Raw genomic sequence first — 57,671 nt, 5'->3', positions numbered from 1 at the left:
TGCTGATCCCCCAGGACTACAAATCCGCCAAGGATGGAATTCGCATCAGCGACATCCTGAATTGGGCGACCAAAGCCGTAAAAATCAAAAACAAAGTGATTATTCTCGACTGCTGCCAGGCGGGCTCGGCGGGCGAAGTGCGGGCGCTGCGCAGCGAAAGCAGCATGGTGTGTGAAGGCATGACCATTCTCACCGCGTGCAAAAAAGCAGAGCCTGCGATGGAAGGCGCCAACCACGGCGTCTTCACAGGGCTGTTGCTGCAAGCACTGCACGGCGGCGCCGCAAACATATTGGGAAAGATCACCCCCGGCAGCCTCTATTCCTTCGTCGACAACGCTCTCGACGCGTGGGAACAGCGCCCGGTATTCAAGACCAATGTGTCGCAGTTCATTTCATTGCGAGAAGTCTCGCCGCTGATCCCTAAAGAGATTCTGCGCAAACTGCCCGACTGGTTCGAAGAGGCGGAATCAATGTTTGCCCTCGATCCGAGCTACGAACCTACCGAAGCCACGTTCAATCCAGAACACGGCGAAGTCTTCGCCCAACTGCAAAAGTGCAATCGCCACAGCCTGATCGAACCGATGGACGCCGAACACATGTACTACGCCGCCATCCATTCCACCGGTTGCCGCCTCACCGCCCTCGGCGCCTATTACCGTGAACTCGCAATCAAGGGACATTTCTGATGCCAGTGTTTATCAGCTACCGCCATACCGATCGGTCCCACGCCATCGCCATCAGCACCCGTCTGATTCGGGCCAACATCAAGACCTATTTCGACGTGCTGGATCCGGAATCACAGACCACTGACGACATCACCGGGGTCATCACCCGCAACATCACCGAGTGCACGCACCTGCTGGCGATAGTCTCGGACAAGACCGCGCTGTCGTGGTGGGTGCCGTTCGAAATCGGTGAAGCGACCATCAGCAACCGACGGATATGCTCATTCAAGACCGGACCGGCGGAACTGCCGCTGTACCTCGATAAATGGCCAAAGCTCAGCACCGACAAGGATCTGGAGTTTTTCATTGATGCCTATCGTGAAGAAGTGGCGACCAAGCGCTCAATGACGCTGGGCTCGATCAACGAATCCCTTTACCGCACCTACAGAGGCAACGCCGAGTTGTTCCATGACCAACTCAAGAACCGCATCCGACGTGGTTTCTGACAGGCGCAAAAAAGCCGCGATCATTCGCGGCTTTTTCGTGGGTCACTGCTTCCGTGGCTCACCCGGCTTCGGCACCGGATCATCAAACAGATTCAACCGCTCACGAAGCTCATGCGCCGGCAACGGTTCCTTATCCGCCGGCAAGGCATTCGGATCGGCTGGCGGCGTGGGCACTTCGCCCGGGCCGCCCTGCCCTTGCGTCGGCACTGGCGCAGGTTCTACACCTTGCGAACCTTCGATGGCACGCTGGGCTTTCTTGGTCAGCACGACGATGTCGATGCGGCGGTTGACCGGGTTGAACGGGTTTTCCCGGTCGAACAGCGCCGACGAGGCATAACCCACGACTCGCGCTACTTGAGCGTCCGGATAGCTGCCGGCGATCAATGCACGGCGAGCCGCGTTCGCACGGTTGGCCGAGAGTTCCCAGTTGCCGAAGTCGCCGGTGCCCGAGTACGGCTTGGCATCGGTGTGGCCGCTGATGCTGATCTTGTTCGGCACCGCTTTGATGGTGTCGGCCATGGCCAGCAGGATGTCTTCGAAATACGGCTTCAGACGCGCACTGCCGGAGTCGAACATCGGGCGGTTTTCGGCGTCCACAATCTGGATACGCAAACCGTCCTGGGTGATTTCGAAGAGAATCTGGTCCTTGAACTTCTGCAACTGCGGGTTTTCTTCGACCTTGTTCTGCAACTCTTGCAGCAGCAATTCCAGGCGCTCTTTCTCAACCTGCTCGGCCATGCCTTCGACCTGTTCGGAGTCGATAGTCACCTTGTCCGGCTGAGGCTGGGATTTCACCTCGGGGTTGAGGGTGTTCTCCGGTGCCAGGGTCGGCGAGCCGCCCAGATCGATGATGTATGGCGTGCCGCTTTCGCTGAAACCGACCGGGTCCTTGAAGTAACCGGCAATGGCGATCTTCTGTTCCGGCGTTGCCGTGGACAACAGCCACAACACCAGGAAGAACGCCATCATCGCCGTCGCGAAGTCCGCGAAGGCGATTTTCCAGGAGCCCCCGTGATGCCCGCCCGCGTACTTTTTGACGCGCTTGATGATTATCGGCTGGTTATTTTCCATGACTTAGCGACCGCGAACCGCTTGTTCCAGCTCAGCGAAGCTAGGACGGTGCGCCGGGTACAGAACCTTGCGACCGAATTCCACTGCCAGCGATGGCGGCATGCCGGAAGCCGAAGCCACCAGCGAGGCCTTGATGGCTTCGTAGACGTTCAGTTCTTCCTTGGCATCGTGGCCCAGAGCGTGGGCCAGCGGGCCAAAGAAACCATAGGCCGCGAGAATACCGAAGAAGGTACCTACCAGAGCCGCACCTACGTGCAAGCCAATCATTTTCTGGTCGCTTTCACCCAGCGAAGCCATGGTCACCACGATACCCAATACCGCCGCAACGATACCGAAACCCGGCATGGCATCGGCGATGCCGTTGACGGCGTGGGAGGGGTGATCCAGGTCTTCCTTGAGGCTGGTCAGTTCCATGTCGAACAAGCCTTCAAGCTCATGGGGAGCCATGTTGCCGGAGGACATGATGCGCAGGTAATCGCAGATGTACGCCGTCATGCGGTCATCTTTCAGGACTGCCGGGTACTTGGCGAAGATCGGGCTCGCGGCGGCATCTTCGATGTCGCCTTCGATTGCCATCATGCCTTCGCGACGACTCTTGTTGAGGATCTCGTAAATCAGCCCCAACACTTCCAGGTAGAAGGTGTGGTTGAAACGCGAACTGAACATGCCCAAAGACTTCTTGAGCACGTGCATCGTCATATGACCGGGGTTGGCCTGCAGGAATGCACCAAGGGCCGCGCCACCGATAATCATCACCTCGAAAGGCTGAATGAGGGCGGCAATCTTGCCGTGGGAAAGCACGTATCCGCCGAGCACGCTCGCGAATACGACGATGATGCCGATAATTTTAGCCATAGGTAGGAGAGCACTTACTGAGTCGGGTTCAAGGTCATATTCGGAAGTTAAAAAATCTCTTCTTCTCCTTATCGGCAAAACTGCGCCAGACTATAGCCAGATAAGGCGAAAAGCCAATTTGGCCCACGCAGGGATAGGTAAAGCAGCGTCCAGACATGGCTAACGAAACGAACGTCCCAACGCCAAAACCGACCACGCTCGAAGGCTGGGTCAAGCTGCTCGATGGTGTGCGCCTGCCGGTTCCGCAAGCCAGTCACGACCGCGTCTGCAAAGCCATCCGCGATAGCCGCAGCTCGCTGCGCGACATTGCCGAAATGATGCAGGACAGCCCGGCCCTGGCCTTGAGTGTGATTCGCGAAGCCAATCGCCACACTCATGGCAGCATGGCCACGCCCGCTGAAAATCTTGAAGTGGCAATTAATCGCCTCGGTTTGAAACGCACCGAAGAATTGCTCGAGCGCTTGCCCGCCGAACCCCAATCGCAGATCCCCGTTGCCCTGCGCCAGCTTCAGCTGATCAGTCAGCACGCCACTCAACAGGCCAATGGTTTTTTTGCCAGTCGCCTGGCGCGGTTGTGGCAGGACATCCACTGGGGCAGCCTGCTGTTTCTTTCGCCACTGTGGCCCATGGCGTTGACCCATCCGCAGATGCTTGAAGAATGGGAACTGCGGGTCATCCATAAAGGCGAGTCGGCGCGCAAAGTCGAAAAGCAATTGTTCGGCGTGCGTCTGCTGGAAATCTGTATGGCGCTGGTGGATGTCTGGCGTTTGCCGATCTGGGTCCAGCAGGGTTATCGGCTGCTGCTCAATGAACAACGCGAACTGGTGAAAGTCCTGCGCATTGCACGGGACGATGATCACCCGCTACGCCAACAGAATCGTCTCGATGACGACCCGACGTTGCGGCGCTGGCTTAATCAGCCCGCCAACACCGTGCTGCTGGCCAATGGTCTGGCGTTGTCGGCACAACAGGCCTGGGACAGTCCGCACTGTGAACGCTGGCAGTACCTGACCAGCCTTTATCTGCAAATGCCGATGGATGAAGTGCAGCAACAGTTGCACCAACAGGCTGCCAACAGCGCCCGGCAACATGCCATGCCGGACCTCTGGCACCCAGCCGAAACATTGATCTGGCCGGCGGGCATGAACCGCGTTCACGCCGGCTTGCTGCCGGCCCCGGCGCCCACCGCCGAAGACCTGGCGAAGTGGCGTAAACAATGCGCCGAATTGCTGGTGGAGCCGAGCCGGTTTACCAATGCCATGCACTTGACCACATCGGCCCGAGACGCCCTGGTGGCGTGTGGCATGCGGCGAGTGATGATCCTGATGGCCGATCGCACACACGCCAGTCTGCGGGTGCACCAGATTGCCGGGCTGCCCAAAGAAGTGGCCGGCCTGAACCTGGTGGTCAGCCAGAGTGCGGTGCTGCAGCGTCTGCTCGCACAACAGGCCCAGGTGCGCCTGACGCCAGCCAACAACGCCCAATTCTCGGCCCTGTTGCCGGCGAGCCTGCGTTCACAGTTCAGCGGTGAACACCTGCTGCTGCGCTCCCTGGTCAACAATGGTCGGGTGATCATGATCGTGGTGGCGGATCAGGGCGGCGGGCCGTTCTCGGAAATCACCGTGCAGGCGTTCGGCAAAACCGCGCAGTGCATTGAAAAAGCCCTGCACAGTTTTAGCCAGCGCTAGGGGCTGATGCCAGTCAGTTAAGTGAAGATCAAGACCTGTGGCGAGGGGGCTTGCCCCCGCTGGACTGCGAAGCAGTCCCAAAACCTGCAACCTCGTTCTACCCAGGCACACCGCATGCAGCGGATTTGCGACTGCTTCGCAGCCGAACGGGGGCAAGCCCCCTCGCCACAGATTCAGTTATTTCCTGCGCCGAAATAACTGATAACAGGCCCTCATGACGCTGCGCTACAATCCTCCCCTTTGTGCTCTGGAGACCTCACATGTCTGACTTCTCTGGCTTGGCGCTGGTGATCGAGCCGAGCGACCTGCTCCCGCGTCTCGACTCCCGCGAACTGATTCTGGTGGACCTGACCAGCAGCGCCCGCTATGCCGCAGGGCATATCCCCGGGGCACGCTTTGTCGATCCAAAACGCACTCAACTGGGTCAGGCGCCTGCGCCAGGCCTGCTGCCGACCCAAGCCGCGCTTGAAGCATTGTTCGGCGAACTGGGGCACAACCCCGATGCGGTCTATGTCGTCTATGACGACGAAGGCGGCGGTTGGGCCGGGCGCTTTATCTGGCTGCTGGATGTCATCGGCCACAGCAAGTATCACTATATCGATGGTGGCCTGAAGGCCTGGCTGGCGGAAGGTATGCCCATGTCGATCCAGATCCCGCCAGCGGTCGGTGGACCAGTCGCCCTGACGCTGCACGACGAACCCACCGCCACCCGCGAATACCTGCAAAGCCGTCTCGGTGCCGCTGACCTGGCGATCTGGGACGCACGCGGGCCGCTGGAATACTCCGGCGAGAAAGTGCTGGCGGCCAAGGGCGGGCACATTCCGGGCGCGGTCAATTTCGAATGGACAGCCGGCATGGATCAGGCACGCAACCTGCGCATCCGCACCGACATGCCAAAAATCCTGGAACAACTCGGTATAACCAAAGACAAAGAAGTCATTACCCACTGCCAGACTCACCACCGTTCTGGCTTCACGTATCTAGTAGCCAAGTCGCTCGGTTATCCGCGAGTCAAAGGCTACGCCGGCTCTTGGGGCGAATGGGGCAACCATCCCGACACGCCCGTAGAGATTTAAGGTTTTTAAGGACAGTTAATGAATAAGCGTTTGTTTATCCTCAGCCAATACCTGCTGCCCCATCACTTGCTCTCGCGACTGGCCGGCTGCATTGCCGAATGCCGCGTGCGCTGGTTCAAGAACGCCCTTACCGCCTGGTTCGCCAAGCGTTATCAAGTGGACATGTCCCAGGCACTGGTCGAAGACCTGACGGCTTACGAGCACTTCAATGCATTCTTCACTCGTGCCTTGAAAGACGGCGCTCGCCCGCTGGACCCAACCCCAGGCGCGATCCTCAGCCCGGCCGATGGCGCCGTCAGCCAGCTCGGCCCGATCGAACACGGTCGCGTTTTCCAGGCCAAGGGCCACAGCTTCAGCGTGCTGGAACTGCTGGGGGGTGACGCGGCCAACGCAGCGCCATTCATGGGCGGTGACTTCGCCACCATTTACCTGTCGCCCAAGGATTACCACCGCGTGCACATGCCGCTGGCCGGCACTCTGCGCGAGATGATCTACATCCCAGGCCGCATCTTCTCGGTCAACCAGACCACCGCTGAAAACGTACCGGAGCTGTTCGCGCGCAACGAGCGTGTGGCGTGCATTTTCGACACCGAACGTGGCCCGATGGCCGTAGTGCTGGTGGGTGCGATGATTGTGGCGTCGATCGAAACTGTCTGGGCCGGGCTGATCACGCCGCCAAAACGCGAGCTGAAAACCTTCCGTTACGATGAAGCCGCCCGTGCGCCGATCCATCTGGAAAAAGGCGCGGAGCTGGGTCGCTTCAAACTCGGCTCTACGGCTGTCGTGCTGTTCGGGCCGGATCAAGTGAAATGGGCTGAAGGACTGGGCGCTCTTTCGCCAGTGCAGATGGGTCAGAGCATCGGCTTGCCAAGCGCCTGATCCCGGGCCCGCCGCCCCGAATTTCTTCCGGGCGGCGCATTTCTCCATAGGAGCTGCCGAAGGCTGCGATCTTTTGATCTTGATCTTCGGCGCGCTCCGAAAAAAGATCGCAGCCTTCGGCAGCTCCTACGAAGGCAAGCGTGACGCAGATATCGCGATACTCCCTCCAGCGCTCATAGCTGCTACAGTCAAGTCATTCACTGCCCATTTCCCGGTCGGAGTTTGTCTACGGCATGAATGAGACCAATCCTGTCTTGCTGCTACGCGCACCAATCCCGACGCAGTCGCGTCTGTCTTTCTGCGAAGCCACGCCTCGCGACCTCAAGCGCTGGATCGCCAACCTGCCCAAAGCCAACATCGGCGAAACCGCTCGCCAGTTGTATCAAGGCTTGAGCGAACTTAATCAACTGCTCACCCCCAGCGACAATCGCCTGCAATTGCTCGAACTGCTGCGGCCCGAGGTGTATTACGTCTGCAAGCACCTGGAGCGGCATTTCCTGCATCAGACCATTGTGCTCGACGAGCGCTCGCGCAAGATCGCCAACCTTTGCCAGGCGCTGCAGAGCCACTTAGCGATCGGCTACAAGCAAATCGTCATTCGCGTCACGCCGCGCTTCACTAAGGATCGCGCGCCGCTGCTGACCCAGGCTTTGCAGCGGGCAATCCATTGCCTGAACGGCGCATTGATCCGCGCCACTGAACTCTATTGCCCGGTGCCCGAAAACCTGTGGCTGGAACTGCATCAGCTGTATCGGATTGGCTGTCAGTTCCAACTGCAAAATCTGAGTGTGCGCGATGAACTGGCCAGCCAGACGCAAAAGCTGAGCATCGAGCAAACCTATGTCGTCGCCCTTCTGCTGGGTGCTTCACGCTGCAATCAGCTGCGCCAGAACCAGATCGCCCGGCTCGCCGAGGTGCTCGAACCCTGGAGCCAGTGGATCAAGCTGCAACCGGCCAAACTGGACAACGGGCTGTTTGCCATCGCCCCGGATCTCGACACCGGGCCGCGCTACCGCTCCAAATTCCTCGCCGAACAACAGGAGCGTTTGCTGGGGATCGACCCGCAACCCTTGGTCATGGCCATCGAAAACCATCTGCAGCAGTCGGCCGACAAGGTCTCGCCGTTGCCCGTGCCGGCGGGGCTGAATCTGGATACGCTGCAACACCTGCATGCCGCCTGGGGCCAGGCCGCCGAGCGCAGTTTCCAGCGCACTGTCGGCCACGGCACGTTGACCCTGTGCGTGGGTATGAGCGCTTTGCACTTTTATCTGGGCGGGCAACGCTCGTTCAACGACATCCTGAAAAAACCCGGCGCCCGCCCCGCGCAGTTCTCGGCGACCGACCCGACAGCTCGCGCCAAAGACCAATGGCGCCACGCCTTCGACGCCGCCCCTCATGGCACGGCAGACACGCTGCTGCCCTACGAAGAGATCGAATACCCGCACCTTCAAAACGATGACAGCCACGAGGCATCCGACCGCCAGCAGCATTTCCCGATCTATGCGCTGCCGGTGATCAATCACAGTCCTGGCGGCTATTGCCTGGCCTGGCCCGGCGCGGTGCCCGCCGAGCTACAGGCTGGCGAAATGGTCGGTATCGAGGATGTCGCCGGTCAAGGCTGGAGCATTGCAGTGGTGCGCTGGATCCGCCAGGTGCGGGGCGGCGGCACGCAGATGGGTATCGAGCAAGTCGCGCCTTGCGCCGAACCCTGCGGCCTGCAGCTGATACGCTCCCACGACGAGCACAGCCAGTACTTGCGTGGGCTGTTGCTGCCCGCCATCAGTGCCATCGACCTGCCGGCCACCCTGCTCACGCCGCGCCTGCCGTTCCAGGAAGGCAATAAGGTGTTGATCAATACCAACGGCGAGGAACGCCGGGCCGGGCTGGAGCGTCGGGTGGCGAGCACCAACAGCTTCAATCAGTTTGCCTACCGTTCGCTTGAAACCGCCAGAAACGAAAACGCCGCGGGGAGCGGCGTGGTCGGGGTAGCGGAAGAATTTGATTCGTTGTGGAAGTCGCTTTGAGCGTCCGGCATTTGATCGGCGGTGATGCGTTCGCGGGCAAGCCTCGCTCCTACGGGTCCGCGCAAACCCTGTAGGAGCGAGGCTTGCCCGCGAAGAGGCCCGCCCAGACAACCTGAAACTCAGAGCTGCCCGTCGCGATCCCGGAAGCCCAGCAGATACAGCACACCGTCCAGCCCAAGGGTGGAAATCGCCTGTTTCGCCGATTGCTTGACCAACGGCTTGGCACGGAACGCTACACCCAGCCCGGCAATCGCCAGCATCGGCAGGTCGTTGGCACCGTCACCGACGGCAATCGTCTGCTCCAGACGCAAACCTTCCTTATGCGCCAGCTCACGCAGCAGATCCGCCTTGCGTTGCGCATCGACAATCGGCTCGACTGCCACGCCAGTAACTTTGCCATCGACCACAGCCAGTTCGTTGGCGAACACATAGTCGATGCCCAGCTTGGCCTGCAGTTGCTTGGCGAAGTAGGTGAAGCCGCCCGACAGAATCGCCGTCTTGTAGCCCAGACGCTTGAGTTCGGCGAACAGGGTTTCGGCGCCTTCGGTCAGGCGCAGCGAGGCGCCGATGGAATCCAGCACGCTGACGTCCAGACCTTGCAGCAAGGCCAGGCGCTCTTTGAAGCTGGCACGAAAGTCCAGCTCGCCGGCCATCGCCCGCTCGGTAATCGCAGACACCTGGTCGCCCACACCGGCGGCCTTGGCCAGTTCGTCGATGACTTCGGCTTCGATCAGCGTCGAGTCCATGTCGAACACCGCCAGACGGCGGTTACGGCGGAACAGTGAATCTTCCTGGAAAGCGATGTCGACGTTCAATTCTTGAGCGACGCTGAGGAATTCGGCCCGCAGCGCTTGCGGATCCGCCGCCTCGCCGCGCACGGAAAACTCGATGCAGCCTTTGCCTTTGTCGGCCGGAGTGTCCAGCGGCATGCGCCCGGACAGGCGATCGATATGATCGATGTTCAGCCCATATTTGGCGGTGATCGAGCTCACGCGCTGCAATTGCTCGGCGGTCACTTTGCGGGTCAGCAGGGTGACGATGTGGCGTTTCTTGCCCTGATTGCCGACCCACTGCTGGTAATCCTCTTCGGACACCGGCGTGAAACGCACTTGTTGCTCAAGCTCATAGCCTTTGAACAGGATGTCCTTGAGCACCGAGTTACCTTGTTCGGTATCGGGAATTTCAACCAGGATGCCAAACGACAGGGTGTCGTGGATCACCGCCTGACCAATGTCGAGAATGTTCACACCACCCTGGGCCAGAACGCCGGTAATGGCCGCAGTCAGACCCGGACGGTCGACTCCCGTGATGTTTATCAGGACGATTTCGCGCAAGGCGCACCCCCGCAGGTGGAAAAAAACCGCATTCTACCCATTTTCAGTGACCATCGGGCACCGCGAGCGCTTTGACGGCCTAGGGCCTGTCGCTATACTGCGCGTCAACTTCACGGACAAAGAGCCGAGCTCAAGTGAACCGGCCCACGCCAGTAAAAACCGATAACTTCTTTCTGCTGATCTTCCGGGCACTGCGTCATCGCCGTGTACCGATCGCATTGCGCATTGCCAGCCATAACGTGATCCTGGTCGCTCTGGCCCTGGTGATCTATGCCTGCGTGATGGGTTTGCAGTTCAAGCAGGCCATGCACGAGCAGGCGGATGCCCTGGGCGAAAGCCTGACCACCCAGACCGCGACCTCGGCCACGGAACTGTTGGTGTCCAATGACATCCTCAGCCTGAACGTGCTGCTCAACAACCTGACCAAGAACAAACTGGTGGCCCATGCTGCCATTTACAGCGTGGATAACCGCATCCTCGCCGAAGCCGGTCAGCGTCCCAAGCATAGCCTGCTGGGCGAAGCCGAGGGCATGTACCAGAGCAAGATCACCTTTCAGGACGTGACCGCCGGGCAACTGCGCATCAGCCTGGACATGGACCAGTTTCAGCAGCCGATGACCATCAGCCTGCAAAGCATGGGCATTCTGAGTGCGATTCTGTTGGCGCTGTCCTTGGCCTTGAGCCTGCGCCTGGGGCGCAATATCTCCACACCACTGCTGCAATTGCGGGTGTGGCTGCGCAATATCGACGAATACACCCCGGCCACCGAGCGTCAGGATGAAGTTGGCGATCTCGCTCGTCAGCTACACGCCAATTTCGCACCAGAGCCGGCCGAACCGGAGCCTGTTCCGGAGCCCGAGTTCGACGACAGCGATGACGACGAAGAGACCGATCCAGCCTTCGAAGTGCGCAACCTGCGTGATCCGAGCTTCGATGAAACCCGACCGGTGGCAGGTCTCAAGCCTGCGCCACGACGCATAGTCAGCACCGTCGAGGACGATGAGGACGACGAAGATCCGTTTGCCGATCTGCGTGACGACGCGACAGACAGCACACCGAAACCAGTCGTAAAACCGAAGGTATCGAACCTGCCGCAGCACAGCGCGGTACTGGCCGTGCAGCTGGGTGCGCAAGATCAATTGCGCCGCCTGCCCCGCGCACGTCTGGAAGAGCTGCTGAAACGCTACCGCGATTGCCTCGATCAGGCCGCGTCGCTCTACCAGAGCGAACTGCACACCCTGAACGATGGCAGCACGCTGATGCTGTTCCACACCGAAGACAGCGGCGACGATTACCTGACCAATGCCATCTGCTGCGGCGAGTTGCTGCGTGCCTTGGGTCATCAGTTGCAGATCGAAGTCGCCGACAGCGGCATCACCCTGCAATTGCAGCTGGGTCTGACGCTGGGTGACGAGTTGTTCGGCTTGAGCCAGATCGATTTGCTGCTGACTGAAACCGCTCAGGATGCACTGGCCCTGTCGCAACACAGCCGCAACCTGCTGCTGGTTGAGCGCAAGATCAGTGACGACGCGCTGATTCGCCAGCGTGCGCGGATCCGCCCGATCGCAAGCCCTGAAGGTGCATGTTGCGTAGAGCGCTTGATGGAGCCTTATCCGTCGATGCTGGAACGGCAACTGGCGCGGATGCACGAACGCCGGGCGTAAGCCTTAGCCCTGCTGTAAAGAAGCCTGCAGATGAGTGATCGTCTGCGGGCTTTTTATTGCCTGTCCCGACGCCTTCGCGGGCAAGCCTCGCTCCTACGGGGCCGCGCAAACAGAGACTGACCCATTCCTGTAGGAGCGAGGCTTGCCCGCGAAGAGGCCAGCAGCCACGCTGGATTTCTCACTCCGCAGAAACAACAAAGCCCGCATCAATGGCGGGCTTTGCTTTGGATCAATCCAGGCTTAGAACCTGAACACTTCCATATCCGTGCGAATCGGCGAAGCCATCGGGATTTTCGGCTGCTTCTCCGGCGCTGCTGCCGGTGCCACAGGTTTGGCAGCTGGCTTGCGAGGTGCTTCAGCGATCGGCGGCTGGTTCGCCAGTGGCTTGAGCGCCGTCGACAGCTGCTCGGCCAGACGCTGCAGCAACACACCCTGAGCCTGAACCTGAGCCGCAGTCCCGCCGGTGTGCTGTTCCTGCAGATGAATGATGCGGTTATCACGCACCTGACCACGACGGTCAATCAGCCGCCATTGGGCATCAAGGATCGCCGGTTGCGATGCACCCGAGTCCAGGCGCGTGATCGTCAGCAGCACCTGAACATCCGGCGTGAAGCCTAATGTCGCCGGTGCCAGGACAACGCGCTGGCTGTCCAGATGGCCGGCGACCTGACGCAGCAACAGCTGATCGATGTCGGAAGACAGGCTACCCGCCCAACGACCATCAGCCGAAGCTTGCAGGCTGCCATCGGGCTGACGCTGCAACAAGGTTTCGCGTTGCAGATAGTCGGCAACCGTTACCGGGCCCAGCAATACCGCCATGCCAGCGCTTTGCGCAGGCTGAGCCGGACTTCCGCTGTCCAGCTGATACAGCGACACCGGTTGGTGAACGCTGCAACCCGCCAGGCCAAGAACGCCGGCGAGCATCAAAATAAAAGGAAGGCGCAGAGCAGTCATCGTCCCATCCAGGTGGCTGCCACAAGGCTAACCACAGTGAAAATACTCAAAAAATATGAAGAACGCTCGGCTACGCCGGCGCTTGAAAGGCCATATCATCCGTGAATATGCGTTCCGACTCCAGCGGCAAAGCGTCGATCTACGCGTTAAATCGTAGATCGAGCGCTCTAGGACGCTTAATTGAGGTTTTCGACGAACAGCGCATCAACCCTCTGAAAGCCACGTGGCAGTTTGTTACCGCGACGTCCACGCTCACCTTTGTAGTGTTCGAGGTCGTCCGCCTTCAGTGACAAGGTACGTTTTCCGGCCTGCAGCACCAAAGTGGCACCCTCCGGCAAAACGGCAATGTCCGTGACATATTCTTCGCGACTGGCAACACGTTCACCGGAAATCCCGATGATCTTATTCCCTTTTCCTTTACCTAATTGTGGCAAATCGCTGATTTTGAAAATCAGCAGGCGACCTTCGGTGGTCACCGAGGCCAGCCAGTTGTGCTCACGATCGGCTACCGGACGCGGCAGAATCACTTTGGCGTTGTTCGGCAAACTCAACAGGGCCTTGCCCGCCTTGTTCTTGGCTTGCAGGTCTTCACCCTTGACCACGAATCCATAACCGGCGTCGGAGGCGATCACGTACAGCGAATCGTCTTCAGGCATCAGCACACATTCGAAACTCGCCCCTGGCGGCGGCGTCAGGCGGCCGGTCAGCGGTTCGCCCTGGCCTCGGGCCGAGGGCAAGGTGTGGGCCGCGACCGAATAACTGCGACCGGTGGAGTCGATAAACACCGCAAACTGGTTGGAGCGACCGGGCGCTAAGGCCTTGAAACCATCTCCGGCCTTGTAGGAAAGCCCGGTGGCGTCGATTTCGTGCCCCTTGGCAGAGCGAACCCAGCCTTTTTCCGACAGAACTACGGTCACTTTCTCGTTCGGCAGCAGATCGTGCTCAGTCAAGGCCTTGGCTTCTGCACGCTCGACGATTGGCGAGCGACGGTCGTCGCCATACGTTTCGGCGTCCTTGATCAGTTCAGTGCGTACCAGCTTTTTCAGCTTGGCTTCGCTGCCCAGCAGGGCTTGCAGCTTGGCTTGTTCCTTGAGCAGTTCATCCTGCTCGGCACGCAGCTTCATTTCTTCCAGTCGCGCCAACTGACGCAAACGGGTGTCGAGGATGTAATCGGCCTGGATTTCGCTCAGGGCGAAACGCTCGATCAGTGCGGCTTTCGGGTGTTCCTCGGTGCGGATGATGTGAATCACTTCATCCAGATTGAGGTAAGCGATCAACAAACCGTCCAACAGGTGCAGGCGACGCTCAACCTTGTCCAGGCGGAATTGCAGACGACGACGCACGGTCTGCACCCGGAACTCCAGCCACTCGACCAGCAAGGCCCGCAGGTTTTTCAACTGCGGCTTGCCGTCCAGACCGATGATGTTGATGTTGACCCGGTAGCTCGACTCCAGCTCGGTGCTGGCGAACAGGTGCTGCATCAGCGCGTCGTGATCGAAGTTTTTGCGGGCACCGGGAATGATCACGATGCGACACGGGTTTTCGTGGTCGGACTCGTCTCGCAGGTCAGCGATCTGCGGAGCCTTGGAGGGCTTGGCCTGCATCATGCCCGCAATCTGTTCCAACACCTTGGCACCGGACACCTGGTGCGGCAGCGCGGTGACGATGATGTCGCCGTCTTCAATGTGGTACACGGCGCGCATGCGCACCGAGCCCTTGCCGGTTTCGTAGATTTTCAGCAGGTCGGCGCGCGGCGTGATGATTTCTGCTTCGGTCGGGTAATCCGGGCCCTGGATGTGTTCGCAGAGCTGCTCGACCGTGGCTTTCGGCTCATCCAGCAAGCGCACGCAAGCGGTCGCGACTTCGCGCAGGTTATGCGGCGGTACGTCGGTGGCCATGCCCACGGCGATACCGGTGGTGCCGTTGAGCAGGATGTTCGGCAAACGGGCCGGCAACACCAAAGGCTCTTCCAGCGTGCCGTCGAAGTTCGGGCCCCAGTTCGCGGTGCCCTGGCCCAGTTCGCTGAGCAGCACTTCGGAATAACGCGACAGCCGCGCTTCGGTGTACCGCATGGCGGCGAAGGACTTCGGATCGTCCGGCGCACCCCAGTTTCCCTGACCGTCGACCAGCGTGTAGCGGTAGCTGAACGGCTGGGCCATCAGGACCATGGCTTCGTAGCACGCCGAGTCGCCGTGCGGGTGGAACTTACCGAGCACGTCACCGACGGTACGCGCCGACTTCTTGTGTTTGGAATCGGCGTCCAGCCCCAACTCGCTCATCGCATAGATGATGCGCCGCTGTACCGGTTTCAGGCCGTCGCCGATATGCGGCAAGGCACGGTCCATGATCACGTACATGGAGTAGTTGAGGTAGGCATTTTCGGTGAAGTCAGCCAGTGACCGGCGTTCTACACCGTCCAGGCTGAGATCAAGGGAGTCGCTCATGCGGGCCTCATCAGTTCGTTGTCTGGCGCAGCAGCATGGTGCCACCGCGCTGGGTAAATTCAAGTTTGTTCAGTGCGCTCATACCGAGCAGCACCTGATTGCCGTGCAAACCGGGCGCCACCAGCGCGCGAACGTCACGCAGCACGATGTCGCCCAATTGCAGCCGGTCGAGGCGGGTTCGATAGCCCTCGCTCAAGCCATTGGCCGTGCTCAGGGTCACCCCAAAGCCTTTTTCCAGTTTCAGCCGCTCGGCCATTTCGGCCGGGATCGACACATCGGTCGCACCGGTATCGAGCATGAACTCCACGGGCTGGCCGTTGATCTGGCCGGTAGCAACAAAGTGCCCCTGGCTGTTGCCGATCAGCTTCACTTCGATAAAGCCTTGGCCCTGTTCAGAGCTGACGACGGTGTTGGGATTCTGTTGACGCTCCTCCCACTGACCGAAGAACCGCGTCGCCAGAAATAGCGCGGCGCACCAGGCCAGCACCATCAACACCCGACCGGCGCGCTTGCCCGGCGGTTGCGGACTCATGGCTTGGCACTCCAGCCACCTTCAGGCGCAGCAAAGCGCCAGACAATCGGGCGTACCTCGCCATCGGCTCGCGCACCGTTATTGTTGTCGATGCCGATCCAGGCGCCGTCGGCGTCCACGATCAACGCCTCCGCCAGCCCATAGGCCTGTGAATAACGACGGTTTTCCTGCAAGGCCTCGGCGGCAAACGACCAGCAGCGCTCCACCTTGGCTGTCACTGCATCACGGCGGCAAACCTGAAAGACGTTGCGCTCAAGGGTAAACAGCTTGCCGTCGAACAATGACAGATCGGCAAAATCCCGGGAGCGCGTTCTGGCCTTGGGAAATTGCGTTGGTTGCATCTCCACCCCGGCTTCACTCAGCAGCACACAACCCCCCTTGCAGTCCCAGACCGTTTGCTGGCGCTTGATCATCAGCAAACCGCGGCGCTCGCGTTCGGCGGCCAGCCACAGCGTGTCACCGGCCGGATTGATCGCCAGCCCTTCAAACAATGCATTGAAGTGCAGCAACATACCGCTGGCCCGTGCTTCGCGTACCAGCATCGGCGAGATTTTCAGCCAGGACGCAGGCCCGATTGGCGGAACTTGCAGCACCGCGGCGTGCGCTTCGCTGACGATGTAACGATTGCCGGCGCTGTCGCAGGTGATACCTTCGAAATCCAGGTTCCCGCCCCGCACGAACGATGCCACCCAAGTCCGTGAACGCAAGCCCCAAGGCAAACCGCTATCGGGCGCCACGGGTACGTCGATGCGCACGGTTTCGGCTTGCCAGGTGTTGTTGCGGGTGTCGAGGCGATAGATTTGATCATCGTCCCGATCCGAAACAGTCCACAGGTCCTTGCCGCACTGGGCCAGCCCCGACAGATTGCCGCCGCGCATGCCGTCGACGGCATGCTCGGATAACAGGCGCAGCTCGGGCGCAGGCTCCGCCGAAACCGTTACCGAGGTCAGCAGCAACGCACACGCCAGGGCCCAGCCAAATCGCATCAGCCCAGAACCTCGGCCAGGTTGCCCTTGGACTCCAGCCAGGACTTGCGATCACCAGCGCGTTTTTTCGCCAGCAGCATGTCCATCATTTCCGAGGTCGCGTCGAAATCTTCCAGCGTCAACTGCACCAGACGCCGAGTGTTCGGGTCCATGGTGGTTTCGCGCAACTGCGGCGGGTTCATTTCACCCAGACCTTTGAATCGGGTGACCTGTGGTTTGCCGCGTTTCTTCTCGGCTACCAGACGATCGAGGATGCCATCGCGCTCGGCTTCGTCCAGGGCATAGTAAATTTCTTTGCCCAGGTCGATACGGTACAGCGGCGGCATGGCGACGTAGACGTGACCGGCATCCACCAGCGGACGGAAATGCTGGACGAACAAAGCACACAGCAACGTGGCGATGTGCAGACCGTCGGAGTCGGCGTCGGCGAGGATGCAGATCTTGCCGTAACGCAGCTGGGCGATGTCCGCCGAGCCCGGATCGACACCGATGGCCACGGCGATGTTGTGCACTTCCTGGCTGGCCAGCACTTCGCCGCCGTCGACTTCCCAGGTGTTCAGAATCTTGCCGCGTAACGGCAGGATCGCCTGAAATTCTTTGTCCCGCGCCTGCTTGGCCGAACCGCCGGCGGAATCACCTTCCACCAGGAACAGCTCGGAACGCATCGGGTCCTGCCCGGCGCAGTCGGCGAGTTTGCCCGGCAACGCCGGACCTTGGGTAATGCGCTTGCGCTCGACCTTCTTGCTGGCCTTCAGACGACGGCCGGCGTTGTTGATCGCCAGTTCCGCCAGCAGCATGCCGGTTTCCGGGTGAGCGTTGAGCCACAGGCTGAAAGCGTCCTTGACCACACCGGAAACGAAAGCGGCCGCTTCACGGGATGACAGGCGTTCCTTGGTCTGACCGGAGAATTGCGGTTCCTGCATTTTCATCGACAGGACGAACGCAATGCGTTCCCAGACGTCTTCCGGCGCCAGCTTCACGCCACGCGGCAACAGGCTGCGGAACTCGCAGAACTCGCGCATCGCATCGAGCAAGCCCTGACGCAGACCGTTGACGTGCGTACCGCCCTGGGCTGTCGGGATCAGGTTGACGTAGCTTTCCTGAACGCTGTCGCCGCCCTCGGGCAACCACAGCAACGCCCAATCGACCGCTTCTTTGTTACCGGCCAGGCTACCGCAGAACGGCTCGTCCGGCAGGCGTTCGAATTCGCTGACCGCGTCCACCAGATAGGAGCGCAGGCCGTCTTCGTAATGCCATTCGACTTTCTCGCCGGTGGCCTTGTCTTCAAAACTGACCAGCAGCCCCGGACACAGAACGGCTTTGGCCTTGAGCACGTGCTTGAGGCGGCTGATGGAGAATTTCGGTGAATCGAAATACTTCGGGTCCGGCGCAAAGAACACGCTGGTGCCGGTATTGCGCTTGCCGACGGTGCCGACCACTTCCAGCTCGGTCTTTTTGTAACCGTCGGCGAAAGTCATCTGGTATTCGTTGCCGTCGCGTTTTACACGCACCCGGACTTCGGTCGACAAGGCGTTGACCACAGAAATACCCACCCCGTGCAGACCGCCGGAGAACTGGTAGTTCTTGTTGGAAAACTTGCCGCCCGCATGAAGCTTGGTGAGGATCAGCTCGACACCCGACACACCCTCTTCAGGGTGAATGTCCACCGGCATGCCACGGCCGTCATCGCTGACTTCCAGAGAGTGATCGGCATGCAGGATGACCTGTACCGATGTCGCATGCCCGGCCAAGGCTTCGTCGACGCTGTTGTCGATGACTTCCTGGGCGAGGTGGTTCGGCCGACTGGTGTCGGTGTACATGCCGGGGCGTTTGCGCACCGGGTCGAGGCCCGAGAGGACTTCGATGGCGTCTGCGTTATAAGAGCTAGCGCTGGGAGTGGCCATGGGGTCTCGTCGTCCGCCTGTAAAAAGAGTGTTCGGTGAAAAAGAGGCGACAAATCACAGTGCAGTGAAATCAATCGCCTTATACAAATCTGCGCCGATGTCGGCGAAACTCAGCATTGCCGGCAATTGCTCGGCAAAACCCTGGAAACTATGGTCGCCGCCCGCCTGGATGCGCAAGGCGCAGGCCCGGTAATACTGCTGGGCGAGGCGATAATCCAGCGTTTCGTCGCCGGTCTGCAACCATACTTGAAACCGCTGCGGATCCTTGGGCGCCGGCACTTCCAGCTCGGCCAGGGCCGTTATGTGGTCGTGGGTCAATTCCCAAGTCTCATCGGTATACAGATTTTTCTGCGTCCCCAGGAACCCGTCGAACATCCGGTGCGGGCTGACGGCAGGGTTGATCAACAGGGCTTTCAAGCAATGGCGCTCGGCCAAGTGAGTCGCATAGTAGCCGCCGAGTGAGCTGCCGACCAGCAGCGGCCGCCCCAGCTCGGCAATCGCCTGCTCCAGCTGACCGATGGCCTCGCGGGGATGGTGATGCAAGGCCGGCACACGCAACTGATCGCTCAAGCCCAGCCGTTCCATCACATTAATCAACTGACAGGCCTTTTTCGACGCCGGCGCGCTGTTGAAACCGTGGATATAAAGGATCGAACCGGACATTTGAGCTCCCTGTGCGTCGGGTAAAGAGGCGCAGTTTACAGGGTGTCGGGAAAATCGGGGATATGCGTGGAAATCAGGTTGCCTGAGCGAACACCATCGCGGGCAAGCCCGCTCCCACAAGGATCTTAGGCGCTCACAAATCCCCTGTGGGAGCGGGCTTGCCCGCGATGGCCGCGCCTCGGTCTTTGGAAATGACAAATAAATCAGTAGCCGTTAGAGCCGTAATCAACCTGAAAATCGAAACCGGTGACGCGCTCAACGCCTGTTTCGAGCTGGCCATCCGGCAACAACCGCAACCACCGATACCCCGGCGCCTGCTCGCTCACCTTGAAATCGTCACTGCCCGGCTCGAACTGAATACAGGTCGAGGGCGATGCGATCAGGCGCACACCGTTGCGCACCTGGTCAATTTCCTGATGCACATGCCCCCACAACACCGCTCGCACCTGTGGAAAGCGATCCAGCACCGCAAACAACGCTTCTGGATTGCGCAAGCCAATGGGCTCCATCCATGCACACCCGATCGATACCGGATGATGATGGAAACACACCAGATGATGCCGCTCCGGTGCCTCACTCAACGAGCGAGCGAGTAACTGCAATTGCTCATCCTGCAAATACCCCGGCACCGACCCTGGCACCGCCGAATCGAGCAACGTGACCCGCCAGTTGCCGATATCCACCACCGGCTCCAGCAGCGCACTCTGCACCGCCGCCACGGCCATGATCTGCGGCTCGTCATGATTACCGGGAATCCAGCGGGCCGGCGCATCGATCTGTCGGGTCAGGTCACGAAACAGCTGATACGACTCCAGCGTCCCGTCCTGGGAAAGATCTCCACTGGCAATGATCAAATCGATCTGCGGTTGCTGCTTCAATACCAGCTCAATGACCTGTTGCAGGCTGTCGCGGGTATTCATGCCCAGCAATGTCCCGTCCGCCTCGGCAAACAGATGGCTGTCGGAGAGTTGCACCAGCAACGCCGGATCGGCGGTGGTTAATGTGGATACGCTCGGCAAGGCGTTCTCCCAGGGCGTGATCACGGGATGGGTAAGTGCCGCAATTATGCTGGGGGACGATCAAAAGAGGAAATCTGTGAACCGGACGCAGTTCACAACTACACAGGGCTCTTAGCGCACAACAGCGTACTCGTGACCGCAAGCCAGGCAATGGCTCAGCCATTCCCCCAGGAACAGATTGAGCTGAGCCTTTTCATCCGGCTGATGCATTGCGGCGTTCGGGTAAGGATAGATGCCCCGGAAGCGTCGTGCATGTTCAGCGCTGACCACTTCGGCCATGCACGCGTCGTGATACACCTGAACTTCCAGTTGAGGCACCGGCAGCCACGGCAGGCTGTGTTCCTGGCGTATTTGCAGGGTCGTGGTGTACGGACAGACCTGCAGCACTTCGAGGGCCAGCACGCCCAGCATCTGGTCGCCATGGGTCACGGCAATGCGCCGCGCCTGCGGTTCGCTACGCATATCCGGTAGCAGTCGCATCAGGCGCGCGTAGTTGGCCTCGCAGGAGGCTTGCAGCCCCACGAGGTCGATCCGATAGCGATCGCGCAGCTTGTTTACGACCATAACCCCCTCACTTCAACGCGGTTCAAAGCCAGCCATTGCAAGGCAATGATGCTTGGCGCGTTGGCAATACGTCCGTCGCGTACGGCTTGCAGGGCATCTTCAAACGCCCAGACCGTGACGCGAATATCTTCTGCCTCTTCCTCCAGCCCATGCAGGCCGCCAACCCCGGTTGTCTCGCAACGCCCCAGGTACAAATGCACAAATTCGTTACTGCCGCCCGGCGATGGAAAATATTTGGTCATCGGCCAGAGCGCCCCGAATACAAGCCCAGCTTCCTCCTGCGCTTCGCGGTGAGCAACTTCTTCCGGTACTTCATCCTTGTCGATCAGACCGGCGACCAGTTCGATCAGCCACGGGTTATCGATCTTGCCCATGGCGCCGACGCGAAACTGTTCGATCAACACCACTTCATCGCGCTGCGGATCGTAAGGCAGCACGCACACCGCATCATGGCGAACAAACAGTTCACGATTGATCTCGCGACTCATGCCACCGGCGAACAATTCATGACGCAAGTGCACGCGGTCGAGCTTGTAGAAACCCTCGTAGCACTTTTCGCGCCGAACGATATCAACGGCGGTCGGAATGGCGTTGGCAAAATCAGTCATGACAATCCTCGTTTACTACAAATCCGTTACGAGGCTCCTTTTTGTTACTTGCAACCTCGACTTCGCGCCATCCTAACGCGCCCGCGATGTTTGATGCAGCCCCTTTCCAGTCAGCGGGATAGACGGTGAGGGCGAAACCAACTCTAATTAGCTTAGTGGCGAACTGACTGCTTCGTTGAGAGTCGAAGCGGGTAACTTTTCGCCTTTCCCTGTTTTATGAAGGACGCCCATGTCGCTTTTTAAAATCGCCTCCGTGGCCGCCATCGCCCTGACCCTGGGCGCCTGCCAGAGTTTGTTCCAGCCCAACTATCGGGCGCCGCTGGAAACTACCCGCGACGCATCGGAACAGTTGAAACCAGGCTGTGCCAACCCTGAATGCCCGTTGGTGAATATCGATACGCTGCGTTTCCCCGATGAGCCTGCACTTGACGGCATCATCGAAAAACGCCTGTTGCAAATGACCCGCACCTCACCCGAAGCCCCCGTAGCGCCAACGCTGGCGGCGTATCGCGAGCAGTTCTTGAGCAGTGCCGGGCCGCGCTACAGCAGCTACCTGCAAGCCAAGGTACGTGAGCAGCATGACGGCTTGGTGATCGTTGAATTATCCAGCTACCTGGACACCGGCGGTGCCCATGGCACGCCGGGCCGTGGTTTCATCAACTATTCACGTCAGCAGCATAAAGTGCTGACACTGTCGGATATGTTGATTCCGGGGCAGGAAGAAGCGTTCTGGAAAGCCGCCCAAGTGGCGCACAACAGCTGGTTGATCAGCACCAAGCTCGATCAGGAACCGGAGTTCGTGAAGAGCTGGCCCTTCGTGAAAACCCAGAATGTGGCGCTGACCTACGGCGGGGTGATCCTCAAGTACGAAGTGAGTACCCTTGCGCCTTACGCATTGGGCCACGTCGAACTGAAGATCCCCTACCCGCGCCTGAACGGTATTCTCAAGCCTGAACTGTTTCCCGGCCGTAGCTGAAGGCCCGACCGAGCAGCAGTTGCAGCAACCCTGCCAGTACCAGCGACGGCAGGGTTGCGCCGATGTCCGGATAGAGATTGGCCAGCAGATGATAGGTGCTCACCCCGCCCAACCAGGCGAGCAATGCTGGCCAGCGCAATGCAGCTGACGCTACGTGAGCGCTGCGCCTGCGCAGGATGAAATGATCCACCAGCACCACGCCGAACAGCGGCGCAAACACCGAACCGATCAACAACAGGAAGTTCTGGTACTGGGCCAATGGCGCCAGGCAGGCGATCAGCGTGCAGATGACGCCGATGGCCAAGGCCAGATGCTCGACTTTCAAGCGCAACAGAATCCCGCTGGATACCGCCGCCGAGTGAATATCGGCAAAGGCATTTTCCGACTCATCCAGCAAAATCAGCAGCAATGGAATCCCCAGGCCTGCACCGGCCAATGCCAGCAGCAAGGCATTCACTTCGCCGCTCGGCGCGAACGCCAGGGTGTAGGCCACGCCCAGGCTCATCAGCCAGAAGTTACCGATAAAGAAGCCCAGCGCCGTACCGCCGAAGACGTTTTTCGCACGCTTGCCGAACCGCGAATAATCGGCAATCAGCGGCAGCCAGGACAGCGGCATGGCGATCGCAATGTCAAAGCCCACGGCGAACGGCATCGAACCATCACCGGCCTGCGCCCACAACGCCGCAAGGTCGGCTTTGGCGAACAGGTTCCAGGTCAGCCAGATACACGCGGCCAGCAGCAGCCAGATACCCCACTTGCGCAAGATCTTGCGCACGAAGGTCAGTGGCCCGCTGACGGCCAGCAAAGTCGCCAAACCACCGAAGAAAACTGTCCAAAGCAGCGCACTCGACAACAGGCTGCCTTCGCTGAATGCGCGGGCGCCGAGCAGGCTGGCAGCGTCGCGCATCACGATGATTTCGAACGAACCCCAACCGATCAGTTGCAGCAGGTTCAACACCGCCGGAAGACTCGCGCCATGACGGCCCAAGCTGAGTTTGAGTGCCGCCATCGACGACAGGCCGGTGTCGCTGCCGATCACACCGACGGCGGCCAGCAACAGAACGCCGACCAGCGTGCCGAGAAAAATTGCCAGCATCGAGCCAGACAGGCCCAGACCTGGAGCGAGCAGCGCGCCGGTCTGCAACACCATCAGGCCGATGCCAAGGGAGAACCACAGGGAACACAGATCACGACCGCCGAAGACACGTTTGTCGGTCGGCACCGCGGTATCCGGGGAGTAAGTGCTGGGTTGAATGCTCAAGGGTGTTATCTCAGAGGGATAAGTGTGTCAGTGGGATTTTTGGTGCATGAACCGGCGCTTTCGCGAGCAAGCCCGCTCCCACATTTGATCCCGGTCGTACACAAAATTTGTGTTTACAGGAGATCCAATGTGGGAGCGGGCTTGCTCGCGAAGACGGCAGCACAGGCACCGTCAATCACAGGTCAAATCAAACCTTCTTGTACAACTGACTACCTTCCTGCTTGAACCGCTCGGCCTGTTCCGCCAAGCCCTGGGCGATTTCCGCATCGACGGTTTCGATCCGCTGGTTGGCCGCGTATTCACGGACTTCCTGGGTGATCTTCATCGAGCAGAATTTCGGCCCGCACATAGAGCAGAAGTGCGCGACCTTGGCCGAATCCTTCGGCAGCGTTTCGTCGTGGTACGAACGCGCAGTGTCCGGATCCAGGCCCAGGTTGAACTGGTCTTCCCAACGGAATTCGAAACGTGCCTTGCTCAAGGCGTTGTCGCGAATTTGCGCCCCCGGATGCCCCTTCGCAAGGTCGGCAGCGTGGGCCGCGATCTTGTAGGTGATGATCCCGGTCTTCACGTCATCCTTGTTCGGCAGGCCCAAGTGTTCCTTCGGGGTCACGTAGCAAAGCATTGCGCAACCGAACCAGCCGATCATGGCCGCACCGATACCCGAAGTGATGTGGTCGTAGCCCGGCGCGATGTCGGTGGTCAGCGGGCCGAGGGTGTAGAACGGCGCCTCGTCGCAGCACTCGAGCTGCTTGTCCATGTTCTCTTTGATCAACTGCATCGGCACGTGGCCCGGGCCTTCGATCATGGTTTGTACGTCATGCTTCCAGGCGATTTTGGTCAGCTCGCCGAGGGTTTCCAGCTCACCGAATTGTGCCGCGTCGTTGGCGTCGGCAATCGAGCCCGGACGCAGGCCATCGCCCAGGGAGAAGCTGACGTCGTAGGCCTTCATGATTTCGCAAATCTCTTCGAAATGCGTGTAAGCGAAGTTCTCTTTATGGTGCGCCAGGCACCACTTGGCCATGATCGAACCGCCACGGGAAACAATACCGGTCACGCGTTTGGCGGTCAGCGGCACGTAGCGCAGCAATACACCGGCGTGGATGGTGAAGTAGTCGACGCCCTGTTCGGCCTGTTCGATCAGCGTGTCGCGGAACAGCTCCCAGGTCAGGTCTTCAGCGGCGCCGCCGACTTTTTCCAAGGCCTGGTAGATCGGCACGGTACCGATCGGTACCGGCGAGTTACGGATGATCCACTCGCGGGTTTCGTGAATGTGCTTACCGGTGGACAAGTCCATGATGTTGTCCGCGCCCCAGCGAATGCCCCAGGTCAGTTTCGCCACTTCTTCTTCGATGGACGAACCCAGTGCGCTGTTGCCGATGTTGCCGTTGATCTTCACCAGGAAGTTACGGCCGATGATCATCGGTTCCAGTTCGGTGTGGTTGATGTTGGCGGGAATGATCGCGCGACCGCGGGCGATCTCTTCACGGACAAATTCGGGGGTGATGATTTTCGGCACGCTGGCGCCGAAGCTGTGGCCGGCGTGTTGCTGGTCCAGCAAGCCAGCGGCGCGGGCCACTTCCAGCTTCATGTTTTCGCGGATGGCAACGTATTCCATCTCGGGCGTGATGATACCTTTGCGGGCGTAGTGCATCTGGGTGACGTTGCCACCGGCCTTGGCGCGACGCGGGTTGTTCACGTGAGCGAAGCGCAGCTTGGTCAGCTCCGGATCTGCGAGGCGTTCCTTGCCGAAGTTCGAGCTCAAACCCGGCAGACGCTCGGTGTCGCCACGGGCTTCGATCCACGGCGAACGCACGTCAGCGAGGCCTTTGCGCACGTCGATGATGACGTTGGGATCGGTATAGGGGCCCGAGGTGTCATACACCACCACCGGCGCGTTGATTTCGCCGCCGAAGTCCGTCGGGGTCACGTCCAGACTGATTTCGCGCATCGGCACAAGGATGTCGGGGCGAGAGCCCTGGACATAGATTTTTTGCGAGCGGGTAAACGGCTGAACCGATTGCTGATCGACCTTGGCCGAGTCACTCAGATTGGTTTCGATTTTTGATTTTGTAGTCATCACGGGCTCTCCAGACACACATCCAGGCAGTGGATTTTTGTCGGAGCGAACCTGTAAACGAATGGACGCACGGGCGCTGGGAAAACCAGCTGGTGCTGTGCTCGGTGCTCGAGGGGTGTTCGATTGTCGAACAACATCCCGGACGAAGCACAAGAGGACTCGCCGGGTGACGAGAAATCTTGTTCCCTACGCAGGCGCTAACCTGATCAGGTTCAACGGGATCCGAAATTATTCGATCTCAGCCTCATAGCAAGGCACCCCGACAAGAACCCGGCCAGTCTAGACACAACCGGCAAAGAACGCCAACTCCGCAGCAAACACCATGATGAATGGCGCAATTAACGGATTGTTGCCGTGCCTGCGTGCAACTACACTCGCTACGCCGTGCCGCGCCTTGACGCTGCAGGGCGCCGCGCCGTAGCCTTGGCGCTCAAATTATCAGCGTAATTTTTAGGGATGGCCTCATGCTGCGCAAACTCTCACTGGCCCTTGCCGTGTCTTGTGCGTCCAATGGAATGGCCTGGGCAGCAGAAGCGCCTTTATCGACCAAGACTGACCTGGTCAGCGTCTATCAGGAAGCGGTGGACAACAACGCCGATATCGCCGCTGCCCGCGCCCAATACGGTGCTCAGAAGGAAGTCGTGCCCCAGGCCCGCGCCGGGCTGTTGCCCAACCTGTCAGCCGGTGCCGACCTGAACAACACCCGCACCTCGCTCGACCAGCCATCGCTGACCTCGACCCGCAGTGGCACGGTGTATCAGGCGACTCTCGCGCAACCGATTTTCCGCGCCGATCGCTGGTTCCAGTTACAGGCCGCCAAGGACGTTAACGAACAGGCAGCCTTGCAACTCTCGGCCACCGAACAGAACCTGATTCTGCAAAGTGCCGAAAGCTACTTCAACGTGCTGCGCAGCCAGGACACTTTGGCCTCGACCAAGGCTGAAGAAGCGGCGTTCAAGCGTCAGCTCGACCAGTCCAACGAGCGCTTCGACGTTGGCCTGTCAGACAAGACCGACGTGCTGCAATCCCAAGCCAGTTACGACACGGCGCGGGCCAACCGGATTCTTGCTCAACGTCAGGTGGATGATGCGTTCGAAGCGCTGATCACCCTGACCAACCGCCAGTACAACTCGATCCAGGGCATCGTCCACACCTTGCCGATCCTGCCGCCGGCACCGAACGATGCCAAAGCCTGGGTCGACACCGCCGCCAAGCAGAACCTGAATTTGCTGGCCAGCAACTACGCGGTGAGCGCCGCCGAGGAAACCCTCAAGCAGCGCAAGGCCGGGCATGCGCCCACCCTGGATGCGGTCGCGCAATACCAGAAAGGTGACAACGACGCCCTCGGCTTTACCAACCCGAACCCGAACGGTGTGCGTTACGGCGGCGATGTCGAGCAGCGCACGGTTGGCCTGCAACTGAGCATCCCGCTCTACAGCGGCGGGCTGACCAGCTCGCAGGTGCGTGAGTCCTACTCGCGGCTGACCCAGTCTGAGCAGCAACGCGAAGCGCTGCGTCGTCAGGTCGTGGAAAACACCCGCAACCTGCACCGCGCCGTCAACACCGACGTCGAGCAGGTACAGGCCCGCCGACAGTCGATCATCTCCAACCAGAGCGCGGTGGAAGCGACCGAAATCGGTTATCAGGTGGGAACGCGCAACATCGTTGACGTGCTCGATGCCCAGCGTCAGCTGTACACCTCGGTGCGTAATTACAACAACACCCGCTACGACTACATCCTCGACAACCTGCGCTTGAAGCAGGCCGCCGGCACCTTGAACCCGGGGGATTTGCAGGACCTGACGCGTTACCTCAAACCCGACTACAACCCGGACAAGGATTTCCTGCCACCGGATCTTGCCAAGGCGGCGGCGGAGCAGTTGAGGGCTAATCCGGCTCAATAAAAGCAAAAGATCAAAAGATCGCAGCCTTCGGCAGCTCCTACATTAGGATTGATGCACACCCTGTAGGAGCTGCCGAAGGCTGCGATCTTTGTTTTTTCTAACGCTCGATCAACCGCCCCAACCCATCCAGCAACCGCTGCAACGCCCCCTGATTGGTGCGCATCACTTTCAGCCCCGCCTCTGCCATCCGCTGCGCATCACTCGGCAATTCGAACAGCCGCTGCACTGCCAGCGCCAGACCTTCGGCATCATCGACCTCGGCCAACGCCCCGGCACTGCGCAACTGCGCGGCGATTTCGAGGAAGTTGAACAGGTGTGGCCCGCTGAGCACCGGTTTGGCCAAGGCCGCCGGTTCCAGCAGGTTATGACCGCCGTTGGGCACCAGGCTGCCGCCGACAAAAGCGCTGTCGGCCAAGGCATAGAGAAACAGCAACTCGCCCATGGTGTCGCCCAACAGCACCGAAGTGTCTGCGGTAACCGGCTCGCCCGTCGAACGCCGCACCGTGGCGAATCCCTGCTGCCGGCACAACTCGAACACCGGGTTGAAACGCTCCGGATGACGCGGCACCAGAATCAGCAAGGCATCGGGATGATTGGCCAGCAGCCGACGATGGGCAGCCAGCACCACGTCGTCTTCGCCTTCATGGGTACTCGCGGCGATCCATACCGGACGCTCTTGCGCCTGCCATTGCCCACGCAACTCGCCGGCACGCTGCAGCAGTTGCGGGTCGATGGTCAGGTCGAACTTGATCGAACCGGTCACTTCGACGGTTTCCGGGCGCGCGCCCAAATCGCGGAAACGCTGTGCCTCGGCTTCGGTCTGCACCGCGAACAGGCTCATCTCGGCGAGCATCGGCCGGGTCAATTTAGGGAAGCGGCCATAGCCCTTGGCTGAGCGTTCGGACAGTCGTGCATTGGCCAGCGCCACGGGAATCCCGCGTTTGGCGCATTGGTGGATATGGTTGGGCCAGAGCTCGGTTTCCATGATCACCGCCAGTTTCGGCCGGGCCCGATCAAGGAATCGCGCCGCGGCGCAGGGCAAGTCGTAAGGCAGATAGCAGTGCTGAATACGCGGCTCGTTGGCGAACAGTGCCTGGATCCGTTCGGACCCGGTCGGGGTCATGCAGGTGACGGTGATCGGCAGCGAAGGATAACGCTGCAGCAAGGCGCGGATCATCGGCGCGGCGGCGATACTTTCGCCCACCGACACCGCGTGTACCCAGATACCGCCCGGCTTCATTGCCGGTAGCGCGAGGGAGAACCGTTCGCCAATACGCTTGGCGTACGCCGGTGCTTTGCGCGCCCGTAGCCAAAGCCGAATCGCCACCAATGGCAGCCCCAGGTAAAACAGCGCGGTGTAGAGAGTTCTATTCATGGCGGCGGAGTTTATCGGTTTTTTAGCCGATCGCCTGCAAGTGCACGGCAAAACGTTCAGCCAGCCAACGGGCCGCCGGGCCGAGGGGTTCGTCGCGGCGCCAGACCAGTTCGACAATCAACGCTGGCGGCGTCCATTCGCTGACCAGTTCGACCATCTGATTCTGATACGCCGGGTACTGCACCACATGTCGCGGCAACCAGGCCCAGCCAAGGCCGCGCATCACCCATTCAGCCATCACATAGAAACTGTCGGCGCGCCAGACCTGCGGGCTGGCCGGCTCACTGCCGGGATAGACGCTGGACTGCGTGGACATCAGCAACTGTCGATGCTGCGCCATTTGCTGGCAATCGACCTGCGCGTGCTTCGCCATGGGATGCCCCACGCCGCACACCGTCACCATTTCGACGCTACCCAGCACCCGCCGCTCGAGGGCTTCGGGTATTTGCTCATGATAAAACAGCAAACCCAGATCGGCCCGGCGCTCCACCAATTTGCGCGCGACATCACCCTGGGCGGCGCTGGTCAGCTGAACTTCGAGGCTGGGAAACTTTTCTGCCAGAGCCTCGAAGCTTTCAACCACCGCTTGATAGGGCATCGCCTCGTCCTGAGCCACACGCAGGCTCGCTTCCTGGCCGCGCATCATCGCCAGTGCCCGGCCATTGAGGCGCTCGCATTGGCGCAGCACTTCCCGCGCCTCCTCAAGCAGGGCGGTGCCGGCTTCGGTGAGTTTCGGCTGACGACCACTGCTGCGATCGAACAGGCTGACACCCAAGTCTTCTTCCAACAGCGCAATCGAACTGCTGACCGCCGACTGTGCCTTGCGCTGATCCCGCGCCACCGCGGAAAACGAACGCTGTTCCGCGACACTGACAAACAAGCGCAGCTGTTCCAGATTCCATTGCATGTTCATGGTTCAACCCATCTTCAGAACAGATAGGTAATGACTTTACCGCATCTGGTGAATCTCTAGAATGCCGACCTCAGAGAGCAACACTTCATACGAGGATTGACCCATGACCGCTTACTACTACCTGGCTATCGCCATCTGCGCCGAAGTGATCGCCACCGTTTCGATGAAAGCGGTCAAGGGTTTCAGCACGCCACTGCCGCTGCTGCTGGTCATCGTGGGTTACGGCATTGCTTTCTGGATGCTGACCCTGGTGGTGCGCAGCGTTCCGGTGGGCGTGGCCTACGCGGTGTGGGCCGGCATGGGCATCGTGATGGTCAGCGTCGCGGCGCTGTTTATCTACGGGCAGAAGCTGGATGTGCCGGCGATGCTGGGGATGGCGCTCATCGTATTGGGTGTCGTAGTCATCCAGCTTTTCTCCAAAACCGCCGGGCATTAAAACCCGAAGTGCGATCCATTGTGGGAACGGGCTTGCTCGCGAAGAGGGGTTGTCAGTCGACATCTATGTTGCCTGACACACCGCTTTCGCGAGCAAGCCCGCTCCCACAGGTTTTGCATCCATCCGATTGATCACCAACAATCCCCTTTTCTTCGAGTCTGTATACTGCGCCCTCGTCTTGAACACTGAGGTCGCTGCATGCCATCCGTTATTTCCACCGACGTTCTGATTGTCGGCGCTGGTGTCGCCGGCCTCTGGCTGAATGCGCGTCTACGCCGTCAGGGTTTTTCGACCGTGCTGGTGGAAAGCGCCAGCCTCGGTGGCGGGCAGAGCGTGAAGTCCCAGGGCATCATCCACGGCGGCGCCAAGTACGCGTTGCACGGCGCCCTGACCGGCGCCTCGGAAGCCATTGCCGACATGCCGCGTCGCTGGCGTGAAGCGCTGGCCGGCGACGGTGAGCTGGACCTGTCTGGCGTGCGTCTGCTGTCCGACGCCCATTACCTCTGGTCCCCCGGCACCCTCGCCGGCAACCTCACCAGTTTCTTTGCCAGCAAAGCCGTGCGCGGTCGGGTCGATCAGGTCAAGGGCGAACAATTGCCGCCAGCCCTGCAAGACAAGCGTTTCAAGGGCAAGGTCTATCGCCTGGCGGAATTGGTGGTCGATGTGCCAAGCCTGATCCAGCGCCTGGCCGATCTGGCTGGCGACGGCTTGCTGGCCGGTCAGCACATCGAACCGTTGTTGGAAAACGGCGAACTGGTCGGCTTGAAAGTCGACGAGCGCGAGATTCGCGCCCAGCGCATCGTCCTCAGCGCCGGTGCCGGCACCGCCGATCTGCTCACGGCGCTGGGCCTGAGTCAGCCGGCCATGCAGCGCCGCCCCCTGCACATGATCATCGTCAAAGGCCCGGGCCTCAAACCGCTGTACGCCCATTGCCTGGGCGGCGGGCCGAAGCCGCGCATCACCGTGACCACCCACCCGGCCGCCGATGGCCAATGGGTCTGGTACCTGGGAGGCGATATCGCCGAAGCCGAAGGTGTGGCCCGCGATCCTGCGGCGCAAATCGCCACGGCGAAAAAAGAACTCGGCAACCTGCTACCGTGGATCGACTTGAGCACCGCGCAGTGGGCGACCTTGCGAGTGGAGCGCGCCGAGCCGCTGCAATCGGGCCTGACCCGCCCGGACAACGCCTTCCTGGCCGAGCAGGACCGCCTGCTGGTGGGTTGGCCGACCAAACTGGCCCTGGCTCCGGACTTCGCTGACCGCGTCCTCGCCGCACTGCAACGCGACGGCATCCAGCCGAGCCATCCGGCGCCGCTGCCGGAACTGCCAAAACCGCCGATGGGCGTCCCTGCCTGGGAGCAACTGCTGCCATGAGCCAACCCACCCTGCACGATCTGCATCGCCCTTTGGGCAGCACCGGCCTGCTGGTTTCGCCCCTGGGCCTGGGCACGGTGAAACTTGGCCGCGATCAAGGGGTGAAATACCCCAATGGCTTCCAAATCCCCGGCGATGACGAAGCGCGCATGCTGCTCAAACTCGCGCGCGACCTGGGCATCAACCTGATCGACACCGCGCCGGCCTATGGCCGCAGCGAAGAGCGTCTTGGCCCGTTGCTGCGGGGTCAACGTCAGGACTGGGTGATCGTCAGCAAGGTTGGCGAAGAATTTGCCGACGGCCAGTCGCACCACGACTTCAGCGCCGCCCATACGCGCCTCTCGGTGGAACGCAGCCTGCAACGCCTGGAAACGGATGTTATCGATCTGGTGTTGGTGCATTCCGACGGCAACGACCTGGCGATCCTCAATGGCAGCGAGGTCTATGCGACCCTCGCCGAGCTCAAGCGCGAAGGCAAGATTCGCGGTTTCGGTTTTTCCGGTAAAACCGTCGAAGGCGGCTTGAAGGCTCTGGAACAAGGTGATTGCGCGATGGTCACCTACAATCTGGACGAGCAGAACGAGAAGCCGGTCATTGACTATGCTGCTGCTCACGGCAAAGCGATCCTGGTCAAAAAAGCCTTGGCCAGTGGCCACGTCTGCTTGAGTCCGGGTGTGGACCCGGTGCGCGCCAGCTTCGAGTTGTTGTTTGAACACCCGGGTGTGGCCAGTGCTATTGTCGGGACCATCAATCCGCTGCACCTCGCCCACAACGTCGCGACCGTTGCCCAGGTCCTTCATAGGGTCTGTTGACGTTTGGTGACGACCGCGACGCCGGCCCTTCGGGTTGCGCGCCAAACGTCAACAGACCCTAGCCATTGATGCCGCCCACGCGGCCTTAAGCAGGAGCCGACATGCCGCGTACGCTGATAAGAAAGAACCCGAGCAACTTCAAGACCCTGCCGTTATTCGTCGAAGCGACACCCGAAGGCCTGAGTTACCAGAGCGTCGGGATGCCGCTGAATTTCTCCCAGACCCTGCAACGTCGCCGCCCGGTGACGGTGCCCGACAGCGAGCGGTTTGCCCTGGAACTGGCGAATCTTGGGGTTTCTGTGCGCCTGACCCTGCATTGGCAGAATCGCGATTACTGGGTGTTGGTGCGTCAGCGTCGGCAGGACCGCGGCGATGTGGTGCTCAAACTGATCTCGGGTTACGTGCCGGCCCATGAACTGACCCTGCCGCTGCACACGGCGACCCAGGAAATCGCCGAAGAGTGCCTTCTGGAAACCCCGGAAGGCTGGCTCAGCGGGCGTTTCAACGACACCTGGCTGCCCGCACCCTACTCATCCGCCCTGCATTACCGCGAAGCCCTGCCGTTTCGCCTGACACCGCTGTCCGGCTCGGCACGGCCGGTGCGCTGCGCCAACATGCCGCTGATCGAGCGTCCTCGGGCCTACGTGCATTTGCCGACCGCGTCGCTGCAATTGATCTACGACTTGCGCCTGGATGTGCCCAAGGAAGCCAAATCCCTAAGCCTGTTTCATGTCGACGAACGACTGGAAGGCGATCAACTGGTGGCCCGGCTCGATCGCAAACGTCCCGATTTGTATCTGATGCCACTGCAGGACGGCCAGCCGATGGCCGAGCTGTATACCCTGAAAAAAGATCAGTTGTACCCGGCGAGTACCCGCGGGCTATATCTGGCGGAGAGTTTTGCCCGGCAAGAAGGGTGGCTGGTGAAGGATGAGCGGATTCGCTGGAAGGACTGGGTGCGGCAACAGGGTTTGACCCCGCCGGGGAAGGATTCGGGTTTAGCCCGCCTGCATGGAAAAGCAAAGCAACTGCTGAAAAGAATCGTGCCGCGCAAGGCCGCACGATAAAGAAACCTGTGGCGAGGGAGCTTGCTCCCGCTCGGCTGCGTAGCAGTCGTAAAACTCGCGACGCGATCAATCTGAAAAACCGCGGTCTATGGCTTTGGGGCCGCTTCGCGACCCAGCGGGAGCAAGCTCCCTCGCCACAGTGACCGCGCCGTTTCAGTGATTGCGGATCTTCTCGACAATCGCCGTGGTCGAGCTGTTTTCCACCAGCCCCAGCACTTTCACAGTCCCGCCGTAAGCAGTGACGATGTCTGCGCCAACCACTTGCTCGATCCCGTAATCGCCGCCCTTGACCAACACATCCGGCTTGACCTCGCGCAACAGGTTTTCTGGCGTGCCCTCAGGGAAGCTGATGACCCAATCCACGGCGCCCAGACCGGCCAGTACGGCCATGCGACGGTCGACACTGTTGATCGGCCGACCCGGCCCTTTCAAGCGGCTCACCGACGCATCGTCGTTGACCGCCACGATCAGACGATCGCCTTGGGCACGCGCCTGTTCGAGGTAGGTCACGTGGCCGGCATGCAGGATGTCGAAGCAGCCATTGGTGAACACAATCTTCTCGTTGTGTGCACGTGCATCGTCGACTGCCAGCAACAGCTGCTCCAGCCCCAACACACCACGCTCGGAACCTTCTTCACGCTGGATCGCACGACGCAATTCCGGGGCACTGATGGCCGCGGTACCGAGCTTGCCGACCACGATGCCTGCCGCCAGATTGGCCAAGGCCACCGCGTGGGGCAGTTCTTCGCCAGCAGCGATCGCTGCCGCCAGGGTAGAAATCACCGTGTCACCGGCGCCGGTCACGTCGAACACTTCACGGGCACGGGCCGGCAGGTGCAGTGCCGGATGATCCGGGCGCAGCAAGGTCATGCCGTGCTCGCCACGGGTCACCAGCAAGGCGCCGAGGTCGAGGTCGTGCATCAGCTGTGCGCCCTTGCTCACCAGCTCGTGTTCATCGGCGCAACCACCGACGATGGTTTCGAATTCGCTGAGGTTCGGGGTGATCAGGCTCGCGCCGCGGTAGATCGAGAAATCCTTGCCCTTGGGATCGGCCAGCACCGGAATCCCACGAGCACGGGCAGCCTGGATCAGCACCTGATGGTTTTTCAGCGCGCCTTTGCCGTAGTCGGACAGCACCAGCACCTTGATGCCTTCGAGCAACTCGTCGACTTGCTCGCCCAGCGCCAGGGCGTCGGTTGCGAAAGGTTCTTCGAAGTCGATACGCAGCAATTGCTGGTGACGGCTCATCACCCGCAGCTTGACGATGGTCGGCTGGTGGGCGATGCGCTGGAACAACGCCCGCACGCCGGCGCCTTTGAGGCTGTTGACCAGGCTGTCGGCAGCCTCGTCGTCGCCGGTCACGCCGACCAGCGAGGCCGGCGCACCGAGCGCGGCAATGTTCAGGGCAACGTTGGCGGCACCGCCCGGGCGGTCCTCGATTTGCTCGACCTTGACTACCGGTACCGGCGCCTCAGGGGAAATCCGTGAGGTACCACCATGCCAGTAACGGTCGAGCATGACATCGCCGACCACCAGGACAGGGGCCTGATCGAATCGTGGCATGGATAACTTCATGGAAACTCCAGGGGCAATAAAAGCGTCGCGGATAATAACATAGCGAAAGAATGCGGCCGCACCCGAGCACACAGGCTCAGCGGCGGTCATTCTGTGGAGGGGCATCCAGCGGACGCACCCAGAAAAGTTCATGTCGGCGCACCGCTTTGCGGAAGAACTCGTCTTCACCTGTGCGGGGCCAGCAACGCCCGGCCAACAACCGCTGAATCACCCGGCGCAGACGTCTTTTGAGCGGTGGACGGCCCTGCAAGTCGTGCTGCATGCCTAAGGCCATGGCTTTGTCCATGCGGGTTGGCGCGTCCAGCAACGGACTCCATAGCCCATCAGCCGGCAACGGCTCGATGGTCGGCGGCAGGGCAATGCCATAACCCGCCGGGCCCATCGGCCAGCGGTCGTTGTCGTGCAGGTGATTGGCATAGAGCAGCAGGGTGCGCGGGCGCCAGGTACTGAGTTCAATCGCGTCCATCAAGGCGAGCGTGCTGGCGACATGATCGCTGTGGGGATCCAGTTCGGGATGGGGTGTCAGCACCGCGTCGGGACGGTGATGCTCAAGCAGATGCGCCAGATCAGCTACCAGGTTGCGCCAATGGGGCTGACCATCGACGTCACCCGGCAGGCGCAGGGCATTGTGCCGACGCACGTCACGTATATCGCTCTCCCCCGACTCCCGGGAACCGAAGCTTTGCTCCGGCTGCTGCGCCATTGCATTCAGTTGTAAGCAGTAATAGCCCAATTGCACACACTGTTGTTGCGCCACCCCACCCCACAGCGGCACTGCCAGGCTATCCCAACTGCGCAGGCGCCCCTTCAGACGGGCGGCCTGAGCGGTGTCGAGGCCCATATCGCGATAGTTTTCGGCCTCAATCTCGCCTTGGGTCAGTGTGACGATAGCCACCTCGGACGCCCGGCTATAAAGACCAAAAGCCGCCAGTTCAGCATCATCGGCATGGGGGGCGATGATTAGCAGACGCTGCTGAGCAAAATCCGGATTATTCAGGGCGTGCAAAGTTGCCTGTGGCGCCAGGCTGCAAAAGCGTCCACGTAAGGTCAGGGTCCCGGCAGCCAGCGCCGAACCTTGCCCGGACAGATTGAGAAAACGCTCTCCCGCAACACCTCGCTCCAGATCCTGACGGTCGTCACCGATCCATACCTGGGGGTCAAGAAAGCGACCCAGCCAATGGCTCTTGACCCGCACCTGCAAAACCAGGGTTTGCGCCACGCCAAAGTCCCCCGTCACCTGCAAGGCACCATTGACCAGGGTGGTGGGGAACTGCGGCGTATCCGCCGGGAAGTCATAGCGATAATCGTCGCCTGGGGCATAGAACAGATGGTCGGCGAACCAGGCTTCATGGGCGATCCAGCCCAACAGCAGGAACAGCGGCAACGGCCACCAGGCGACAAAAATGCCAAATAATAATGCAGCCAACAACGCACCGATCAGCACCACACGTTTGCGTTGGCGATGGCGTTTAAGCAATTGTTGCTTGCGTGCGCTCATGACTGCCTGTCCTCGCTCAAACCTGATAGACCGGAACCCGGTGACACCAGCGATCCTTGTATTCGCGATCGGCGCGGCCGAACGAGTAACGCAGCGGCTTGCCCACGGCGCGGGCCTGCTCCCATGCGGCTTGGGTGTTGACGAAACTGAGTACACTGCCAGGGCTGAACTCGCGGTTTTGCGGGTCGACACCGCCGTTAATGTATTCCAGGCTGACCCACTTGGGCGCCTCGACCCGGTACAGAATCTGGATCGCCACCGGTTCGTCGTTCAGGTAGATCAAGGACCCGGTCATAAACTCACGCAACAGGCTGAACACTTCAGAAAGACGCGCCTTGCCCGGTGCTTCAAAGTTCCAGCGGCGCTGGAACAGGTCAGCATAGATGGTGGCCTGTTCGCTGGCGCTCAGCTCCAGCATCGGTCGGATGATGCCACCCGCCTCTTCAAGCAAACGCTGGTCACGACGCTGGTTGTAGCGAAATTTCTTACTGTAGTCCTCTGGTTCACGAGCCAGCGCCAGGCCTTCAGGTTGCTCAGCGAGACCGGTGATGTTTGGGGCATTGAGCTCGGACACATAACGCGCGCGATGCCGCACACGAACCTGGACGTCTTCGGCAACCGGCAGGATGATCTCGGCATTGCCAAGATCGAGCAGGCCACGTTTGCCTTCACGCTTGAGCACTTCCTTGGACAAGGCCACATGACGGCCCCAGGTCGGCATCGCGGCGCACAACTCACCGTCGACGAACCAGCCCAGATAACGCACCGGGATGCCTACCAGCCCTGCCAGACGCTCAACCACCTCGGGATGAGTCGCCACGCTGCCGCCGAACTGTTGCCAGGCCTGGCTATAAGCCGTTGCATCGATGGGCGCCCAGCCGCTTTCTCTCCAGGCTCGCCAGTAACTCAAAATCAAACGTGGGACTCCGTCATCGCCTCGTCGGTGCTTTCGACGAAGTCCTTCTCGTGCAGGCGTGCGTAGTGACCGTTCAACGCCAACAACTCGGCGTGGGTGCCGCGTTCGACGATGCGGCCCTGATCCATCAACAGGATCAGGTCAGCCTTCTCGATAGTCGACAAGCGGTGAGCGATCACCAGCGTGGTACGGCCCTTCATTACTTGTTCCAGAGCCGCCTGAATGTGGCGCTCGGATTCGGTGTCGAGAGCCGAGGTAGCCTCATCGAGAATCAGCAATGGCGCATTCTTGAGCAGTGCCCGGGCAATCGCCAGACGCTGGCGCTGACCGCCGGAAAGCAGCACACCGTTTTCGCCCACAAGGGTGTCGTAGCCTTGAGGCATTTGCTCGATGAACTCGGCGGCGTAGGCATCTTCGGCTGCCTTGCGCACATCTTCAAACGGTGCGCCGGCGAGGTCGCCGTAGGCAATGTTGTTGGTGACACTGTCGTTGAACAGGGTGACCTGCTGGGTCACCAGGGCAATGTGACGACGCAGGTTGGTCAGCTTGTATTCCTCGACATCCATACCGTCGAGCAGGATCTGGCCCTTGTCGTGGTGATAGAAACGCGGAATCAGGTTGGCCAAGGTGGATTTGCCGCTGCCTGAACGCCCCACCAAAGCAACCATCTGGCCCTCTTCGGCGGTAAAGGAAATATCGTTGAGCACGAGTTTCTCGGTGCCCGGGTACTGGAAGCTCAGGTTACGCACTTCCAGGCGACCGCTGACGCGCACCATTTCCTTGGTGCCCGTATCGACTTCCGGTTCTTCGTCGAGCTGCTCGAAAATGCTCTCCGCACCGGCCAGTCCTTTCTGGATCGTGGCGCTGACTTCCGACAACTGACGAATCGGCTTGGGCAACAAACCGGCAGCGGTAATGTAAGCAACCAGTTCGCCAGCAGAGGCATCGCCGCGAAGGTAGAGCACCAGATACATCAACACGGCCATGCCGATGTAAATCACCAGTTGCAGCATTGGGGTGTAGATCGATTGGGTGCGGGTCATGCCCAGGCTGCGGTTCATGTTGTCGGCGCTGGCCTTGTGGAAACGCTCGATTTCGTAAGCCTCACCGCCAAAGCTGCGAACCACGCGGTAGCCCTGGATCGTCTCCGACGCCACATGGGTCACATCGCCCATCGCCACCTGGATTTTCTTGCTTTGCTTGCGAAATTTTTTGCTGGCGCTACTCACCAGAATCGCGATGACCGGCAGGATCGCCAGCAATACCAGGGTCATTTTCCAGTTGCTGTACAGCAGGTAACCGAACAGGAACACCACCGTCAGGCCTTCACGGATCACCACTTTGATCGCATCGGTGGCGGCACCGGTGACCATGGTCACGTTATAGGTAATACGGGAAATCAGGTGACCGGAGTTGTTGTTGTCGAAGTAGCGGTTAGGCAGGGTCAACAGGTTGTCGAACAAGGCGCAACGCAGGTCGTGGACCACGCCACGGGCAACCTTGGCCAGGTAATAGTTACCCAGAAATGAGCCGATACCCTGGTAGACGGCAATCAGCACAATCAATAACGGTACGCCGAGTACCAGCGAGACACCCAGAAACTTGGTGTCATTGGGTTTTTGCAAGGCGTCGAGAAAATGTTTGAGCATATCCGCCAGCATCGGCTGGCTAGATGCGAATAGCACGAAGCCGACAATACTGAGGGCGAAAGCGCCCCAGTACGGGAGCACGTATTTCAGCAACCGCAGGTAAATCTTCATGCTTGATTGCTGGTCGGAATTGGCCATTCGGCACGCCTCGTACGTTTGAAAAAGACAGACAACCTGTGGATTGTAACAGCGAACGAATTACAACATAGGCTCAGCCCGGACGCGGTGCCGAAAACGCTTCAGCACTTCGCTACCGGGCCAGGAGTATCAGTAGCTGAAACACTCCAGAGGGAAGTTTTGGTTTGATTGCTGCCACGAGTGGCCAATACGATACTCAAGGCAATCGGTAACCAGGTGATCAACCAGTCCGCGTTGGGCTTGAGCCAGAGGCCGATGCCATCGGTCATCAACGACGTCCCGGAAAACACCCAGAGCGCCAGCAACACCTGCCCCAGTGGCTGCGCGCGCGAAACCCAGCCACGCCAGCCAACCACCAGCCACAGCCAGCCGAACAGCAGTAGGCCAGGCACACCGAGCCGCACGCCGATATCCAGAAAAAGATTGTGGGGATGTTTGAATGCCTGTCCGATTTCAGGGACAGGAATCAGGTACTCATGAAATCCCAACCCCATCACCCAGTGGTCCAGCATCAATTGAACGCCACCGCGCCACAGCTCGGGACGAAAAGAAACGCCACGCTGCATGAGGATTTCCGGCTTGAATACAGCGATGGACGCCAACCCCAAAACCGTCAAAATCATCAGTCCGCTACCCAGGCGCGTCGGTCGCGCCACGCCCATCACGAACAGGCAGGCCAGCAAGCCGATCCATACACCACGGGTTTGGCTAAAGCCCAGGAATAACGCATACCCCAGCGCCGGAATCAGCAGCAACACCATCACCCAGGGATTGAAGCGCTTGGTCTGCAGCGTGAAAACGCCAAGAATCGCCAGAGCCCCCACCCCGTGCGCGGCCATGATCGCAGTGTCCCACAAGCCAATGGCAATCAGCCTGCCGCTAAACGGCTGAGCGGACGTTTCATAAAAGTAGACCCAGGAAGCCGCGGCAAAAAAACCGCCGATAATCGATGCGTACAACAGCATGGATTCCAACCGCCACTTGCGGTTCTGGGCAGCCAGTAGCACGCCTAAGAGGGCAAGGGACACGTAGAGCGTCACCTTGCTTTTGCCGACGACGTTAGCGCCCCCCTCAACCATCAGCACCAATAATGTCCAAGCCACGAAAATGGCGAAGAGGATGCACTCCGGTTGCTTGAGCATCATCCGAAAATCCCGATGGAACAGCGCCAACATGGCGGGTAACCAGAGCAGGAAAATTATCATTTGGTGATAAAGCTTATTGTCCGGCAGTACCCATGCCCCGCACAGCAGCACGAGAAGACCGATAGACGCCCACGCCGCCAGGGCATTCCTATCGATCAGTTTTTTCATTCCTGTCAGCATTCGGCTTTACCCAGCATTCGATTGGCGACCCGCTGCAACTGGGCCTTGTCGGCGTTCTTCCAGCCACCCTTGATGCAATAGTGCTCGGAGAGGTAGTGGAGAAAGTTACGCCTCAACCGCTCATCGAGTGGCCATTGCGGGAATGCACGCGCCAGTTCCATCACCTGCTCGGCGTTGTCGGCATGCATTACCAACCCCTCGATATTGAAAAACGCCTGACCCAGGGTCAGCACCGGCTTACCCAAAAGCAGGCTTTCCAGGCCGACCGTCGAGTTCAGCGTGATCACAAACTGGCTGGACTCGATCAACTGCTGAGTGGCATTACCGTTGGCGAACAACAGACGCTCGTGAGTACGCTCATGCAACTCAGGATACGTTTCGCGACTGGATGGATGCTCCTTGAACACCACTGTCAATCCAGTCTCTTTGGCCAAGCGCTCGCCCAAGGCGAACATCTCGCGCATGTTCTTGATCCAGGGAGAAAACAGCCGAACCTGACTATCGCGATCGTCCTGGAACGGAATAAAGACGAACTGCTCCGGCAGCACAATCGGTGCCGGGCCACTGGTACGAGGCTGGCGTGGAATCAGCACGGGCGCTGCCTGATTTTCAGGAACCGGATAAGGATAGTTGAGATAAAAACCGGCCTCGCGCGGAACGGCGTTCAGGTAGTTCACGCCCCGCGGATCAACGGTTGTGGTATCGGGCAACAAGCCGTTCTCGAAAAAGAACGTCTTACAACCCGGCGGCGCCAAGGCTGTCAGCAATCGGCAGTAACGATGGGAACCATTCCAGAACACCAGCGCGTCGGGGCGCTCACGATCAAGCAAAGCCTGGGCACGCAGCGCCATCCAAATCAGCTCAAGACGTAACAACAGACGATACAAGCGACCATCGTTTTTGTTCTTGACGCGTCGCTCCTCGCATTTTTCTTCGATCAGGCTCAGCCAGTCGATTCGCGAAAGCACTCTGGAAGTCTGCGACAACCTTGGCCAAGGCATCTGTGGTGGGGTAACGACTTTACCTTGTAGCTCGGTCTCGTTGAGTAACCGATTGAAATAGAGGCCTTGATGCTTGGCCAAGGAAATGAACAGCATTGTCGTCATAGGGTGTCCAAAAAATAGGCCGCATCCACCCGCCAAAGCGCAATATAACCATGTGCGACAAGTCCGCAGACATCAACACCCTGTTATTCGCCCGTCCGCGTATGGAAGTATAAAACCAAGAATCAGAAGCAAGCACTCTGTGGTATTGCGCCAGGCACCCCCGTGAACGGGCAACTGCCTCTTAAAAAGTGCGGCGATTGTACCACAGCGGTTTTTTGCAGCATGCGCACTGCGGTAACATAGGCGGCTGCCCATCCCATCAGGCCAAGCCTTTGGAGCCTTGATGCAAACGCTCGACCATACCGCTTATCTCAACATGCGCGAGGGCGCCGACGTTCTCGAGGCCGATGGTAAAGGGGATAAAGTTTTGTGCCTGGCCGATGGCTCGATGCTCAAGCTGTTTCGCCGCAAACGCCTGCTGACATCTGCGCTTTGGGCGCCTTACGCCCGGCGCTTCGCCAACAACTGCCGAGCACTGCGCGAACGCAATATCGAATGCCCAACGGTACGCCAGGTTTATCGCATCCCCAGCATCGAGCGCGATGCCGTGCATTACGATCCTCTGCCAGGTCGCACGCTGCGTCAGTTACTAGGCACCGATAACAACGAATTTCTTCGAGCACAACTGGGTGAGTTCATTGCACGCCTGCATGAGGACGGCATCTACTTTCGCTCAGCGCACTTGGGCAATGTGGTATTGACGCCTGAAAACACGCTGGGGCTGATTGACATCGCCGACCTGCGCGCCTATCGCAAGCCCCTGCGCAAAGGCCTGCGCCTGCGCAATTTCAAGCATATGTTGCGCTATCGCCAGGATCGCGAGTGGCTACTCAAGGACAACCAGTTCCTTGAGCATTACCTGAACCACCAACGCGTGTGCAATGGACGGGAACTGAGCCTGGCGCTCACCCCTTAACCCTTCAAGCCATCAGTGTCAGCCGGCGGCAGACAGCCTGAAGGTCTCGAAGTCACGCGCAGGGTCTGTGCCTCGCAGCAAGTTATCAACCAGTTGAATGGTCTTTGCCAACCCCTGAGAACCGTATACCAGGTGGTAATCGGCAAAACGCCGGGCCTGGGCCACATGCCCCGGATAATCCTGCTCAAGCGCTTGTAGCTGGCGGGAAAACTCATACTCATCGCGCACTTGAGGCCCAAAAAACAGCGAGTGAGAGAAAATATCCACATCGCCGCCCGCATTCACGTGGATGACCGGCCGGCCCGCCAGCCCTGCCTCGATACCAGCATTGGACATGATATTGACGACAACGCTGGCCTTCGCCAGAGCGTCCGCCAGTGAACACTTGCTGTCCAGCAAGTCGATGTTGGCTAACTGCGCAGCGGCATCGTTCCAGAATTGCGCCTTGCTGCGCGGATGACGCTTGAACAGCACGCGATAATGCGGATGCTGCTCGGCCCAGTCGCGCAGTAACTGATAGGTGCGCTGGTAGCCCGACTCTTTTTCCCGATCAGGGCCAACCCCCAGAATCAACAACGTATGGAGAGCAGGATCGGCAACTGGCAGATCATAGGTTTCATCGGCGAGGTAAGAACCGATCAACACCACCGTCGACTCACCGAATCGCAATGTTCTTTCCTGCAAGGCAACCAGCGAACTATGGCCAAAGACGCCGTAATAGTCGTAATCGTTCATCCCCAGTCGCCGTGAAGATTCCAGCGTCGTGGCATGGGCCAGTTGCAGCAATCGGGCACCACGCGCAGCCAATGCCAAGCGCAGGAACGGCGCATGAAGACTGCCGTTGCGTTCATTGATCAGCACCTTGGGCGAATACGTCGTCACCAGCCACTGGGCATGGGCGGCGTACACTAGATAACGCAGCGGCACAGGCTGCGGCGGCGCCAGGAGCATGCGCTGGGCGCAGGCGTCCGATGGAGAACGCAACGCGGCCTCTGTCAGGTGGTGCCCGCGCTTGCGCAGGCCCTCGATCAGAATATTCTTGCGTTGCAACGCCATGGACTTTGGCGCCGAATGCAGCAACAGCACCTCACAGGGTGCAGCAACCACCGAAGCACTCAAGCACGCCTTGGCGCGTATCCCGACCGCCACATCCACCAGCACATCACGAACCAGACGCAACAAGCTGCCACAGCGACCATGACGCTCGCGCAGCAGCTTCCAGCGATAACGATCCAGCTCACGCGCTTTTTGTGCCCAGCATCCCTCAGCCTGGAACACAATTGCGTCAGATGGCGGCGCACTCACTTGAACAACAACCGGATGGCCTTGCGGGTGTAGGACCAGCGTGTGAGCGAGCGCAGATCGGCGCGCACGGCGCGGGCGTAAAAAGCCTTGGCGTTGACATAATCGCCGGCACTGTAGCAATCGCGGAACAACGACAGGCAGCGCTGAGCCAGGAAAGCCTGGCGCAGGTCCTGCAGTTCTTGAGGCATGCGTACCGAGGAAAATACCTCGTCAACCATCCCCACGCCTGCCGCCAGGCTTTGCTTGAGGTCATGCCGCATGCTGTCGCCATGCTTGTAGATCAACGCCAGGGGCTGATCGAGCACACTGCACGGGAAACGCGCCAGCACCTGAGCAAACACAGGAATATCTTCAACGTTGCGCAAGTGCTCAGGATAGTTGCCCGGTGCAAACACTTCGCAATGCATGGCGCAGGCGCCGTTGGACAGCGATACCGTCTTGTCCAGCAAGTAGCCACGCACACGCTGGCGCGGGGTAGCTGGCAAGGGTTTGACTGCGTGCTGGACACGACGACCGTCGTCGAACACCGACCAGTGACCGCCAATGATCAAACGGCTGTCAGGGTTGCTGGAGATATGCCGGGTCAACGCAGCCAGCGCACCAGGCGCCATCTCATCATCGGCATCGAGGAAGATCAGGTATTGCCCCCGAGCCTCCTCGATCCCGCGATTACGCACCGAAGACAAACCGCCATTGGGTTTGCGCAGAGCTCTGAAGCACCCCGCATGTTCAGTCAGGAGCTGCTCCAGAACTTGCGGCGTCGCGTCGGTGGAGCCGTCATCGATCACCAGCAACTCAGCCTGGGCATCCCCCAACTGCGCCAGCACCGATTTCACCGCACGCGGCAGGGTTTTGGCATAGTTATAAGCGGGAATAACGACACTGATCAGCACGTCAGTCAACCGCATACTCGTTCGCACCTTCTTTGACCACCAGAATGTCTTCCATGATCAGGTACTGCAGGTCGGAACCGAAGAACATGTTCAAGGCATCGGTCGGCGAACAGATCATCGGCTCGCCACGACGGTTGAGCGAGGTGTTCAGCGACACGCCGTTACCGGTCAGCACTTCCAGCGCCTTCATCATGTCGTAGTAGCGCGGGTTGTATTCGCGCTTCAACACCTGGGCCCGGGAGGTGCCGTCTTCGTGGACGACTTCCGGCACGCGGGTTTTCCACTCTTCAGCCACTTCGAAGGTGAAGGTCATGAACGGCGCGGGGTGATCGATCTTGATCATTTGCGGCGCAACGGTGTCGAGCATCGACGGGCAGAAAGGCCTCCAGCGCTCGCGGAACTTGATCTGGTGGTTGATGCGGTCAGCCACACCGGTCGCACTCGGGCAACCGATGATCGAACGACCGCCCAAGGCGCGCGGACCGAACTCCATGCGGCCCTGGAACCAGGCCACCGGGTTGCCGTCGACCATGATTTTGGCGATCTGCTCCGGCATGTTCTCAAGCTTGCGCCACGCAGGCTTGCTCGGGTGACGGGCACAGGCGGCGAGTACGTCTTCGTTGCTGTAGGACGGGCCGAGGTAGACGTGTTCCATCTTCTCGACCGGTACACCACGGGCGTGGGACACGTAAGCCGCCGCGCCAACCGCGGTACCGGCATCACCGGAGGCAGGCTGAACGAACAACTCTTTGATGTCGTCGCGGGCAATGATTTTCTGGTTCAGCTTGACGTTCAACGCACAGCCACCGGCGAAGGCCAGTTTGCCGGTTTCCTTGAGCACATCACCCAGGTAGTGGTCGATCATCTGCAACGCCAGTTTCTCGAACAGCGCCTGCATGCTCGCGGCGTAGTGGATGTACGGCTCGTCGGCGATGTCGCCTTCACGCTTTGGCCCTAGCCACTCGATCAGCTTCGGCGAGAAGTAGAAACCTTTGCCCTTCTCTTTATAGCGGCGCAGGCCGATGACGTTGGCGTAGTCGGTGTTGATCACCAACTCGCCGTTTTCGAACGAGGCCAGACGCGAGAAATCGTATTTGCTGGCGTCGCCGTACGGCGCCATGCCCATGACCTTGAACTCACCGTCGAGCATCTCGAAACCGAGGAACTCGGTGATCGCGCCGTACAGGCCGCCGAGGGAGTCCGGATCGAAGAATTCCTTGATCTTGTGAATCTTGCCGTTTTCGCCGTAACCGAAGAAAGTCGTGGCGTACTCACCCTTGCCATCAATCCCGAGGATCGCGGTTTTCTCTTTGAAACCGGAGCAGTGATAGGCACTGGAGGCGTGGGCAAGGTGGTGCTCGACCGGCTCGATCTTGATTTTCTTCGGATCGAAGCCCAGTTGCTCGAGGCACCAGACAATCTTGTTGCGATAGCGCTTGTAGCGACGGTTGCCCATCAGGATCGCGTCGAGGGCGCGGTCCGGGGCGTACCAGTAACGCTTGGCGTAGTGCCAGCGAGCCTTGCCGAACAAGCTGATCGGCGCGAATGGAATCGCTACCACATCAACGTCGGACGGCTTGATGCCAGCCTGCTCGAGGCAGAACTTCGCCGATTCGTAAGGCATGCGGTTCTTTGCATGTTTATCGCGCACGAAGCGCTCTTCTTCAGCCGCCGCGACCAGCTTGCCGTCGATATACAGGGCTGCGGAAGGATCATGGCTAAGGGCGCCGGACAGGCCAAGAATCGTCAATGCCACAGGGGTCTAGCCTCTTTAGTCTGCATGCAGGCGCAACGCGCCTCAAAAATTAATGTGCCCTCGCAAGGGGCGAGAGACAGCTAAAGGGCGGGATTATAGCTTAAACGTGCCGGGAATGACCCTGCCCTTATCAGCACCATGAAGATGACGTCGAGCCCACGCGCTCGCCTTCGCTTATCCGCGACCCGGACACCCGTAAATCCTGATATTGCCGTCGGTTGCCTGCCGGTTGGCTGACAGTTCCGGCCTCTTCGCGAGCAAGCCCGCTCCCACATTAGGTTTATGTTGAACACAAATTTTGTGTACGACCGAGAACCACTGTGGGAGCGGGCTTGCTCGCGAAAGGGGCGAAGCCCCGATTCAGGCAGCGCTGGAGATATCTTTGGGCAAACGCTGATCAATCACCCGATACAACGCACTACTCTCGGGCCAATTGCGCATGAACCGCGCCCGATCCCGCGCATACGCCGGGGCAAAGCTACTGAGCGAGCTATGCTGACACATCGAATCCAGGTCGATCAGCGCCCAGCGATCCTGCTGCCAGAACAGGTTATGGCCCTTGAAATCGCCATGGCTGATGCGCTCGCGAATCAGCTCGGCGAACAGGTGATCCAGGGCCTGCAGCTCGGCTTGCGGCGCTTCGCCGCTTTCCACGTAGGGTGCGAAGCGCTCGATGATGTCCGGCCCCGGCAAATATTCGGTCACCAGGTACGCCCGGCTGCGCAGCCAGAGAAAACGCTTCTCCAACAATGCCAGTGGCTTGGGCGTGGCGATGCCCAGGAATGCCAGGCGATTGCCTTCACGCCATGAGTGCCAGGCGCGGCTCGGGCGCCAGAAACGTTTGAGCCAATGGGCAAAGCCCTTGATGTTGTAGCGTTTGACCAGCAATGTGCGACCCGCCACTTCGACCTTGCCGACGCTCGCGGCGCCGCCGGTCTTGTACAGATGGCCGTGATCGAGCAAGGCATCGGCCTGCTCCAGCACCGGCAACATCGCCGCCTCTTCTTCACGGCGAATCGCCCGCAAGCCGAACGCCCCGCGCTGGACGCAGAACAACGTGCATTCGCGGCCGACCTTGATCAGGAAATCCTTCAAACGCCAGCGACGGACCTTGTCGATCTGCTTCTGCAACGCTTCCATGGGCAAGGCATGCTCGCCGTTTCCCAACAAGTAATACACCAGCAATTCTTCGGTGAAAGGTTCCAGCGATTTGGGCAACTGGGCGAAAAACACCCCGAGGTTTTCCAGGACTTTGTGCTGCGACAGTGGCTTGCCAGCCGTCTCGGCACAGATGCCGGCGCCATCGATCAAATACAACTGACCGCCATGACGCAGCAGGTTGTCCAGATGCAGGTCTTCCTGCCACAGGCCTTTGCTGTGCAGATGAGCGATCGCACCCAACGCCTCGGCCAGCACGGCTGATTGTTCATCCGCCAGCACTGGCAAGTGTTCGACCTGTTTCCAGGCGTCCCCCAGGCTCTCGGCGCCCTCAAGGAAATCGAACAACAGCCAGCCGCCCTCACCGTCCTTCAGGCCATCCGCCAATAACAACGGCGTGGTCAGCCCCTGAGCGGCGAGCAAACGCACGCCGTCCAGTTCACGCTGAAAATGCCGCGCCGCTTTACCGCCGACCAGCAATTTGGCCAGCACCGGCCGGCCGCGCCAGACGCCGGCGCCCACATAACGCTGCCCCGGCAACACCCGCAGCAGGCTCAGCAGCTGTAACTCCGCAGGCCCCGCGGCATCGGCCAGTGGAATGTTCAGCGGCAGGCTCGGGCTGCGGCCGGCGTTTTTCAGTTCGGACAAACGCATCAACGCGCCTCCTTGTGACTGCGCCGCGCACTCAGGCGCGATACCCAACTGTCCACCAGCGAACTGTTCAAGGGTTGATCCAGATAAGCCGCCAACAACTCGCGCAGCTGACTTTCGCTCCATTCCGACGCCCGACGCAGCAACGGCTCCAGGTCCTTGACCCGATCACGTTGGCCAAACAGCAATGGCCGGGTTTTTTCCAGGTCGATCAACTGAGCCTGGTAACCGTCACCGGTGGCCTGGAGAAAAATATGCTTGGGATAGAAGCACCCGTGCAGTTGACGCACCTCATGCAGGCGTCGCGCCAGTTGCCCACAGGCTTTCAGAATTGCCGTGTGCTGCACCGCGCTCAGGTCGGACCAGCGCTGCAACAGTGAATCCAGATCATCCCAACCGTCCAGCGCACGGGTCAGCAGAATCGCCCGGACTTCGCCGCCGACTTTGCGCTCACCGAAGAACGCCGCCTGCAACGCCGGAATGCCCAGCTTCTGATAACGCCTGATGGTGCGAAACTCACGGGCAAAACTCGGCTCACCAAAGGGAGAATGCAATGTACGTGTCAGGTAGTTGCACTGGCGCTTGAGGTAGTAACCATGACCTTCCAGCTCTAGCCGAAATACACTGCTCCAGCCACCACCGACGGTATTGGGTTCATCCACCGCCTCGAGCTGTTTGGCCCAGAGTGCGTCGAAGGTGCCAAGGCCATGACGCTCAAGCAGCGCACGGTCTTCAGCAGCCAGAAAATCAGTCATTCGCGCCCCTCGAAAAATCTCACCACGTGCCGAATCCGCTTCTTGTCGGCGGCATCGAGCCGGGTGCTTTGGCGGTATTGCAGATAGAAGCGCAGGCGCTGGGTGGCCGACAGATGATACTTGGCCACTTTGTCCAGACACGCCAGGTCCTTGGTGATCCGGTACTTGAGCCAGAAGCCGCGCCAGAAATCACCGTTGGGGCAGTCGATCAGAAACAGCCGCGCCTCATCGTCGATCAGCAGGTTGCGCCATTTCAAATCATTGTGGGTAAAACGATGATGGTGCATGGTCCGGGTATAGCCCGCCAGCTGCCGACTGATGTTGTCGACCCAGGCGCGGTCCGCCAGTTTCGGATCATGTCGACCTGCCAGGGCCGACAAGTCTTCGGTATTGGGCAGCTCGCGCGTGATCATCGCCCCACGGTCGTATGCCGCGCCGCGCCGTTCCAGCCCCCAGGCCACTACTTCGGCGGTGGGAATGCCCCATTTGGCGAAACGCTTGAGGTTCTGCCATTCGGCTTTCACCCGCGGCTTGCCCAGGTAACGGCGCAGGCCTTTACCTGCGCCTGTGTAGCGCTTGACGTAATAATTGACGCCATTGCGCTGGACGCGAATGACCTCGGACAGTGGATCACGGGTCAGTCGCTCGCCTTCGAGCGCGAACACCGCGTCAAGACTGCCGAAGTCTTCTGCCAGATCGCTGTAAGCAGGTTCCAGTGTCCAACCCGACATCAGAGCGCATCCCCGTATCGCTGCTTACGCTCGTAGAGCTTGTTGGCCTTGCCTTCGAGCCATGCCAGCAGTCCCGCTTCTTCAGCCAGAATCTGGCGCAGGGGCTGTTGGAAGTACCCCTTGAGGAAACGCAGTTTGTCGCGACGGGTCAGGCCAATGTCGAGCGCCGAAAAATACAGCGCCGCCAGGTCCTTGTTACGCCAGCGTTGGGTAATCGTCGGACGGGTCTGGGCACGGTGCAGATCGATCACCGACAGCTTGAAGTCGTCGGCTGTCACTGGTTTATCGGTGTGCAGCAGGAAGTGACAGATGTAGCAGTCGCGGTGGTTAACCCCGGCTCGGTGCATCATGCCGGTCATGCGCGCGACCTCGGCGATCAAGGCGCGCTTGAGTTTTGGCTCGGGCGGTTGCTTGACCCAGTCGATGCTGAAATCTTCGAGGCTGACGGTGGGCGCCAGCTCTTGCGTGACGATGAACGAATGCTGGTCCGCCGGATTGCTGCCCTTTTCGCCGTAAGCGACAGCGGTCATGGTCGGCACGCCGACTTCTTGCAGGCGCTGAATGGCCTTCCACTCCTGGCCCGCGCCAAGCACTGGCAGCTTGGCGGTCAGCAGGTTTTTGAAAATCTCGCCCCAGCCGATGCCACGGTGGATTTTCACGAAGAACCCGTGACCGTCTACTTCAGTACGCAGTGTCCGGCGCGCTTCAAGCTCGCGGTACACCTCGCCCTTGAGGGCCTCGACTTCGGCGAACGGATCGCGCCCGGCCCAGAGGCTCTTGAACGGTTCAGCCAGCATCAACTTCATTAAGCGTGCTCCGCCAGAATCACATCGGCCGCGTGCTGCGGCATGCTGTAGAGGTCGGCCGTCTCGGCGAAAGCCAGACCGTTGCGGCTCCAGGCCGCCCGTGCATTTGCGTCATTCAACATGCCGGTCAGGTATTGCGTCAGTTGCGCCTGATCGAAGGGTTCGTCCAGCACCAGGCCTGCGTCGGCCTCGGCGATGTAATGGGCATAGCCGCACACCGCGCTCACCAGCACCGGCAAGCCGGCCACTACCGCTTCAAGCAGCACCGTCCCGGTGTTTTCGTTGTACGCCGGGTGGATCAACAGATCGGCACCGAGCAGGAAACGCGGGATATCGCTGCGCCCCTTGAGGAACTGCACGTTGTCGCCGAGCCCCAATGTGGCGCTCTGCAACTGGAATACTTTGGGGTCGTCCTGGCCAATTACAAACAGCCGGGTGCGCTTTCTCAGTTCGGCGGGCAAGGCGGCCAGCGCCTTGAGGCTGCGGTCCACGCCTTTGGTCTTGAACCCGGAGCCGATTTGCACCAGCAACAGTTCATCATCTTTCAGGTTGAATTCGCGACGAAACCCGGCACGGATCTCGGCGGCATTGGTCGGCGCGCGACGGTCCAGAGAAATGCCCGGCGGCAGTAAATGGAAACGCGCAAGCGGCGTGTCGTAATGCTTGATGAACAGCGGCTGCTGGACTTCGGAAATCATCAGCACTTCGGTTTTGGCGTCCTTGGCGAACACCGCGCGCTCGTACTCGGCGAAGTGCCGGTAGCGGCCCCAACGACGGTACAGCGAGTTGCGCAGGTTTTGCGCCTTGTCTTCGAAGCAGCCGTCGGCAGCGTAGTAAACGTCCAGGCCGGGCATCTTGTTGAAACCGATCAGGCGGTCCACCGGACGTTTGACCAGATCGGCCTCCATCCACTCAGTGAGCTTCTCATTGCGTCGATGATTGAAGAACGCCTTGACCGGTGCCACCAGTACTTCGAAACCTGGTGGAATGTCGCCTTCCCAGATCAGCGTATAGACGCGAATCTGATGGCCGCGTTGCTGACACTCCAGGGCGATGCGCATGAAGTCGCGCTGCAAACCGCCAAAGGGAAAGTACTTGTACAGGACAAATGCCAATTGCATCAGCGCAGCTCCTCAGCCAGTAACAACGTGCTCAGTCGGCTCGCGACACGCTCGGGATTCAGACGCGTGAAGCACAGGGGCCACTCGCGTTTCAGGTCGAACCGACGGGCATCGTCGGCCGTCGGTTGATAGGTGCATTTCTTTTGCAGGCACGGTGCGCAGGGGAAGTCGCTGGCCATGTGAATCTGCGACTTGCCGTACGCGCCGGTCAGGCCCGGGTTGGTCGGGCCGAACAGCGACAGGGTCGGCACGTCCAGCGCCGCAGCGAGGTGACCGAGACCGGTGTCCACCGCTACGCAGGCTTGCGCTCCGGCCAGGACTTTGCCGACACCCGCCAGGTTCAGTTTGGGCAGCACCTCGACATGCCTCATATCTTTGGCGATGCGCTCGGCGCGGGCCTTTTCGACCGGATTACCCCACGGCAGCTTGACCGCTACGCCAAGGTAACCCACACGCTCGGCCAACTCGCGCCAATAGGCTTCTGGCCAGTGCTTGGTGTCCCAAGTGGTGCCATGGAGAAACACCACGTACGGATTCTTGCGCGGCAATTCCACCAGTCGTTCGATGTTCAGGCCATAGTCGCCCAGGCCTTTAGGCAGGTCGTAACCCAGTGCCACTGCGAACAGCTGGCGCACTCGCTCTACCGCGTGCTGCCCACGGGCCACGGCCAGGCGTCGGGAATAGAAGCGCGCAGCGATGGGTTCGCGGGCCGAGTTTTTGTCCAGCCCGGCCACTGGTGCTTTGGCGTAGCGAGTCAGCAACGCGCTTTTCAGCAAGCCCTGGGCATCGATCACCAAGTCATATTTGGTCGCGCGAATGCTTTGCTTGAAGCGCTTCCACTCGCCACTCTTGATGGTCTGCCAGATGTTCTTGCGCCAGCGACGGATCGCCACCGGAATCACCTTGCCCACGGCCGGGTGCCAGGTCGGAATCTCGGCGAAGCCTTCTTCCACCACCCAGTCGAACGTGATGCCGGGGATCGCCCGCGCCGCGTCGGTCAACGCTGGCAACGCGTGAATCACATCGCCCAGCGAAGAAGTCTTGATCAACAGTACCCGCAAACTATTTGACCTCGACCACAGTGCCCAGCAACCGCTGCAAGGCTTCGTTCACCGCTTTGGGCATGAGTTGGCGCAAGCAATTGTAATGACCGAAACGGCAGGTGCGATCGAAGCACGGACTGCATTCGATGCCCAGGCGCACGATCTCGACGTGCTCGGCCAACGGTGGTGTGAAACCCGGCGACGTCGAGCCGTACACCGCCACCAACGGGCGGTTCAGCGCGGCAGCCACGTGCATCAGGCCGGAGTCGTTGGAGACCACCGCATCGGCGCAGGACAGCAGATCGATGGCCTCGGCCAGGGACGTGTCGCCACTGAGGTTCACCGACTCTTCACGCAAACCCGGAATCAGCCGCGCACGAATGTCTTCGCCCACCGCATGATCGTTTTTCGAGCCGAACAGCCAGACCTGCCAGCCTTCACGGATCTTCGCTTCGGCGACCTTGGCATAGTGCTCGGACGGCCAGCGCTTGGACTCGCCGAACTCGGCGCCAGGGCATAGCGCCAACACCGGACGGTCGAGGGCCAGACCGAACTTGGCCAGCGCGCCGTCGCGGGTCACCGGGTCGATCTGCAGGCTCGGCCGTGGATACGGCTTCGGCAATTCGACGCCGGGCTCGAAGGCCAGGGCCATGAAGCGTTCGATCATCAGCGGGTAACGTTCTTTGTCGAGCGTGCGCACGTCATTGAGCAGGCCGTAGCGGAATTCGCCACGCCAGCCGGTGCGTTTCGGGATACCGGCAAAAAAGGGCACCAGCGCCGACTTCAAGGAATTGGGCAGCAGGATGGCCTGGTCGTACTGACCGGCCAGGGATTTACCGATGCGCCGACGCGTCGCCAGCTCCAGCACGCCGTGGCCGAGCGGGAAGCTCAAGGCCTGGCGTACTTCGGGCATGCGTTCGAGAATCGGCCGGCTCCACTCGGGGGCCAGCACGTCGATTTCGCACTGCGGGTGGCGCTGCTTGAGACACTGGAAAAGTGTCTGCGCCATCACCATGTCACCGACCCAACTGGGCCCAACGATCAGAATTTTCATGTGGTTTCCAAAAACGAGCCGGGGAGGCATACGCCTCCCCGCCTCGAGAATCCAGCACCTTCGGGGTGAACCGTCAGGTCATTTGGACGAGCCGATTGGGGCTCGTCGGATCAATTTTTGTGCACATCCATGCGATACAGCTTAGCTGTCCCAATCTACCAGCCACTGCAGATCTACTGTGGGAGCGGGCTTGCTCGCGAAGAGGCCGTCACATCCAGCATAAATGGTGACTGACACTCCGCTTTCGCGAGCAAGCCCGCTCCCACATTTGAATCTCGTTGCCTGCTCAGCTTAACCCCAGCTCGCGCCAGATCCGCATGACCTGCCGTCGTTCATCTACGAACTGGTCGCCCGGTATGACGCCGGAGTCCTTCTGCAAGGCCTCCCGGTGAGCGGCGGAGCGGTAGGCCTTATAGGCTTCACGCAACAGGCTGGCGTCTTCGGCGGGCATCAGCCCGACCTCCTCCAACCCTTCCAGAATGCGGATATTGTCGGTATAGCGCAGCAATGACGGATGCGCGTCAGACCATGCCAGAGCCGCGTATTGCACCATAAATTCAATATCGACGATACCTCCGGCATCCTGCTTGAGATCGAACGGCGCCGTGGCGTCAAAGGCATTTGCCGCGGTGCCCGCCGCCGTGCTCTTGCTGCCGAGATTATCGCGCATCTTGGCGCGCATTTCGCTGACCTCCTGGCGCAAGGTCGGCAGGTCCCGCGGCTTGGCCAATACTGCGGCGCGAACCTTCTCGAAGGCCTGGCCGACATCCTGACTGCCCACCAGCACCCGTGCCCGCACCAACGCCTGGTGTTCCCAGGTCCAGGCTTCGTTTTCCTGATACCGGGCAAACGCCCCCAGGGAACTCACCAGCAAACCAGACGCACCGGACGGCCGCAGGCGCATGTCCACTTCATACAGCTGGCCGGAGTTGGTCTGCGCCGTCAGCAAATGAATGATGCGCTGCCCGAGCCGGGTAAAAAACTGTGCGCCATCGATCGGCTTCGGCCCGTCGGTTTCCGCCTGCGGATCGCCGTCGTGGATGAACACCAGATCCAGGTCCGAACTATGCCCCAGCTCCAGGCCGCCGACTTTCCCATAACCGACAATGATGAAACCAGGGTCGCACAAGCTGCCGTCGGTGCGCAGCGGCGTGCCGTACTTGGCCACGGTCTGGCGCCAGGCCAGGGCCAGCACTTGTTCGAGGATCGCTTCGGCGAGCCAGGTCAGGTAATCACTGACCTTCATCAAGGGCAGGCTGCCGGCGATTTCCGAGGCGGCGACGCGCAAGCGGTGCGCCAGTTTGAAATGCCGCAGGGCTTCCATTTGTTGCTCGAGGTCATCTTCGGGAATCCGCGTCAGACGCTCGCGCAATTCAGCGGCCAATTCCGGCGCCAGCGGCGGCTTGAACAACCGGCCTTCGTTGAGCAATTCGTCGAGCAGCAGCGGAAAGCGCGTGATCTGCTCGGCAATCCATGGGCTCGCGGCACACAGCGTCAGCAGGCGGCGCAGGGCTCCGGGGTTCTCGGTCAACAACACCAGATAGGCGGAACGACGCGCGACAGCTTCCACCAGCGGCAGCACCCGCTCCAGCACCAGATCGGGATTGGCATGTTCCACAGCCTGAGCCAGCAAGCGCGGAATAAAAGCATCGAGGCGTTCCCGCCCCAGGCGCTGCATGGCGCGCAATTGAGGGCTGCCGCGCAGACTGGCCAAGGCTTTCAGCGCCTTGGAGGCGTCGGCGAAACCACCCTCTTCCAACTGACGGCACGCGGCCTCCTCATCCTGCGCCTCCTCCCACAGCGGCAGCCATTCCCCGCCGACCACCACTTCGCTCTCGGCGCCGTCCTCTTCATCAGGATCGGCGATCACCTGAGCAAAGTGCCAGGCCACCCGGCCACGCCAGTACATCAGCTGTTCATGGAACGCCGTCCAGTTGGCAAACCCGAGCATAAAGGCAATGCGCGCCTGATCCTGTTCGCCCTCCGGCAGCATCTGGGTCTGGCGGTCGGCAATGGCCTGGATCGCGTGTTCGGTGTAACGCAGAAATTCGTAGGCTTCGCGTAACTCGCTGACCACCGCTGGCGGCAGGTAACCCTGACCTTCGAGGGTGCTCAGTACTTTTAATAGAGGACGCTGCTGCAGACTCAGGTCGCGGCCACCGTGAATCAGCTGGAAGGCCTGGGCGATAAATTCGATTTCACGAATGCCGCCGGAACCGAGTTTGATGTTGTCGGCCATGCCCTTGCGCCGGACTTCCTGCTGGATCAGCTGCTTCATGGTGCGCAGCGCTTCGATCGCCGAGAAGTCCAGGTAACGCCGGTAAACGAACGGACGCAGCATCTCTTGCAGTTGCGCGCCCGCCACCTGATCGCCGGCCACCACGCGCGATTTGATCATCGCGTAGCGTTCCCAGTCGCGGCCCTGATCCTGGTAATACTGCTCCAGCGCATTGAAGCTCAGCACCAGCGCGCCGGACGAACCGTAAGGCCGCAAGCGCATGTCGACGCGGAACACAAAACCGTCGACGGTCATCGGGTCCAGGGCCTTGATCAGACGCTGGCCGAGACGAATGAAAAATTCCTGGTTATCCAACGACCGCTTCACACCCACGGTTTCGCCGCCCTCGGGGTAGGCGAAAATCAGGTCGATATCCGACGACAGATTCAGCTCCACGGCGCCGAGCTTGCCCATGCCGAGGACGACCATCTGCTGCGGCTCGCCGCTGCGCCGCCCGGTAGGCGTGCCGAATTGCTGGCAATGGCGCTGATACAACCACTGGTAGGCCTGATCGATGCTGGCATCGGCCATGTCCGAGAGGTCGCGGCAGGTCTGGATCAGATCAGCCTGGCGGGTCAGGTCGCGCCAGATGATCCGCACTTGGTGGCGTGCGCGCTGACGACGCAAGGCGCGGCCGAGCTGGTCGTCGGTTTCGGCAGCGCTCACTGCCGTCGCAATCTGTGCGCACAATTCGCCCGGCGCAAAGCCACGGTCCAGCTCGCCGGACTGCACCAGTTCCAGCAACATCAAAGGGTCACGCACACTCTGTTCGATGACAAAGTCGCTGGCCGCGGTGACGCGGGCAAATTGCGCCCAACGCTCAGGCGTCCAGGCAGACAGGCCATGATCGTCGGGAAGAAGCGCGACGGCCGTACGGAACGACTGCTCGGCACGGGTGACAAAGGGCAGGAGTACGCCGGGCAGTTCGGCAAGCGAAGGGAGGCTCATGGTCTATCCTTGATCGGCGTGTGAAGGGCTGCATGTAGTGATTTGTGAAAATGCGCTACCCGACCGACTGTCGAACAAAGGTTAGAAATAGCTGAAATTTGTTTATTTTTGGCAGCGATCATCAAGCCTTCACCTTTTTTGGTTGGCAAAAGACCAACCTTAACGATTATTCTCACAACGCAGCCGGAGGCCACAAGCCGATCTTCTGTAGTTTTACTACTCGTCTATACATTCGAAAGGCTGAAATGCCCGATGATTTGTAGTAAAACTACACGCCGCCGGAACATACCTCTCGGCAATCCAAGAATTTATATCGTCTGCCCACAAGGCCAGTCGCAAACTCAGGCAACCGATTCTGGAAGCCTTTCCGCCCTGGAGCAAGCCATGCAAGACCTCGATCCCGTCGAAACCCAGGAAT

The 57,671-nt window shown here is 60.1% G+C and carries 48 protein-coding genes and 1 riboswitch (1 of these 49 running past the window's edge); of the genes, 15 read left to right on the top strand and 33 right to left on the bottom strand.

Annotation, left to right across the window (positions count from 1 at the left end; genetic code table 11):
* Together ACIPLA_RS18655 and ACIPLA_RS18650 are read left to right on the top strand one after the other, a co-directional pair.
* Nucleotides 1-686, top strand: partial view of a caspase domain-containing protein gene (locus ACIPLA_RS18655; protein ID WP_401174940.1) — the 3' portion only. The gene continues 274 nt to the left of window position 1, outside the view; the window shows 686 of its 960 coding nt (coding positions 275-960); the start codon falls outside the window, past its left edge; its stop codon occupies nucleotides 684-686.
* Entirely contained in the window at nucleotides 686-1,171 is a 486-nt protein-coding gene (locus ACIPLA_RS18650; RefSeq protein WP_218397191.1) for a toll/interleukin-1 receptor domain-containing protein, read from the top strand. Before ACIPLA_RS18655 ends, ACIPLA_RS18650 begins: the two co-directional genes overlap by 1 nt.
* A 42-nt stretch (nucleotides 1,172-1,213) precedes the next feature.
* On the opposite strand, the gene motB is transcribed toward ACIPLA_RS18650, so the two are convergent.
* Both motB and motA read right to left on the bottom strand, forming a co-directional pair.
* A complete protein-coding gene (gene motB / locus ACIPLA_RS18645; RefSeq protein ID WP_218397189.1) occupies nucleotides 1,214-2,242 on the bottom strand; it encodes a flagellar motor protein MotB in 1,029 nt (342 codons plus the stop codon).
* A gap of 3 nt (nucleotides 2,243-2,245) precedes the next feature.
* On the bottom strand, nucleotides 2,246-3,097 hold the full coding sequence (gene motA / locus ACIPLA_RS18640) for a flagellar motor stator protein MotA (RefSeq protein WP_008009851.1): 852 nt from the start codon (nucleotides 3,095-3,097) through the stop codon (nucleotides 2,246-2,248).
* Between the two features lie 155 nt (nucleotides 3,098-3,252).
* Between motA and ACIPLA_RS18635 the strand changes: the two genes are divergently transcribed.
* The 4 genes from ACIPLA_RS18635 (at nucleotide 3,253) to ACIPLA_RS18620 (ending at nucleotide 8,764) form a co-directional block, all read left to right on the top strand.
* On the top strand, nucleotides 3,253-4,785 hold the full coding sequence (locus tag ACIPLA_RS18635; RefSeq protein WP_401174935.1) for an HDOD domain-containing protein: 1,533 nt from the start codon (nucleotides 3,253-3,255) through the stop codon (nucleotides 4,783-4,785).
* A gap of 260 nt (nucleotides 4,786-5,045) precedes the next feature.
* Nucleotides 5,046-5,861 carry a rhodanese-like domain-containing protein gene (locus ACIPLA_RS18630; protein ID WP_401174932.1) on the top strand — a complete coding sequence of 272 codons (816 nt, stop codon included), beginning with the start codon at nucleotides 5,046-5,048 and terminating at the stop codon, nucleotides 5,859-5,861.
* A gap of 18 nt (nucleotides 5,862-5,879) precedes the next feature.
* Entirely contained in the window at nucleotides 5,880-6,740 is an 861-nt protein-coding gene (gene asd, locus ACIPLA_RS18625) for an archaetidylserine decarboxylase (protein ID WP_401174930.1), read from the top strand.
* Nucleotides 6,741-6,973: 233 nt separating this feature from the next.
* Entirely contained in the window at nucleotides 6,974-8,764 is a 1,791-nt protein-coding gene (locus ACIPLA_RS18620; protein WP_401174927.1) for a molecular chaperone, read from the top strand.
* 119 nt (nucleotides 8,765-8,883) lie between these two features.
* Here ACIPLA_RS18620 and serB read toward each other — a convergent pair whose 3' ends face one another.
* Nucleotides 8,884-10,098, bottom strand: coding sequence for a phosphoserine phosphatase SerB (serB, locus tag ACIPLA_RS18615; protein ID WP_123500121.1), 1,215 nt, complete (start codon nucleotides 10,096-10,098; stop codon nucleotides 8,884-8,886).
* A 134-nt stretch (nucleotides 10,099-10,232) separates the two neighbouring features.
* On the opposite strand from serB, the gene ACIPLA_RS18610 reads away from it, so the two are divergent.
* Nucleotides 10,233-11,762 carry an AhpA/YtjB family protein gene (locus ACIPLA_RS18610; RefSeq protein WP_192345995.1) on the top strand — a complete coding sequence of 510 codons (1,530 nt, stop codon included), beginning with the start codon at nucleotides 10,233-10,235 and terminating at the stop codon, nucleotides 11,760-11,762.
* Nucleotides 11,763-12,002: 240 nt separating this feature from the next.
* Here ACIPLA_RS18610 and ACIPLA_RS18605 read toward each other — a convergent pair whose 3' ends face one another.
* The 9 genes from ACIPLA_RS18605 to ACIPLA_RS18565 form a co-directional block, all read right to left on the bottom strand.
* Complete coding sequence (locus ACIPLA_RS18605) at nucleotides 12,003-12,716, bottom strand: membrane integrity-associated transporter subunit PqiC (RefSeq protein ID WP_401174924.1); 714 nt, start codon at nucleotides 12,714-12,716, stop codon at nucleotides 12,003-12,005.
* Nucleotides 12,717-12,892: 176 nt separating this feature from the next.
* Nucleotides 12,893-15,160: a DNA topoisomerase IV subunit A gene (gene parC, locus ACIPLA_RS18600; protein ID WP_123500118.1), complete on the bottom strand. Its 2,268-nt coding sequence runs from the start codon at nucleotides 15,158-15,160 to the stop codon at nucleotides 12,893-12,895.
* 10 nt (nucleotides 15,161-15,170) lie between these two features.
* The gene (locus ACIPLA_RS18595) at nucleotides 15,171-15,692 is read right to left on the bottom strand and encodes a TIGR02281 family clan AA aspartic protease (protein ID WP_218397175.1); all 522 of its coding nucleotides are present in this window, start codon (nucleotides 15,690-15,692) and stop codon (nucleotides 15,171-15,173) included.
* Nucleotides 15,689-16,678 carry an esterase-like activity of phytase family protein gene (locus ACIPLA_RS18590; RefSeq protein WP_401174920.1) on the bottom strand — a complete coding sequence of 330 codons (990 nt, stop codon included), beginning with the start codon at nucleotides 16,676-16,678 and terminating at the stop codon, nucleotides 15,689-15,691. Before ACIPLA_RS18590 ends, ACIPLA_RS18595 begins: the two co-directional genes overlap by 4 nt.
* A complete protein-coding gene (parE, locus tag ACIPLA_RS18585; RefSeq protein WP_218397171.1) occupies nucleotides 16,678-18,582 on the bottom strand; it encodes a DNA topoisomerase IV subunit B in 1,905 nt (634 codons plus the stop codon). Before parE ends, ACIPLA_RS18590 begins: the two co-directional genes overlap by 1 nt.
* Before the next feature lie 54 nt (nucleotides 18,583-18,636).
* Nucleotides 18,637-19,245 (bottom strand): YqiA/YcfP family alpha/beta fold hydrolase, encoded by a 609-nt coding sequence (locus tag ACIPLA_RS18580; protein ID WP_401174917.1) that lies wholly within the window; start codon nucleotides 19,243-19,245, stop codon nucleotides 18,637-18,639.
* A gap of 203 nt (nucleotides 19,246-19,448) precedes the next feature.
* Nucleotides 19,449-20,264 (bottom strand): 3',5'-cyclic-AMP phosphodiesterase, encoded by an 816-nt coding sequence (cpdA, locus tag ACIPLA_RS18575; protein WP_401174914.1) that lies wholly within the window; start codon nucleotides 20,262-20,264, stop codon nucleotides 19,449-19,451.
* Between the two features lie 111 nt (nucleotides 20,265-20,375).
* Nucleotides 20,376-20,828: a DUF1249 domain-containing protein gene (locus ACIPLA_RS18570; protein ID WP_218397167.1), complete on the bottom strand. Its 453-nt coding sequence runs from the start codon at nucleotides 20,826-20,828 to the stop codon at nucleotides 20,376-20,378.
* The gene (locus tag ACIPLA_RS18565) at nucleotides 20,819-21,436 is read right to left on the bottom strand and encodes an NUDIX domain-containing protein (protein ID WP_123500105.1); all 618 of its coding nucleotides are present in this window, start codon (nucleotides 21,434-21,436) and stop codon (nucleotides 20,819-20,821) included. The genes ACIPLA_RS18570 and ACIPLA_RS18565 overlap by 10 nt, the downstream gene beginning before the upstream one ends.
* Nucleotides 21,437-21,665: 229 nt before the next feature.
* Between ACIPLA_RS18565 and ACIPLA_RS18560 the strand changes: the two genes are divergently transcribed.
* A complete protein-coding gene (locus ACIPLA_RS18560; protein ID WP_123500103.1) occupies nucleotides 21,666-22,412 on the top strand; it encodes an RsiV family protein in 747 nt (248 codons plus the stop codon).
* Here ACIPLA_RS18560 and cytX read toward each other — a convergent pair.
* Both cytX and thiC read right to left on the bottom strand, forming a co-directional pair.
* Nucleotides 22,381-23,673 carry a putative hydroxymethylpyrimidine transporter CytX gene (gene cytX, locus ACIPLA_RS18555; RefSeq protein ID WP_401174910.1) on the bottom strand — a complete coding sequence of 431 codons (1,293 nt, stop codon included), beginning with the start codon at nucleotides 23,671-23,673 and terminating at the stop codon, nucleotides 22,381-22,383. The two genes, ACIPLA_RS18560 and cytX, sit on opposite strands and share 32 nt — an antisense overlap.
* Before the next feature lie 187 nt (nucleotides 23,674-23,860).
* Nucleotides 23,861-25,750, bottom strand: a complete 1,890-nt coding sequence (gene thiC, locus ACIPLA_RS18550) for a phosphomethylpyrimidine synthase ThiC (RefSeq protein WP_192346009.1) — start codon at nucleotides 25,748-25,750, stop codon at nucleotides 23,861-23,863.
* Nucleotides 25,751-25,916: 166 nt separating this feature from the next.
* Nucleotides 25,917-26,022, bottom strand: a riboswitch (TPP riboswitch).
* Between the two features lie 192 nt (nucleotides 26,023-26,214).
* On the opposite strand from thiC, the gene ACIPLA_RS18545 reads away from it, so the two are divergent.
* Nucleotides 26,215-27,654, top strand: a complete 1,440-nt coding sequence (locus ACIPLA_RS18545; protein WP_401174906.1) for a TolC family outer membrane protein — start codon at nucleotides 26,215-26,217, stop codon at nucleotides 27,652-27,654.
* 97 nt (nucleotides 27,655-27,751) lie between these two features.
* Here ACIPLA_RS18545 and waaA read toward each other — a convergent pair whose 3' ends face one another.
* Together waaA and ACIPLA_RS18535 are read right to left on the bottom strand one after the other, a co-directional pair.
* The gene (waaA, locus tag ACIPLA_RS18540) at nucleotides 27,752-29,029 is read right to left on the bottom strand and encodes a lipid IV(A) 3-deoxy-D-manno-octulosonic acid transferase (RefSeq protein WP_401174903.1); all 1,278 of its coding nucleotides are present in this window, start codon (nucleotides 29,027-29,029) and stop codon (nucleotides 27,752-27,754) included.
* A 22-nt stretch (nucleotides 29,030-29,051) separates the two neighbouring features.
* On the bottom strand, nucleotides 29,052-29,942 hold the full coding sequence (locus tag ACIPLA_RS18535; RefSeq protein ID WP_401174900.1) for a LysR family transcriptional regulator: 891 nt from the start codon (nucleotides 29,940-29,942) through the stop codon (nucleotides 29,052-29,054).
* Between the two features lie 103 nt (nucleotides 29,943-30,045).
* On the opposite strand from ACIPLA_RS18535, the gene ACIPLA_RS18530 reads away from it, so the two are divergent.
* From ACIPLA_RS18530 to ACIPLA_RS18515, 4 genes are all read left to right on the top strand, one after another.
* A complete protein-coding gene (locus tag ACIPLA_RS18530; protein ID WP_008004867.1) occupies nucleotides 30,046-30,378 on the top strand; it encodes a multidrug efflux SMR transporter in 333 nt (110 codons plus the stop codon).
* Between the two features lie 198 nt (nucleotides 30,379-30,576).
* Complete coding sequence (locus ACIPLA_RS18525) at nucleotides 30,577-31,752, top strand: FAD-binding oxidoreductase (RefSeq protein ID WP_123500093.1); 1,176 nt, start codon at nucleotides 30,577-30,579, stop codon at nucleotides 31,750-31,752.
* On the top strand, nucleotides 31,749-32,564 hold the full coding sequence (locus tag ACIPLA_RS18520; RefSeq protein ID WP_401174896.1) for an aldo/keto reductase: 816 nt from the start codon (nucleotides 31,749-31,751) through the stop codon (nucleotides 32,562-32,564). The genes ACIPLA_RS18525 and ACIPLA_RS18520 overlap by 4 nt, the downstream gene beginning before the upstream one ends.
* 101 nt (nucleotides 32,565-32,665) lie before the next feature.
* A complete protein-coding gene (locus ACIPLA_RS18515; protein WP_218397155.1) occupies nucleotides 32,666-33,631 on the top strand; it encodes a metal ABC transporter ATPase in 966 nt (321 codons plus the stop codon).
* A 153-nt stretch (nucleotides 33,632-33,784) separates the two neighbouring features.
* Here the strand turns inward: ACIPLA_RS18515 and hldE are convergent, their stop codons facing one another.
* The 6 genes from hldE to ACIPLA_RS18485 form a co-directional block, all read right to left on the bottom strand.
* Complete coding sequence (hldE, locus tag ACIPLA_RS18510) at nucleotides 33,785-35,206, bottom strand: bifunctional D-glycero-beta-D-manno-heptose-7-phosphate kinase/D-glycero-beta-D-manno-heptose 1-phosphate adenylyltransferase HldE (protein WP_007902573.1); 1,422 nt, start codon at nucleotides 35,204-35,206, stop codon at nucleotides 33,785-33,787.
* Between the two features lie 76 nt (nucleotides 35,207-35,282).
* Nucleotides 35,283-36,704 (bottom strand): PIG-L deacetylase family protein, encoded by a 1,422-nt coding sequence (locus ACIPLA_RS18505; RefSeq protein ID WP_218397152.1) that lies wholly within the window; start codon nucleotides 36,702-36,704, stop codon nucleotides 35,283-35,285.
* 16 nt (nucleotides 36,705-36,720) lie between these two features.
* Nucleotides 36,721-37,617 (bottom strand): GNAT family N-acetyltransferase, encoded by an 897-nt coding sequence (locus ACIPLA_RS18500; protein WP_063343903.1) that lies wholly within the window; start codon nucleotides 37,615-37,617, stop codon nucleotides 36,721-36,723.
* Nucleotides 37,617-39,407, bottom strand: a complete 1,791-nt coding sequence (msbA, locus tag ACIPLA_RS18495) for a lipid A export permease/ATP-binding protein MsbA (protein ID WP_123500085.1) — start codon at nucleotides 39,405-39,407, stop codon at nucleotides 37,617-37,619. The genes ACIPLA_RS18500 and msbA overlap by 1 nt, the downstream gene beginning before the upstream one ends.
* A 101-nt stretch (nucleotides 39,408-39,508) precedes the next feature.
* Complete coding sequence (locus tag ACIPLA_RS18490; RefSeq protein WP_148050160.1) at nucleotides 39,509-40,720, bottom strand: O-antigen ligase; 1,212 nt, start codon at nucleotides 40,718-40,720, stop codon at nucleotides 39,509-39,511.
* A gap of 5 nt (nucleotides 40,721-40,725) precedes the next feature.
* Nucleotides 40,726-41,838, bottom strand: coding sequence for a capsular biosynthesis protein (locus ACIPLA_RS18485; RefSeq protein WP_401174890.1), 1,113 nt, complete (start codon nucleotides 41,836-41,838; stop codon nucleotides 40,726-40,728).
* A gap of 283 nt (nucleotides 41,839-42,121) precedes the next feature.
* Between ACIPLA_RS18485 and ACIPLA_RS18480 the strand changes: the two genes are divergently transcribed.
* Nucleotides 42,122-42,754 carry a toluene tolerance protein gene (locus ACIPLA_RS18480; protein WP_218397148.1) on the top strand — a complete coding sequence of 211 codons (633 nt, stop codon included), beginning with the start codon at nucleotides 42,122-42,124 and terminating at the stop codon, nucleotides 42,752-42,754.
* 18 nt (nucleotides 42,755-42,772) lie between these two features.
* Here the strand turns inward: ACIPLA_RS18480 and ACIPLA_RS18475 are convergent, their stop codons facing one another.
* From ACIPLA_RS18475 to glnE, 11 genes are all read right to left on the bottom strand, one after another.
* A complete protein-coding gene (locus tag ACIPLA_RS18475) occupies nucleotides 42,773-44,059 on the bottom strand; it encodes a capsule biosynthesis protein (RefSeq protein WP_401174887.1) in 1,287 nt (428 codons plus the stop codon).
* Nucleotides 44,056-44,967 carry a glycosyltransferase family 2 protein gene (locus ACIPLA_RS18470; protein WP_401174885.1) on the bottom strand — a complete coding sequence of 304 codons (912 nt, stop codon included), beginning with the start codon at nucleotides 44,965-44,967 and terminating at the stop codon, nucleotides 44,056-44,058. The genes ACIPLA_RS18475 and ACIPLA_RS18470 overlap by 4 nt, the downstream gene beginning before the upstream one ends.
* Nucleotides 44,954-46,708 (bottom strand): carbamoyltransferase, encoded by a 1,755-nt coding sequence (locus ACIPLA_RS18465; RefSeq protein ID WP_401174882.1) that lies wholly within the window; start codon nucleotides 46,706-46,708, stop codon nucleotides 44,954-44,956. Before ACIPLA_RS18465 ends, ACIPLA_RS18470 begins: the two co-directional genes overlap by 14 nt.
* A 360-nt stretch (nucleotides 46,709-47,068) precedes the next feature.
* On the bottom strand, nucleotides 47,069-48,520 hold the full coding sequence (locus ACIPLA_RS18460; protein ID WP_218397146.1) for a lipopolysaccharide kinase InaA family protein: 1,452 nt from the start codon (nucleotides 48,518-48,520) through the stop codon (nucleotides 47,069-47,071).
* On the bottom strand, nucleotides 48,520-49,272 hold the full coding sequence (locus tag ACIPLA_RS18455) for a lipopolysaccharide kinase InaA family protein (protein WP_123500072.1): 753 nt from the start codon (nucleotides 49,270-49,272) through the stop codon (nucleotides 48,520-48,522). Before ACIPLA_RS18455 ends, ACIPLA_RS18460 begins: the two co-directional genes overlap by 1 nt.
* Nucleotides 49,269-50,003, bottom strand: coding sequence for a lipopolysaccharide kinase InaA family protein (locus ACIPLA_RS18450; RefSeq protein ID WP_008074633.1), 735 nt, complete (start codon nucleotides 50,001-50,003; stop codon nucleotides 49,269-49,271). The genes ACIPLA_RS18455 and ACIPLA_RS18450 overlap by 4 nt, the downstream gene beginning before the upstream one ends.
* Entirely contained in the window at nucleotides 50,003-50,809 is an 807-nt protein-coding gene (gene rfaP, locus ACIPLA_RS18445; protein ID WP_192346040.1) for a lipopolysaccharide core heptose(I) kinase RfaP, read from the bottom strand. The genes ACIPLA_RS18450 and rfaP overlap by 1 nt, the downstream gene beginning before the upstream one ends.
* Nucleotides 50,809-51,930, bottom strand: coding sequence for a glycosyltransferase family 4 protein (locus ACIPLA_RS18440; RefSeq protein WP_218397141.1), 1,122 nt, complete (start codon nucleotides 51,928-51,930; stop codon nucleotides 50,809-50,811). The genes rfaP and ACIPLA_RS18440 overlap by 1 nt, the downstream gene beginning before the upstream one ends.
* Nucleotides 51,930-52,991: a lipopolysaccharide heptosyltransferase I gene (gene waaC / locus ACIPLA_RS18435; RefSeq protein ID WP_218397138.1), complete on the bottom strand. Its 1,062-nt coding sequence runs from the start codon at nucleotides 52,989-52,991 to the stop codon at nucleotides 51,930-51,932. The genes ACIPLA_RS18440 and waaC overlap by 1 nt, the downstream gene beginning before the upstream one ends.
* Nucleotide 52,992: 1 nt before the next feature.
* On the bottom strand, nucleotides 52,993-54,027 hold the full coding sequence (gene waaF / locus ACIPLA_RS18430) for a lipopolysaccharide heptosyltransferase II (protein WP_218397135.1): 1,035 nt from the start codon (nucleotides 54,025-54,027) through the stop codon (nucleotides 52,993-52,995).
* A 286-nt stretch (nucleotides 54,028-54,313) separates the two neighbouring features.
* A complete protein-coding gene (gene glnE / locus ACIPLA_RS18425) occupies nucleotides 54,314-57,253 on the bottom strand; it encodes a bifunctional [glutamate--ammonia ligase]-adenylyl-L-tyrosine phosphorylase/[glutamate--ammonia-ligase] adenylyltransferase (RefSeq protein WP_401174875.1) in 2,940 nt (979 codons plus the stop codon).
* Between the two features lie 108 nt (nucleotides 57,254-57,361).
* On the opposite strand from glnE, the gene ACIPLA_RS18420 reads away from it, so the two are divergent.
* The coding region (locus tag ACIPLA_RS18420; protein WP_401174872.1) for a hypothetical protein at nucleotides 57,362-57,671 on the top strand (310 nt) is incomplete at its 3' end.

This window comes from Pseudomonas sp. NPDC086112 (genome assembly GCF_044746425.1).
Classification (GTDB): Bacteria; Pseudomonadota; Gammaproteobacteria; order Pseudomonadales; family Pseudomonadaceae; genus Aquipseudomonas.
The sequence above is the reverse complement of the archived record's forward strand: the minus strand, read 5'-3'. Positions and strand labels throughout refer to the sequence as shown.

Coding starts and splice junctions, on each gene's coding strand:
- ACIPLA_RS18485 (WP_401174890.1), bottom strand. CDS start 41,838: ATGACGACAATGCTGTTCATTTCCTTGGCCAAGCATCAAGGCCTCTAT.
- ACIPLA_RS18605 (WP_401174924.1), bottom strand. CDS start 12,716: ATGACTGCTCTGCGCCTTCCTTTTATTTTGATGCTCGCCGGCGTTCTT.
- ACIPLA_RS18530 (WP_008004867.1), top strand. CDS start 30,046: ATGACCGCTTACTACTACCTGGCTATCGCCATCTGCGCCGAAGTGATC.
- ACIPLA_RS18545 (WP_401174906.1), top strand. CDS start 26,215: ATGCTGCGCAAACTCTCACTGGCCCTTGCCGTGTCTTGTGCGTCCAAT.
- glnE (WP_401174875.1), bottom strand. CDS start 57,253: ATGAGCCTCCCTTCGCTTGCCGAACTGCCCGGCGTACTCCTGCCCTTT.
- asd (WP_401174930.1), top strand. CDS start 5,880: ATGAATAAGCGTTTGTTTATCCTCAGCCAATACCTGCTGCCCCATCAC.
- motB (WP_218397189.1), bottom strand. CDS start 2,242: ATGGAAAATAACCAGCCGATAATCATCAAGCGCGTCAAAAAGTACGCG.
- ACIPLA_RS18635 (WP_401174935.1), top strand. CDS start 3,253: ATGGCTAACGAAACGAACGTCCCAACGCCAAAACCGACCACGCTCGAA.
- waaA (WP_401174903.1), bottom strand. CDS start 29,029: ATGAATAGAACTCTCTACACCGCGCTGTTTTACCTGGGGCTGCCATTG.
- ACIPLA_RS18505 (WP_218397152.1), bottom strand. CDS start 36,704: ATGAGCGCACGCAAGCAACAATTGCTTAAACGCCATCGCCAACGCAAA.
- ACIPLA_RS18630 (WP_401174932.1), top strand. CDS start 5,046: ATGTCTGACTTCTCTGGCTTGGCGCTGGTGATCGAGCCGAGCGACCTG.
- ACIPLA_RS18535 (WP_401174900.1), bottom strand. CDS start 29,942: ATGAACATGCAATGGAATCTGGAACAGCTGCGCTTGTTTGTCAGTGTC.
- ACIPLA_RS18560 (WP_123500103.1), top strand. CDS start 21,666: ATGTCGCTTTTTAAAATCGCCTCCGTGGCCGCCATCGCCCTGACCCTG.
- ACIPLA_RS18570 (WP_218397167.1), bottom strand. CDS start 20,828: ATGGTCGTAAACAAGCTGCGCGATCGCTATCGGATCGACCTCGTGGGG.
- ACIPLA_RS18480 (WP_218397148.1), top strand. CDS start 42,122: ATGCAAACGCTCGACCATACCGCTTATCTCAACATGCGCGAGGGCGCC.
- ACIPLA_RS18620 (WP_401174927.1), top strand. CDS start 6,974: ATGAATGAGACCAATCCTGTCTTGCTGCTACGCGCACCAATCCCGACG.
- ACIPLA_RS18440 (WP_218397141.1), bottom strand. CDS start 51,930: ATGCAATTGGCATTTGTCCTGTACAAGTACTTTCCCTTTGGCGGTTTG.
- msbA (WP_123500085.1), bottom strand. CDS start 39,407: ATGGCCAATTCCGACCAGCAATCAAGCATGAAGATTTACCTGCGGTTG.
- ACIPLA_RS18650 (WP_218397191.1), top strand. CDS start 686: ATGCCAGTGTTTATCAGCTACCGCCATACCGATCGGTCCCACGCCATC.
- ACIPLA_RS18595 (WP_218397175.1), bottom strand. CDS start 15,692: ATGAGTCCGCAACCGCCGGGCAAGCGCGCCGGTCGGGTGTTGATGGTG.
- ACIPLA_RS18490 (WP_148050160.1), bottom strand. CDS start 40,720: ATGAAAAAACTGATCGATAGGAATGCCCTGGCGGCGTGGGCGTCTATC.
- ACIPLA_RS18520 (WP_401174896.1), top strand. CDS start 31,749: ATGAGCCAACCCACCCTGCACGATCTGCATCGCCCTTTGGGCAGCACC.
- ACIPLA_RS18525 (WP_123500093.1), top strand. CDS start 30,577: ATGCCATCCGTTATTTCCACCGACGTTCTGATTGTCGGCGCTGGTGTC.
- ACIPLA_RS18455 (WP_123500072.1), bottom strand. CDS start 49,272: ATGACTGATTTTCTGGCTGCTGAAGACCGTGCGCTGCTTGAGCGTCAT.
- rfaP (WP_192346040.1), bottom strand. CDS start 50,809: ATGAAGTTGATGCTGGCTGAACCGTTCAAGAGCCTCTGGGCCGGGCGC.
- ACIPLA_RS18450 (WP_008074633.1), bottom strand. CDS start 50,003: ATGTCGGGTTGGACACTGGAACCTGCTTACAGCGATCTGGCAGAAGAC.
- ACIPLA_RS18590 (WP_401174920.1), bottom strand. CDS start 16,678: ATGCGATTTGGCTGGGCCCTGGCGTGTGCGTTGCTGCTGACCTCGGTA.
- ACIPLA_RS18470 (WP_401174885.1), bottom strand. CDS start 44,967: ATGCGGTTGACTGACGTGCTGATCAGTGTCGTTATTCCCGCTTATAAC.
- motA (WP_008009851.1), bottom strand. CDS start 3,097: ATGGCTAAAATTATCGGCATCATCGTCGTATTCGCGAGCGTGCTCGGC.
- ACIPLA_RS18565 (WP_123500105.1), bottom strand. CDS start 21,436: ATGACTGATTTTGCCAACGCCATTCCGACCGCCGTTGATATCGTTCGG.
- hldE (WP_007902573.1), bottom strand. CDS start 35,206: ATGAAGTTATCCATGCCACGATTCGATCAGGCCCCTGTCCTGGTGGTC.
- parE (WP_218397171.1), bottom strand. CDS start 18,582: ATGGCCACTCCCAGCGCTAGCTCTTATAACGCAGACGCCATCGAAGTC.
- ACIPLA_RS18515 (WP_218397155.1), top strand. CDS start 32,666: ATGCCGCGTACGCTGATAAGAAAGAACCCGAGCAACTTCAAGACCCTG.
- ACIPLA_RS18460 (WP_218397146.1), bottom strand. CDS start 48,520: ATGCGTTTGTCCGAACTGAAAAACGCCGGCCGCAGCCCGAGCCTGCCG.
- waaF (WP_218397135.1), bottom strand. CDS start 54,027: ATGAAAATTCTGATCGTTGGGCCCAGTTGGGTCGGTGACATGGTGATG.
- thiC (WP_192346009.1), bottom strand. CDS start 25,750: ATGACTACAAAATCAAAAATCGAAACCAATCTGAGTGACTCGGCCAAG.
- ACIPLA_RS18580 (WP_401174917.1), bottom strand. CDS start 19,245: ATGTCCGGTTCGATCCTTTATATCCACGGTTTCAACAGCGCGCCGGCG.
- parC (WP_123500118.1), bottom strand. CDS start 15,160: ATGAGCGACTCCCTTGATCTCAGCCTGGACGGTGTAGAACGCCGGTCA.